General features: G+C 73.2%; 52 protein-coding genes, 1 tRNA gene and 1 riboswitch (2 of these 54 running past the window's edge). Of the genes, 21 read left to right on the top strand and 32 right to left on the bottom strand.

Annotation, left to right across the window (positions count from 1 at the left end):
- The 3 genes from ppk2 to purN all read right to left on the bottom strand — a co-directional run.
- Positions 1-104 carry the 5' end (the start) of a polyphosphate kinase 2 gene (gene ppk2 / locus M4486_RS19350; RefSeq protein ID WP_249478941.1) on the bottom strand. 802 nt of this gene lie to the left of the window's left edge, so only the first 104 of its 906 coding nucleotides appear in the window; it begins with the start codon at positions 102-104; its stop codon lies beyond the left edge, outside the window.
- A gap of 149 nt (positions 105-253) precedes the next feature.
- Positions 254-1972 carry a bifunctional phosphoribosylaminoimidazolecarboxamide formyltransferase/IMP cyclohydrolase gene (purH, locus tag M4486_RS19345; protein WP_249478940.1) on the bottom strand — a complete coding sequence of 573 codons (1719 nt, stop codon included), beginning with the start codon at positions 1970-1972 and terminating at the stop codon, positions 254-256.
- 73 nt (positions 1973-2045) lie between these two features.
- Positions 2046-2124: riboswitch (ZMP/ZTP riboswitch) on the bottom strand.
- A 33-nt stretch (positions 2125-2157) separates the two neighbouring features.
- Positions 2158-2736, bottom strand: coding sequence for a phosphoribosylglycinamide formyltransferase (gene purN / locus M4486_RS19340; protein ID WP_249478939.1), 579 nt, complete (start codon positions 2734-2736; stop codon positions 2158-2160).
- Positions 2737-2829: 93 nt separating this feature from the next.
- Here purN and M4486_RS19335 point away from each other — a divergent pair, with 93 nt between their 5' ends.
- A complete protein-coding gene (locus M4486_RS19335) occupies positions 2830-3246 on the top strand; it encodes a hypothetical protein (RefSeq protein ID WP_249478938.1) in 417 nt (138 codons plus the stop codon).
- Here the strand turns inward: M4486_RS19335 and M4486_RS19330 are convergent.
- Entirely contained in the window at positions 3215-4702 is a 1488-nt protein-coding gene (locus M4486_RS19330; RefSeq protein WP_249478937.1) for a cell division protein PerM, read from the bottom strand. The genes M4486_RS19335 and M4486_RS19330 overlap by 32 nt on opposite strands.
- 121 nt (positions 4703-4823) lie before the next feature.
- On the opposite strand from M4486_RS19330, the gene M4486_RS19325 reads away from it, so the two are divergent.
- Positions 4824-6185, top strand: a complete 1362-nt coding sequence (locus M4486_RS19325; protein WP_249478936.1) for an isochorismate synthase — start codon at positions 4824-4826, stop codon at positions 6183-6185.
- Between the two features lie 43 nt (positions 6186-6228).
- On the opposite strand, the gene M4486_RS19320 is transcribed toward M4486_RS19325, so the two are convergent.
- The 5 genes from M4486_RS19320 to M4486_RS19300 form a co-directional block, all read right to left on the bottom strand.
- On the bottom strand, positions 6229-7779 hold the full coding sequence (locus M4486_RS19320) for a S1C family serine protease (RefSeq protein ID WP_249478935.1): 1551 nt from the start codon (positions 7777-7779) through the stop codon (positions 6229-6231).
- Positions 7780-7924: 145 nt separating this feature from the next.
- Positions 7925-9670: a 2-succinyl-5-enolpyruvyl-6-hydroxy-3-cyclohexene-1-carboxylic-acid synthase gene (gene menD / locus M4486_RS19315; RefSeq protein WP_249478934.1), complete on the bottom strand. Its 1746-nt coding sequence runs from the start codon at positions 9668-9670 to the stop codon at positions 7925-7927.
- A gap of 83 nt (positions 9671-9753) precedes the next feature.
- Positions 9754-10731: an o-succinylbenzoate synthase gene (locus M4486_RS19310; RefSeq protein ID WP_249478933.1), complete on the bottom strand. Its 978-nt coding sequence runs from the start codon at positions 10729-10731 to the stop codon at positions 9754-9756.
- Positions 10732-10736: 5 nt separating this feature from the next.
- Entirely contained in the window at positions 10737-11222 is a 486-nt protein-coding gene (locus M4486_RS19305; protein WP_249478932.1) for a glutathione peroxidase, read from the bottom strand.
- 50 nt (positions 11223-11272) lie between these two features.
- On the bottom strand, positions 11273-12814 hold the full coding sequence (locus M4486_RS19300) for an amino acid permease (protein WP_429798312.1): 1542 nt from the start codon (positions 12812-12814) through the stop codon (positions 11273-11275).
- Between the two features lie 159 nt (positions 12815-12973).
- On the opposite strand from M4486_RS19300, the gene M4486_RS19295 reads away from it, so the two are divergent.
- From M4486_RS19295 to M4486_RS19280, 4 genes are all read left to right on the top strand, one after another.
- Entirely contained in the window at positions 12974-13537 is a 564-nt protein-coding gene (locus M4486_RS19295; RefSeq protein WP_249478930.1) for a GNAT family N-acetyltransferase, read from the top strand.
- A gap of 79 nt (positions 13538-13616) precedes the next feature.
- The gene (locus tag M4486_RS19290; protein WP_249478929.1) at positions 13617-14585 is read left to right on the top strand and encodes a 1,4-dihydroxy-2-naphthoyl-CoA synthase; all 969 of its coding nucleotides are present in this window, start codon (positions 13617-13619) and stop codon (positions 14583-14585) included.
- A 5-nt stretch (positions 14586-14590) separates the two neighbouring features.
- Entirely contained in the window at positions 14591-15919 is a 1329-nt protein-coding gene (locus M4486_RS19285; protein WP_249478928.1) for an AMP-binding protein, read from the top strand.
- Positions 15920-16050: 131 nt separating this feature from the next.
- Positions 16051-16932, top strand: a complete 882-nt coding sequence (locus M4486_RS19280; RefSeq protein WP_249478927.1) for a 1,4-dihydroxy-2-naphthoate polyprenyltransferase — start codon at positions 16051-16053, stop codon at positions 16930-16932.
- A 23-nt stretch (positions 16933-16955) separates the two neighbouring features.
- Here the strand turns inward: M4486_RS19280 and M4486_RS19275 are convergent, their stop codons facing one another.
- On the bottom strand, positions 16956-17234 hold the full coding sequence (locus tag M4486_RS19275) for a DUF4229 domain-containing protein (RefSeq protein ID WP_249478926.1): 279 nt from the start codon (positions 17232-17234) through the stop codon (positions 16956-16958).
- A gap of 126 nt (positions 17235-17360) precedes the next feature.
- Here M4486_RS19275 and M4486_RS19270 point away from each other — a divergent pair, with 126 nt between their 5' ends.
- Together M4486_RS19270 and M4486_RS19265 are read left to right on the top strand one after the other, a co-directional pair.
- Positions 17361-18092, top strand: coding sequence for a GTP pyrophosphokinase (locus M4486_RS19270; RefSeq protein ID WP_249478925.1), 732 nt, complete (start codon positions 17361-17363; stop codon positions 18090-18092).
- Between the two features lie 57 nt (positions 18093-18149).
- Positions 18150-18596 (top strand): PLD nuclease N-terminal domain-containing protein, encoded by a 447-nt coding sequence (locus M4486_RS19265; RefSeq protein ID WP_249478924.1) that lies wholly within the window; start codon positions 18150-18152, stop codon positions 18594-18596.
- Positions 18597-18626: 30 nt separating this feature from the next.
- Here M4486_RS19265 and ccsB read toward each other — a convergent pair whose 3' ends face one another.
- From ccsB to M4486_RS19235, 6 genes are all read right to left on the bottom strand, one after another.
- Positions 18627-19748, bottom strand: coding sequence for a c-type cytochrome biogenesis protein CcsB (ccsB, locus tag M4486_RS19260; RefSeq protein ID WP_249478923.1), 1122 nt, complete (start codon positions 19746-19748; stop codon positions 18627-18629).
- Positions 19745-21649, bottom strand: a complete 1905-nt coding sequence (gene resB / locus M4486_RS19255) for a cytochrome c biogenesis protein ResB (protein ID WP_249478922.1) — start codon at positions 21647-21649, stop codon at positions 19745-19747. Before resB ends, ccsB begins: the two co-directional genes overlap by 4 nt.
- Entirely contained in the window at positions 21649-22458 is an 810-nt protein-coding gene (locus tag M4486_RS19250) for a cytochrome c biogenesis CcdA family protein (protein WP_249478921.1), read from the bottom strand. Before M4486_RS19250 ends, resB begins: the two co-directional genes overlap by 1 nt.
- Positions 22455-23072 (bottom strand): TlpA family protein disulfide reductase, encoded by a 618-nt coding sequence (locus M4486_RS19245; protein WP_249478920.1) that lies wholly within the window; start codon positions 23070-23072, stop codon positions 22455-22457. Before M4486_RS19245 ends, M4486_RS19250 begins: the two co-directional genes overlap by 4 nt.
- Positions 23069-23716: a histidine phosphatase family protein gene (locus M4486_RS19240; protein WP_249478919.1), complete on the bottom strand. Its 648-nt coding sequence runs from the start codon at positions 23714-23716 to the stop codon at positions 23069-23071. The genes M4486_RS19245 and M4486_RS19240 overlap by 4 nt, the downstream gene beginning before the upstream one ends.
- Positions 23717-23834: 118 nt before the next feature.
- Positions 23835-24491, bottom strand: a complete 657-nt coding sequence (locus tag M4486_RS19235; RefSeq protein ID WP_249478918.1) for a MarR family winged helix-turn-helix transcriptional regulator — start codon at positions 24489-24491, stop codon at positions 23835-23837.
- Between the two features lie 106 nt (positions 24492-24597).
- Between M4486_RS19235 and M4486_RS19230 the strand changes: the two genes are divergently transcribed.
- Together M4486_RS19230 and M4486_RS19225 are read left to right on the top strand one after the other, a co-directional pair.
- On the top strand, positions 24598-25140 hold the full coding sequence (locus M4486_RS19230) for a YceI family protein (RefSeq protein ID WP_249478917.1): 543 nt from the start codon (positions 24598-24600) through the stop codon (positions 25138-25140).
- Positions 25141-25293: 153 nt separating this feature from the next.
- Positions 25294-25608, top strand: a complete 315-nt coding sequence (locus M4486_RS19225) for a glutaredoxin family protein (RefSeq protein ID WP_249478916.1) — start codon at positions 25294-25296, stop codon at positions 25606-25608.
- A gap of 163 nt (positions 25609-25771) precedes the next feature.
- Here M4486_RS19225 and M4486_RS19220 read toward each other — a convergent pair whose 3' ends face one another.
- The 4 genes from M4486_RS19220 to M4486_RS19205 form a co-directional block, all read right to left on the bottom strand.
- Positions 25772-25870, bottom strand: a complete 99-nt coding sequence (locus M4486_RS19220; protein WP_109274628.1) for a 30S ribosomal protein bS22 — start codon at positions 25868-25870, stop codon at positions 25772-25774.
- A 161-nt stretch (positions 25871-26031) separates the two neighbouring features.
- Positions 26032-27798 carry a GTPase gene (locus M4486_RS19215; protein ID WP_249478915.1) on the bottom strand — a complete coding sequence of 589 codons (1767 nt, stop codon included), beginning with the start codon at positions 27796-27798 and terminating at the stop codon, positions 26032-26034.
- Positions 27795-29627, bottom strand: a complete 1833-nt coding sequence (locus tag M4486_RS19210; protein ID WP_249478914.1) for a dynamin family protein — start codon at positions 29625-29627, stop codon at positions 27795-27797. Before M4486_RS19210 ends, M4486_RS19215 begins: the two co-directional genes overlap by 4 nt.
- Before the next feature lie 36 nt (positions 29628-29663).
- Positions 29664-30908 (bottom strand): acetoin utilization protein AcuC, encoded by a 1245-nt coding sequence (locus M4486_RS19205; protein WP_249478913.1) that lies wholly within the window; start codon positions 30906-30908, stop codon positions 29664-29666.
- Between the two features lie 181 nt (positions 30909-31089).
- Between M4486_RS19205 and M4486_RS19200 the strand changes: the two genes are divergently transcribed.
- Together M4486_RS19200 and M4486_RS19195 are read left to right on the top strand one after the other, a co-directional pair.
- The gene (locus M4486_RS19200) at positions 31090-32508 is read left to right on the top strand and encodes a TrkH family potassium uptake protein (protein ID WP_249478912.1); all 1419 of its coding nucleotides are present in this window, start codon (positions 31090-31092) and stop codon (positions 32506-32508) included.
- Positions 32509-32713: 205 nt separating this feature from the next.
- On the top strand, positions 32714-33379 hold the full coding sequence (locus M4486_RS19195; protein ID WP_152351722.1) for a potassium channel family protein: 666 nt from the start codon (positions 32714-32716) through the stop codon (positions 33377-33379).
- Positions 33380-33425: 46 nt separating this feature from the next.
- Here the strand turns inward: M4486_RS19195 and proC are convergent, their stop codons facing one another.
- Positions 33426-34298 (bottom strand): pyrroline-5-carboxylate reductase, encoded by an 873-nt coding sequence (gene proC, locus M4486_RS19190; protein ID WP_249478911.1) that lies wholly within the window; start codon positions 34296-34298, stop codon positions 33426-33428.
- A 92-nt stretch (positions 34299-34390) separates the two neighbouring features.
- Here proC and M4486_RS19185 point away from each other — a divergent pair, with 92 nt between their 5' ends.
- Positions 34391-34966, top strand: a complete 576-nt coding sequence (locus M4486_RS19185) for an NUDIX hydrolase (protein WP_249478910.1) — start codon at positions 34391-34393, stop codon at positions 34964-34966.
- A 50-nt stretch (positions 34967-35016) separates the two neighbouring features.
- Here the strand turns inward: M4486_RS19185 and M4486_RS19180 are convergent, their stop codons facing one another.
- The 3 genes from M4486_RS19180 to M4486_RS19170 all read right to left on the bottom strand — a co-directional run bounded on the left by M4486_RS19180 (position 35017) and on the right by M4486_RS19170 (position 41159).
- The gene (locus M4486_RS19180; RefSeq protein WP_249478909.1) at positions 35017-35277 is read right to left on the bottom strand and encodes a hypothetical protein; all 261 of its coding nucleotides are present in this window, start codon (positions 35275-35277) and stop codon (positions 35017-35019) included.
- A complete protein-coding gene (locus tag M4486_RS19175; RefSeq protein WP_249478908.1) occupies positions 35274-40127 on the bottom strand; it encodes a hypothetical protein in 4854 nt (1617 codons plus the stop codon). The genes M4486_RS19180 and M4486_RS19175 overlap by 4 nt, the downstream gene beginning before the upstream one ends.
- A 195-nt stretch (positions 40128-40322) precedes the next feature.
- The gene (locus M4486_RS19170; RefSeq protein WP_249478907.1) at positions 40323-41159 is read right to left on the bottom strand and encodes a DeoR/GlpR family DNA-binding transcription regulator; all 837 of its coding nucleotides are present in this window, start codon (positions 41157-41159) and stop codon (positions 40323-40325) included.
- Between the two features lie 161 nt (positions 41160-41320).
- On the opposite strand from M4486_RS19170, the gene M4486_RS19165 reads away from it, so the two are divergent.
- Positions 41321-41497: an Rv0909 family putative TA system antitoxin gene (locus M4486_RS19165; protein ID WP_152351716.1), complete on the top strand. Its 177-nt coding sequence runs from the start codon at positions 41321-41323 to the stop codon at positions 41495-41497.
- Between the two features lie 123 nt (positions 41498-41620).
- On the opposite strand, the gene M4486_RS19160 is transcribed toward M4486_RS19165, so the two are convergent.
- Positions 41621-42427: a nitrilase-related carbon-nitrogen hydrolase gene (locus M4486_RS19160; protein ID WP_249478906.1), complete on the bottom strand. Its 807-nt coding sequence runs from the start codon at positions 42425-42427 to the stop codon at positions 41621-41623.
- 69 nt (positions 42428-42496) lie between these two features.
- Between M4486_RS19160 and M4486_RS19155 the strand changes: the two genes are divergently transcribed.
- Both M4486_RS19155 and M4486_RS19150 read left to right on the top strand, forming a co-directional pair.
- Positions 42497-42572 (top strand) — tRNA-Arg (locus M4486_RS19155).
- Positions 42573-42758: 186 nt separating this feature from the next.
- Positions 42759-43022 carry a hypothetical protein gene (locus M4486_RS19150; protein WP_249478905.1) on the top strand — a complete coding sequence of 88 codons (264 nt, stop codon included), beginning with the start codon at positions 42759-42761 and terminating at the stop codon, positions 43020-43022.
- 62 nt (positions 43023-43084) lie between these two features.
- Here M4486_RS19150 and M4486_RS19145 read toward each other — a convergent pair whose 3' ends face one another.
- From M4486_RS19145 to sucC, 5 genes are all read right to left on the bottom strand, one after another.
- A complete protein-coding gene (locus M4486_RS19145; RefSeq protein ID WP_249478904.1) occupies positions 43085-43924 on the bottom strand; it encodes a hypothetical protein in 840 nt (279 codons plus the stop codon).
- A gap of 166 nt (positions 43925-44090) precedes the next feature.
- Positions 44091-45050: a C40 family peptidase gene (locus tag M4486_RS19140; protein ID WP_249478903.1), complete on the bottom strand. Its 960-nt coding sequence runs from the start codon at positions 45048-45050 to the stop codon at positions 44091-44093.
- 193 nt (positions 45051-45243) lie between these two features.
- Positions 45244-45972, bottom strand: coding sequence for a metal-dependent transcriptional regulator (locus M4486_RS19135; protein WP_152351713.1), 729 nt, complete (start codon positions 45970-45972; stop codon positions 45244-45246).
- A 251-nt stretch (positions 45973-46223) separates the two neighbouring features.
- Positions 46224-47114, bottom strand: coding sequence for a succinate--CoA ligase subunit alpha (sucD, locus tag M4486_RS19130; RefSeq protein WP_249478902.1), 891 nt, complete (start codon positions 47112-47114; stop codon positions 46224-46226).
- Between the two features lie 9 nt (positions 47115-47123).
- Entirely contained in the window at positions 47124-48290 is a 1167-nt protein-coding gene (gene sucC / locus M4486_RS19125; protein ID WP_249478901.1) for an ADP-forming succinate--CoA ligase subunit beta, read from the bottom strand.
- Positions 48291-48416: 126 nt separating this feature from the next.
- Here sucC and M4486_RS19120 point away from each other — a divergent pair, with 126 nt between their 5' ends.
- The 3 genes from M4486_RS19120 to M4486_RS19110 are packed head-to-tail and all read left to right on the top strand — an operon-like array spanning position 48417 to position 50609.
- Entirely contained in the window at positions 48417-48764 is a 348-nt protein-coding gene (locus M4486_RS19120) for a hypothetical protein (protein WP_249478900.1), read from the top strand.
- Positions 48765-48774: 10 nt separating this feature from the next.
- A complete protein-coding gene (locus tag M4486_RS19115; protein WP_249478899.1) occupies positions 48775-49347 on the top strand; it encodes a hypothetical protein in 573 nt (190 codons plus the stop codon).
- A complete protein-coding gene (locus M4486_RS19110) occupies positions 49344-50609 on the top strand; it encodes a YncE family protein (RefSeq protein WP_249478898.1) in 1266 nt (421 codons plus the stop codon). The genes M4486_RS19115 and M4486_RS19110 overlap by 4 nt, the downstream gene beginning before the upstream one ends.
- A gap of 13 nt (positions 50610-50622) precedes the next feature.
- Here M4486_RS19110 and M4486_RS19105 read toward each other — a convergent pair whose 3' ends face one another.
- On the bottom strand, positions 50623-53346 hold the full coding sequence (locus M4486_RS19105; RefSeq protein ID WP_249478897.1) for a UvrD-helicase domain-containing protein: 2724 nt from the start codon (positions 53344-53346) through the stop codon (positions 50623-50625).
- A gap of 97 nt (positions 53347-53443) precedes the next feature.
- Between M4486_RS19105 and M4486_RS19100 the strand changes: the two genes are divergently transcribed.
- Positions 53444-54619, top strand: a complete 1176-nt coding sequence (locus M4486_RS19100) for a lysylphosphatidylglycerol synthase transmembrane domain-containing protein (protein WP_249478896.1) — start codon at positions 53444-53446, stop codon at positions 54617-54619.
- Positions 54620-54702: 83 nt separating this feature from the next.
- Here M4486_RS19100 and M4486_RS19095 read toward each other — a convergent pair whose 3' ends face one another.
- The gene (locus M4486_RS19095; protein ID WP_152352009.1) at positions 54703-54903 is read right to left on the bottom strand and encodes a BldC family transcriptional regulator; all 201 of its coding nucleotides are present in this window, start codon (positions 54901-54903) and stop codon (positions 54703-54705) included.
- 530 nt (positions 54904-55433) lie between these two features.
- Here M4486_RS19095 and M4486_RS19090 point away from each other — a divergent pair.
- Positions 55434-55571, top strand: the 5' portion of a protein-coding gene (locus tag M4486_RS19090; RefSeq protein ID WP_152351705.1) for a DUF3073 domain-containing protein. Its footprint extends 69 nt past the window's final position; only the first 138 of its 207 coding nucleotides appear in the window; it begins with the start codon at positions 55434-55436; its stop codon lies beyond the right edge, outside the window.

Raw genomic sequence — 55571 nt, 5'->3', positions numbered from 1 at the left:
TCGATGAGGTCGGGATCGGGCGTGTGCCCGTCGGCCACGGTGTACCCCTCGTCCCTCAGATGCTCGATGTACTCCCTGAGGTTCTGGTTGTCGGGGACCTTCACGCGACTCTCCTTCGGACATCCGGGCGCTCTCGCAGGGCGGCCGGGATCGGCTTGCTCCCCAGGGTATGCGGCGCATCTGTCCGGCGGGTGAACTCGACCGGAGTCGGACGCGACGGGGCCACCGCGCGAAGGCGGTGGCCCCGTGCGGATCAGTGCGCGAAGTGGCGGGTCCCCGTGAGGTAGAGGGTCACTCCCGCCGCGCGGCAGGCCTCGATGACCTCCTCGTCGCGGATGGAGCCGCCGGGCTGCACGATCGCGCTCACGCCCGCGTCGATGAGGATCTGGGCGCCGTCGGCGAAGGGGAAGAAAGCGTCGGACGCGGCGACCGCTCCGTGGGCCCGCTCGGGCGCCTGCTCGCCCTCGAGGTGCTCGCCCAGGGTGTTGGCGCGCTGCACGGCCAGACGGCACGAGTCGAGGCGGTTGACCTGCCCCATGCCGATGCCGACGGCCGCGAGGTCCTTGGCCAGCAGGATCGCGTTGGACTTCACCGCGCGCACCGAGCGCCACGCGAAGACGAGGTCGGCGAGGGTCTTCTCGTCGGCCGCCTCCCCAGCGGCGAGGGTCCAGGCGGCGGCCTCGTCGCCCTCCGCCTGGTACGCGTCGGACTCCTGGATCAGGGAGCCGCCCCAGATCTGCCGGATCTCGACGCCGCCGCGGGGACGGTCGGCGATCCGCAGGATGCGAAGGTTCTTCTTCGTGCGCAGCAGCTCGAGGGCATCGTCCTCGTATGCGGGAGCCAGGATGACCTCGGTGAACACGGGCTTGACCTGCTTGGCCATCGCGAGCGTCACGGGGCGGTTGGTCGCGATCACGCCGCCGTAGGCGGACAGCGGGTCGGTGCCGTGGGCGCGCGCGTGCGCGGCGGCCAGGTCCTCGTCCTCGGTCGCGACGGCGATGCCGCAGGGGTTGTTGTGCTTCATGACGACCACGCAGGGCTGGTCGTGGTCGTAGGCGGCGCGGGTGGCGGCGTCGGCGTCCACGTAGTTGTTGAAGCTCATGGCCTTGCCGCCGAGCTGCTCGGCACCGGCCAGGCCGGGGTTCTCGTCGTCGATGACGGCGACGCGGGCGCGCTGGTGCGGGTTCTCGCCGTAGCGCAGGGTGCGCAGGCCCGCCTCGGCGGCCTCCTCGTCGTCCATCTCCAGGAGATAGGCCGGGGAGTCGGCGTCGTCGTCGGCGGGATCGGCGTCCACGGCGTCCGAGACTCCACCGTCGGCCCCGCGGAGGGTCCCGGCGCCGAGGGCGGAGGCGGCGTCGTCGGCGTCGGGCCCGTCGAGCTGCCCGAGCATCCAGTCGCTGATCGCGGTGTCGTACTCGCTGGTGCGGCCGAAGGCGATGGTCGCGAGCTCCTGGCGCTCGTCGAGGGTGAAGCCGCCGCGCGTGGCGGCGCGGCCGGCGCGCGCGTAGTCCTCGGGGTCGACGACCACGGCGACGGAGGCGAAGTTCTTCGCCGCGCCGCGCACCATCGACGGACCGCCGATGTCGATCTTCTCGATGATCTCGTCGAAGGCGCCGCCCGCGGCGACGGTCTCCTCGAAGGGGTACAGGTTCACGACGACGAGGTCGAAGGGCTGGATCTGCTGGTCCTCGAGCTGGGAACGGTGGTCCTCGAGCCGCAGGTCGGCGAGGATCCCGCCGTGGATGCGCGGGTGGAGGGTCTTCACGCGCCCGTCGAGCATCTCGGGGCTGCCGGTCACCTCGGCGACGTCGGTGACGGCGAAGCCGGCCTCGCGGATGGTGCTGGCGGTGGAGCCGGTCGAGACGATCTCGACGTCGGCCTCGGAGAGGGCGCGGGCCAGGTCCGTCAGACCCGTCTTGTCGAAGACGGAGACCAGGGCGCGGCGGATGGGACGGCGGTCGGTGGAGCTCACGGAGCGTTCTCCTCGCGGATCGGTGCGGTGCGGTCGGTGCGACGCTCGCGCGGACGCGGTCGCCGCCATCACATGCGGGCACCCAGGCGGTCGATGCCCACGATCGTCACTCCCCGGTGGTCCGCCCACCTGCGCCAGTCGTGTGGGGACAGTGTATCGGGGGCCGACGCGAGGAGCGGCCGGGGTCAGGAGGCGAGCGTGCGCGAGAGCTCGCGCACCACGTCGACGAGCATCTCGCGCTCGACGACCTTGATGCGCTCGTGGAGGGTCTCCTCGGTGTCCTCGGGCAGGACGTCCACGGCGCGCTGGGCGAGGATCCGCCCCGTGTCGACGCCCGGGTCGACCTCGATGACGCTGGCCCCGCTCACCTTCACCCCGTGGGCGAGGGCGTCGCGCACCCCGTGGGCACCGGGGAAGGACGGCAGCAGGGCGGGATGCGTGTTGATGATGCGCCCGGGCCGGGACTCGAGCAGCGGCGGGCCGATGAGCTTCATGAAGCCGGCGAGCACCACGAGATCCGGCGAGAGGGCGGCGACCTCGCGGGCCAGGGCCTCGTCCCAGGCCGCGCGATCAGGGTGGTCGCCCTTCCGGACGACGGCCGTCGGCACGCCCGCGCTCTGCGCATGCGCGAGGCCGGAGGCGGCGCGGTCGGCGATCACGCCGACGATCTCGAAGGGGCACTCCCGCTCCTGCTGCGCGGCGAGGAGCGCGGCGAGATTGCTGCCGGTGCCGGAGATGAGGACGACGATGCGTGCTGGAGCCACGGGGCAACCCTACGGGCAGCGGGCCGGGGCGGGCGCGGGCGTCCGGGAGGGCATGTGCAGGGGGCGACGGCGCGCAGCGGGCACAATGGTCGGGTGAGCAGTCCCGCGCCCGAGCCCCCCGCCCCGTCCGAGTCGACCCTGCGCTACCGCCGGATCCTGACCCGGTTGCTCGTGTCCCTGCTGGCCTCGTGGGTGCTGATGATGCTGCCGCTGCCGTGGTCGCTGCTCGCCGGTGTCGCGGGGATCGTCACGGGCGTGCTGCTGGTGCGGCTCGTGATCGCCGCCTGGAAGGACCGTCGGCCGGCGATGGCCGTGGTGTCCGCGGTGGTGGGCGTCCCCGCGGTGTTCATGATCGTGCTCGGCTCGGTGACCGGGGCGATCTTCTACGGCCCGATGTCGCAGCTCGAGCAGTGCCGGGACGAGGCGCTCACCCAGCAGGCGCAGGACGCGTGCCGGGACGAGGTGCAGAGCTCGGTGCTCAGCTGGATGGAGGGTCTGACGGGGTCCTGACCGAGGCGTCGGCGTCCCGGACGCCGGCGGGCTCGTCGTCGGTGCGATCCGCGCGGGAGCTCCCGCGGGATCCCTCGGCCCGGTGCTCATGGGAGCTCTCGCTCCCGTTCTCGCGGGACTCGGCCGCCTCGACGCGACCGCGCAGCCCCGCCCACCGGGCGCGCGCCCAGGGCAGGGCCGGCGTGAGGCACACCGCTGCGACGGCGGCGGTGGGCACCACGACGACCCCCAGCAGAGGCAGCAGCAGGGAGCCGATCCGCGGCCCCAGCGCCTCCAGCGAGCCGTCGCCGATGCCGCCGGTGGCGAGGCCCGCGATGAGCAGCACGAGCAGCAGCAGGGCGACCGCGTAGGCGACGAGGGCGATCACGCGCTCGCGCAGCACCGGCTCCGCGGAGGCGCTGTCGGTCTCCTCCCCCACCAGGTCGCGGCACAGGCGGATCGCGCCGAGCGCGACCGCGACCACGGGCAGCACGAGCAGCAGGCGCGTCCACCACGGCGCGGTGCCCGGATCCGGCACGATGCCCAGCAGCGGGAGGGCCGGCATGACCGTGGTCTCGGCGCCCGCCAGGCTGATCACGCTGCCCGCCCCGAGCGTGACCGAGCCGCCGAGGATGACCACGAGCACCCACACGACGATCAGCGGGAACAGGGCGAGCTGCAGCAGCAGGAGCACCACGGACCCCCAGAAGCCCGCGTGCAGGGACTCATGGAGCGAAGCCACGGCGCCGAAGCGCACGGCGATCATCGCCGTGCACACGAGCGCCGCGGAGGCGGCGAGGCCGGCGAGCGCGAGGAGCACCGCCCGGGCGACGGAGCCGTAGGGGGCGGGGAGGAGCGAGAGGATGCGCACCTCGGGAATGCCTCCGCCGCCGCGTCGACGCAGGGCGAGCAGCGCACCGGCGAGGCCTCCGACCACGGAGACCAGCGCCCCGGAGACCACCGCGGAGGGCACCACCGCGTGCACGAGCGTGCTGCGGGCGATCGCGGCGAGCACGCCGAGCCCGACGGTGTAGACGACCACGAGGGCGCCCAGGCACATGCCGCCGTCGCGCAGGGCTCGGGCCCGCAGGGCGCCGTCGGCCGAGATCGGGCGGAGGCGACGCACCGCGCGCCGGGCCGCGAGGGCGACGACCACGAGCAGCACGATCGTGAGTCCGAAGGGCATCACGGCGATCGAGCCGGTGACCGAGCCCGCCTGCAGCAGCAGGCTGCCGCCGTGCCCCAGGACGAGCGCGTCCAGGGCCAGCAGGATCGCGCCGAGCACGCCGAGGGATCCCTGGGCGGAGGAGAGCTGGGCGACGAGCGCCGGGACCACGGTGATCGCGAGGCCCGTGGCGAGCGCGCCGAGGGCGGCGAGCGCCCCCGCGAGCACCGGCGAGTCCAGCCGCACATCGCCCCGGTCCGTGCGGGTCCGGTCCTCGCGACCCCTGCCGCCGCCTCCGCCGTTGCCTGCCACGTCCACCTCTGTCCTGGTCCGGTCCCGGTCGGGTCGCCCCGTCCACCGCGGGCGCGCTCCACTGTGACCCGCAGAGCGCGGCAAGTCCAGCGCGCAGGGTCCGTGTCGCATAATCGTGCTGATGTCCACCTCAGAGCCCGTCCCCGATCCGTCCGCCGTCGCCGCGCACTCCGCGCCGGATGCGCCCCGCGCACACGCCGGGTCCGCCGCGACGCCCGCGCTGCGCGTGCGCACCCTGCGCCTCGAGGACGAGATCGACCTGCCCGCCCACCTGCCGCGCGACCTCACCGCCGCCTGGCTGCGCCACGGCCAGGGCATGGTGGGCATCGGCACCGCCTGGACCTGCACCACGAGCGGCCCTGACCGCTTCGAGGACGCCTCCGCGCGCTTCCGCGAGCTCGCCGCCGCGGCCCGCATCGACGACGAGGTCGGCACGCGCGGCAGCGGACTCATCGCCTTCGGCAGCTTCTCCTACTCAGCGAGCTCCCCGCGCCCCTCCACGCTGCTGGTGCCGCGCGCGATCCTCGGAGTGCTCGACAACGATCCGTTCCTCACCCTCGTCGACGTGCTCGACGAGCAGGAGGACGCGCCGGACGCGGCCGGCGCCGCCCCGACGGACTGGCGGGACCTGTTCCCCTCGACCCCGCGGGCCGAGCGCACGCGCGTGCAGATCGACCCGGACCACACGCCCGACGAGTACCAGGAGCTGGTGCGCCGCGCGCTCGGGATGATCGAGGAGGGCCGCGCGCAGAAGATCGTGCTCTCGGAGTCCTCGACCGTGCACCTCGAGCAGGCGCAGCCGGTGGCGACCCTGCTCAGCCGCCTCGCCGAGTCCTACCCGACCACCTGGGTCTACCACCTGTCCGACGTCATCGGCGCGACCCCGGAGATGCTGGCAGACACCGAGCACGGACGGCTCTTCAGCCGCGTCCTCGCCGGCAGCCGTCCTGTCGCCGAGGGCTCGGAGCTCGCCGAGCAGGACCGTCGGGCCTTCCGCAGCGACGCCAAGGAGCTGGCCGAGCACGCCTTCGCGATCGACTCCGTGACCTCGCGCCTGGCGGACCTCACCACGGAGATCACCGCCTCCGCCGAGCCGTTCGTGCTGCGCCTTCCCGGCCTCGAGCATCTCGCCTCGGACGTCGCGGGAGAGCTGCGCGAGGGAGTCACGAGCCTGGACGTGGCGGGTCGTCTGCACCCGTCGGCCGCCGTGAGCGGCACCCCGCGGGAGGCGGCCGACGCCGCGATCGCCGAGCTCGAGGTCCGGGACCGCGGCGGCTACGCCTCCCCCGTGGGCTGGATGGACGCCGAGGGCGACGGGCAGTGGGCGATCGCCCTGCGCATGGCCCACCTGGAGACGCCGACGCGGGTGCGCGTCCAGTCCGGCGGCGGTCTCGTCGCGGGATCGGATCCGGTGCTCGAGCACGCCGAGGCGCTCGCGAAGTCACGGCCCGTGCTGCGAGCCATCGGCCGCCCCGAGGACTGAGCGCCCGCCGGGCCTCGGTCCCGGGCGGTCATCCCGGTGTCGGTCAGCCGGCCTCGGTGAGGGTCACGTCCTTGGTGATCTCCTTCTGGTCGCGCACGATCGTGAGCTTGTGGGAGGAGCCGACCTCGAGGCCGCGCACCATGCCGGTCAACGCGGCCGCGCCGTTCACGGGCACGCCGTCGACCTGGGTGATGAGGTCGCCCTCCTTCAGGCCGGCGTCCGAGGCCCCCGAGCTGCGCTCGACCGAGCGCACGAGCGCCCCGCGGTAGCTGGCGCCGGAGACGTCCTGGCTGCTGTCCTGCGCGGTCACGCCGAGAAGGGCGTGCTTCGCGCTCCCGCTCTCGATCAGCTGGTCGACGATGAGAGTGACGGTGTCCGAGGGGATCGCGAATCCCAGGCCGATGCTCCCGGACTGCGAGGACGAGGACTCCCCCTCCTGGGAGAAGGTCGCGATCGAGGAGTTGATGCCGACGACCGCCCCGCTCGCGTCCACCAGCGGGCCGCCGGAGTTGCCGGGGTTGATCGCGGCATCGGTCTGCAGGGCCGACGAGTAGGTCGAGTCGGAGCCGTCGACGGCCTCGCCCTGCGTGGTCACGGGACGATGCACGGCGGAGATGATGCCCGTGGTCACGGTGTTCTCGAGTCCGAGCGGGGTGCCGACGGCCATCACGTCCTCGCCGACCGCGACGTCGTCGGACTCCCCGAAGGAGGCCGGGGTGAGGTCGTCCGGGGGGTCCTCCAGCTTGATCGCGGCGAGGTCGGTGGTCGCGTCGGTGCCGATCACCCGGGCGGTGTACGTGCGGCCGTCGGTGAGGGACACCTCGACCTTCTGCGCACCGGAGACCACGTGGTTGTTCGTGATGATCGTGCCGTCCTCGCGGTAGATCACGCCGGTCCCCTCGGCCTGCCCCGAGGCCGTGCTCACGGAGATCGCGACCGTGCTCGGCGAGACCTTCTCCGAGACGTTCTCCCAGTTCGGGTTGTCGCCGTCCTGGGCGACGGGGCTCGCGTCCGCCGTCTTCGTGCTGCTCGACGACGTCGACGACGAGGCGGAGCGCGCACCCTGCCCGTCGACCTGGTCGTAGGCGATGACGCCGCCCAGGGTGAGCCCGCTGCTGAGCAGCATGCCGGCCATCACCAGGCCCGCGACGCCCACCCAGCCCGGACCGCGGCGCCGGGTCGCAGGTGCCGAGCCCTGGATCGCGGGCTCCGGGCCCTGCGCGGCGGGGACGCCGGCGGGCGCCGCAGCGCCGGCCGCGCCGCTCGCGGGCGCTCCCCAGCTCGGGGAGGCCGACGGGCCCTGCGCGCTGTGCGCGCTCTGGGCGCTCTGGGCGCTGTGAGGGCTCTGCGGATCGCTCCATCCGTAGGCGGCGGGTGCCGGGGACGCGCCGCCGTAGGGATCGCCGCCCGACGATACGGGGCCGTACCCGTCGGCCCCGAGGCCGTCGAGGCGCTGGGTCTCCTCGACCCGACCGAGCTGCTCGGTGGGATCGGTGGCGGTCGGCTGCTCTGCGGTGTCGTCGGACGGGCGGCGGGTGCCGGACCCGTCCTGGGCTCCGGTGCCCTGCGGGGCGTTCGATTCCTCGGATGACATGCCAGTCATTCCATCCCTCCGTGCCTTGAAGTCCTTGCGACCGAGCTGTGCGCTTGCTGTGTCGTGCGTCGCCGGCCGGGGGGTCGGGGCGCGGCGCGGGATGCGGCGCGGGGTCCGGGTTCAGAGGCCGATCCCGGGGCCGGGCTCAGGGGCCGACGACGATCATGCGGAGCCCGTCGCCCGGCTGCCCGAGGCCGCTGACCAGGGATTCGAGGGCCTGCGGACCCTCGCACCGCACCGCGTCGACGCCGAGCGCGCGCGCCGCGGCGGCGATGTCGGCGCCGTGCGGGGTCGTGAAGAAGCGCTCGAGGAGCTCGGGATGCGCGCGCCGGTGCTCGAGCCCGGAGAAGATGCGGCCGCCGGAGTCGTCGACCACGATCACGTCCAGCGCGGGGCGGCGCTCGAGGGGGCCGACGATCAGGCCCGTGAGGTCGTGCAGCGCCGTCACGTCGCCCACGAGCAGGCGGACGCGCCCGGCGTCGGCGCGCCCTGCATCGGCGTGCTCGGCGGCGAGCGCGTATCCGCCCGCGGTCGAGGCCATCCCGTCGATCCCGGCCAGGCCACGGCCGGCGAGCACCCTGCCGCGTGCGGCCGGGGCGAGCTGCTCGAGATCCCTCACCAGGGACGAGGAGCCCAGCACGAGGGTGTCGTCCTCCCCCGTCGCCTCCCAGACGGCGAGCGCCGCGCGCTGCTGCCACGTCGGCTCGGACGCCTCCACGAGGAGCGCGCCCTCACGGCGCCAGTCCTCGAGCCGCGGGGCGCTGTCCTCGCGGCCATCAGCGTCGGGCAGGGCGAGGGCGGGCACCACGAGGGAGGCTGTGCGGGAGGCGTCGGTCCAGGAGGAGGTCGGGTCGACGATGATCGTCTCGACGTCGGCGGCGCCCAGCAGTGCGCCGACCACGGGCCGCGAGAGCGTCGGGTGACCGAAGACGATCGCCTGCGAGGGCCGCAGCGGGTGGTCGGGGTCGGCCATGACCTGCGCGAGCAGCTGCGGGTAGCCCGTGACCATGCTGGGTCCGCCGCGGGATCCGGAGCTCGGCTCGGCAAGCAGGGGCAGCCGGTGGGCCTCGGCGAACGCGCGGGCCGCGGATCCCGCGCCGTCCCCGGCGACGACGACGGCGCACGGATCGGGCGCGAGCGCGACCGGTGCGGGCTCGCGAGGAGGGATCCGTCGGGTGACGACCAGGCGATCGCCGCGCCCGGGCTCCGGCTCCGTCCCCGACTGTGCCGAGGCGCGCCCGTCGACCGTCCCGACGCGGGGCACGAGCGGATCGCGCAGGCACAGGTTCACGTGGACAGGGCCCGGATGCGGTCCGGTCGCGGCGGCGACGGCCCGCGCGAGGGTGCTCACGGCGGTGCGCAGCTCGACCTCCGTCGCCGCGTCCCGCGAGGGGGCCGGGAGATCGGTCGCGAAGCGCACCGCGTCCCCGTAGATGCCGACCTGGTGGGTGGCCTGGTTCGCACCGACGTCGCGCAGCTCGATGGGCCGGTCGGCGGTGAGCACGATCAGCGGGGTGCGGGAGTGGTGGGCCTCGAGGACTGCGGCGTGCAGATGCGCCGTCGCGGTGCCCGAGGTGGTCACCACGACGCCCGGCGATGCCGGATCGCGCCGGGAGATGCCGAGGGCCGTGAACGCGGCGGCGCGCTCGTCGATCCGCACGTGCGCCTCGAAACGGCCCGCGATCTCCGGATCCTCGAGCGCGTACACGAGCGGCGCCGAGCGCGAGCCCGGGCTGATCGCCGCGTGCCGCACGCCGAGCGCGACCAGGGTGCGCCAGATCGCCACGGCCTCCTCGACCGCACCGGAGCCCAGGGGCGCGGGCACGGGAATGGTCATCGGCTCCGGATCCGCCCGGAGAGGGCGGCGGGCGGGCGCGGGGTGCTCGGTCATGGTCCCAGGCTAGTGATCCGACGCCCGCGCCGATCCCTGCCCGTGCTCGTTCGCGCCGGGGGTCACAGCATCCGCCCCAGGGGTCACAGCAGCTGCGCGCACGCCTCGAGGCGCTGCTCCCAACGGGCAGTCAGCTCGCGCGGCGCGCCGTGGGACTCGAGCAGCTCGGGCTCGGGCCGCGGGCGCTCGACCGGGATCGTGCCGCCGTCGGCGCGCAGCGGTGCGGCGACGAGATCGCCCGTGAGCAGGACTCCGGTCGCGAGCCCGCAGGCGTGGGTCAGCTCGGGCAGGGCGGCGGCGAAGGCGAGGCCCGCGCTCAGTCCGACGCTCGACTCCAGGGCGCTCGAGACGACCACGGGGAGGTCCGCCTCGGCGGCGAGCTCGAGGCAGCGTGCCACGCCCCCGAGGGGCTGCACCTTCATCACGAGCACGTCCGCCGCGCCCGCGCGGGCCACGCGCAGAGGGTCCTCGGCGCGGCGCACGAGCTCGTCGGCCGCGATCGGCACGTCGACGGCGCGGCGCACGGCCACGAGGTCCTCGAGCGAGGCGACGGGCTGCTCGACGTATTCGAGGCCGCCCGCGGCGCGGTCCAGCTGCGGGATCGCACTGATCGACTCGTCGCGGTCCCAGCGGGCGTTCGCGTCCACGCGGATGCGGGCGTCCGGCCCCAGGGCGTCGCGCACGGCCTCCAGGCGCTCGAGGTCCTCGGGCAGGCTCGAGGCGACGTCCGCGACCTTCACCTTCGCGGTCCGGGCGCCGCCCACCCTCGCCAGACGGTGCGCGAGAGCGGGCGGGACGACGGGGATCGTCGCGTTCACCTCGATGCTCCCGCGCAGGGGCGCGGGGCGCGGGGCGGTCGCGTCGGCGAGTGCGCAGCGCAGCCAGGCGGCCGATTCCGCCGGGTCGTAGTCCCAGAACGGGGAGAACTCGGCCCAGCCCTCGGGACCCCGCAGCACCACGCCGTCGCGCACGGTGATCCCGCGGAAGCGGGTGGTCATCGGGATCGACCAGCAGCGGGCGTCCTCGATGCCCTGCTCGCGCAGGGCGGCGGGGATGCGCATGCGGCTCACGCCGCGGCCAGCACGGCGTCGATGGGACCGCGCAGGTCGGCGGGCTCGACGGTCGGGTCGAAGCGGTCGACGACCGCGCCGTCGGGCCCGATGAGGAACTTCGCGAAGTTCCACTCGATGTCCGCTCCGTCCTTGCCGGAGCGCTGCGAGCGCAGCCATCGGTAGAGCGGGTCGGCGTCCTCGCCGTTGACGTCGATCTTCGCGAGGATCGGGAAGTCGACGCCGTAGGCGGTGCGGCAGAAGGTGACGGCGTCCTCGTCGCTCCCGGGCATCTGGCCGGCGAACTGGTCGCAGGGGAAGCCGAGGACCACCAGGCCCTGCTCGCGGTACTGCTCCTGCAGGTGCTGGAGGCCGTCGAGCTGCGGGGTGAGCCCGCACTTCGAGGCGACGTTCACCACGAGGACGGCCTGCCCCGCGTACTGCGAGAGGTCGGTGGAGGCGCCCTCGGCGGTGCGCACGGTGAAGTCGTGAAGCGTGGTCATGGGGGCTCCTTGCGGGACGGTTGGGTGCGGCGGCGCCGCGCCCGTCCAGGCTAGACCCGCTCGACGGGCTCGGTCCGCCAGCGGGCCGCCTCGTCCTTCTCGCGGGCGGCCCGCGCCCGGAACTCCTCGCGCTGGGCGGCGTGCGCGCCGTCCCGTCGGATCAGCACGTAGCCGATCGCGACCAGCAGGAACCAGACGGGGGTCGCGAGGAGGCCCGCGAGGGTGTCCGACGCGCCCGTGAACGCCCACAGCAGGAAGGCGAAGAACGCCATCACGACGAAGGGCATCACGCCGCTCAGCGGCATCCGGAAGCGGCTCGCGGCGTGGTCCTGCGGGCGCCGCCGGCGGTAGGCCAGGTAGCTCAGCAGGATCATCGTCCACACGAACATGAAGCACAGCGAAGAGACGGTGGTGACCACGGAGAACGCGGTCGACTCCCCCAGGCCGAACACGAGCAGCACCACCGAGGCCAGCAGCATCACTCCCGTGAGGAACAGGGCGTTCTGCGGGACGTGACGGCGCGAGACGCGTGCGAACAGGCGCGGCGCGTCGTTCTGGGTGGCGAGGCCGAACACCATCCGGGAGGTCGAGTAGATCCCGGAGTTCGCCGAGGACATGGCGGAGGTCAGCACCACGAGGTTCACGATCGCGGCGGCCGCGGGCAGCCCCGCGGTCGCGAAGACCTGGATGAACGGGGAGTCGTCGGCGCTGTACTCCGTCCACGGCATCACCGACATGAGGATCACGAGGGCTCCCACGTAGAACAGCAGGATGCGCACGGGGATCGAGCGCACCGCGCGCGGCAGGTTCTTCTCGGGGTCGCGGGTCTCGGCGGCCGCGGTGCCCACCAGCTCGATGCCCACGAAGGCGAAGGTGGCGATCTGGAAGGCGGCGACGAAGCCTGTGAAGCCGCGCGGGAAGAAGCCGCCGTCGGCCCACAGATGGGTGAAGCTCGAGGGACCTGCCGAGGTCTCGAAGCCCGTGAGCACGAGCACGAGCCCCAGGACGATGAGCGCGAGGATCGCGACGATCTTGACCATGGCGAACCAGAACTCGGTCTCGCCGAAGGCGCGCACCGTCGGAAGATTCAGGCCGATGAGCAGGGCGATCACCACGATCGCGAGGACGGGTGTGGCCCAGCCCGGCAACATCGGCACCAGGTCTCGGAGGTAGACCGAGGCGATCACGATGACGTCGGCCACCGCGGTGACCACCCAGCAGAACCAGTAGGTCCAGCCGGTGAAGAACGCCGCCCAGGGACCGAGCAGGTCGCCGGTGAAATCGGCGAAGTTCCGGTACTCGCGGCGCGAGAGCAGGATCTCGCCCATCGCGCGCATCACGAAGTAGAGCATGAAGCCGATGACCACGTAGACGAGCAGCACGGACGGGCCCGCCACCGAGATCGTCTTGCCCGACCCCATGAACAGGCCCGTGCCGATGGCGCCGCCGATCGCGATCAGCTGGATGTGGCGGTTACCGAGCGAGCGCTCGAGGTGCGGGGCGTCGGGGGCGCGCGAGCCCGGGACATCCGAGCCGGTCGACGTCGATGTCGTGGAGGATGGGGAGTGAGTCACCCGCGGGACCTTACCCATCGGCGGGTGGATCCGGGCGGCGACGCGCGGACGGGATTGCCCGGCCGACGGGTCGATCAGCAGCGGGAGACGCCGTAGCCTGCTCGCATGCCTCATCACCCGACGCCGTCTGCGGTCGAGCGCCCGCTCCCTGCGCCGCCAGGGCCCCGACTCCGTCCGGTGCGGGCGGACGACGCCGGAGCGATCCTCGAGGCCTTCACGTCCTCCCCGGACATGTCGCGCCAGGGCGATGTGCACGATGCGGCGTCGGCCGAGGAGTACTGCACCTGGTTGCGCGGCGCGGACCGGCACGCCTTCGCGATCGTCGACGACGCGGCCGAGACCGCCCGCGGCGGGCAGGGCGCGCGGGGCGCGCAGGGCCGCATGATCGGCCTGGTCGCCGTGAGCGTCGACGAGGGCAACCGCAACGGCTGGTTCTTCTACTGGCTGCACCCCGCGCACCGCGGACGCGGTCTCGCCTCGCGCGCGGCGGCCGCTCTCGCCGAGCGCGCGCTGCGGCCCGTCGACCGGGGCGGGTGGGGGCTTGAGCGCCTCGAGCTCGGACACCGCATCGACAACCCCGCCTCCGGCGCCGTCGCCCGGGCAGCCGGTTTCCTGCACGAGGGCACCGAGCGCGAGAAGTTCCTCATCGGCGGCGAGCGCGTGGACGTCCTCGCCTTTGGTCGCCTCGCGACCGATCCCGCCCCGTCCACCCCGCTTCTGCCCTGGGCCGACGGGGCCTGAGGGCGTCGGTCACTCCGCGTCGGCCGGATCACCCGTGAGCGGGCCGAGCCCCGCGCGACCCGGGGATACCCTGGCGACCATGCCCCGCATCGAGCTTCCGCGCGCCGTCTCCGACACCTTCGATCCCGAGCGCTGGAGGGACGTCGGCCCCGACGAGCTGGCCGGTCCCGCGCTCACGGACGTGACCTACCACCGCGCCGTGGACCGCTCGGATCCCGAGGCGCCGAAGGACCTGCCGTGCGTGCGGATCGCCTTCGACCGTCCCGAGGTGCGCAACGCCTTCCGCCCGCACACGGTCGACGAGCTCTACCGGGCGCTCGACCACGCGCGGCTGGACACCGGGGTCGGCGTCATCCTGCTCACCGGGAACGGCCCCTCCCCGAAGGACGGCGGCTTCGCGTTCTGCTCGGGCGGGGACCAGCGCATCCGCGGGCGCTCCGGCTACCAGTACGCGGGCGGCGAGACCGCAGAGACCGTCAGCCCCGGGCAGGGAGGCCGACTGCACATCCTCGAGGTCCAGCGGCTGATCCGCACCATGGGCAAGGTCGTGATCGCCGTGGTCAACGGCTGGGCGGCCGGCGGCGGGCACTCCCTGCACGTGGTCGCCGACCTCTCGATCGCCTCGCGCCAGCACGCGCGCTTCATGCAGACCGATGCGAACGTGGGCTCCTTCGACGGCGGCTACGGCTCCGCGTACCTCGCCAAGCAGGTGGGCCAGAAGCGGGCACGCGAGATCTTCTTCCTCGCCGAGGAGTACTCGGCCCAGGACGCCTACGACTGGGGCGCGGTGAACCGGGTCGTCGACCACGCCGACCTCGAGGACGAGGCCCTCGCGATGGCCGCGACGATCGCCACGAAGTCCCCGCAGGCGGTGCGCATGCTCAAGTTCGCCTTCAACCTGGCCGACGACGGACTCATGGGCCAGCAGGTCTTCGCGGGCGAGGCGACGCGACTGGCGTACATGACCGACGAGGCCGTCGAGGGCCGCGACGCCTTCCTCGAGCACCGCGCCCCCGACTGGTCGTCCTTCCCCCACCCGCAGGGCTGATCGCCGTGGCCCCGAGCGCATCGCGGACCACGGCGCCGTGGATCCGTCCCTCCTCCTTCGACGGCTCCGCTGCCTCGCTCGCCGAGCACGCCCGCGCGATCGGCGAGGTCATGGCCGGCCGCGGGCGGCTGTGGCTGGGCCCGTTCGATCCGCCGACGACGATGCCCGCAGGCTTCGAGGACACCGTGATGGTGGTCCCGACCTCCGGCTCGACGGGCCGAGCCAAGGCCGTCGCCCATCCCCTGCGCTCGCTGCTCGCCTCGCAGGACGCGACCGCGCGGCTCTTCGCGGACGACGACGGCGCCCGGGGCACGGACGCCGACCGGGCCGCGCACGCGGGCCACGGGTACTGGCTGCCGCTGCTGCCGCCCACCCACATCGCCGGCATCCAGGTCATCGCCCGGGCCCACCGCACGGCCCAGGTGCTGGGACTCGAGCGCGTCCCGCTCCCGGATCCCCTGCCGGATCTCTCCGTCCACTTCGACGCCGCTCGCTTCGTCGCCCTCGCCGAGCCGGCCCTCGAGGAGGCCGCGGCGGCCGACCTCCCTGCCTTCACCTCGCTCGTGCCCACCCAGCTCACCCGGCTGCTCGGCGAGGCGTCGGCCGACGGGGCGCGAGCGCGCGCCCTGCTCGCACGCTTCTCTGCGGTGCTCGTGGGCGGGGCGGCCACGCCGCCCGACCTGCTCGCGCGCGCCAAGGGGGCTCGCATCGCCGCGCGCACCACCTACGGGTCCTCCGAGACCGCGGGCGGCTGCGTCTACGACGGCGTGCCGCTCCCCGGCGTGGCGCTCGAGCTGGTGGGGGCGGAGGACGGCGACGAGGAGGGCCGCCTGCGGCTGCGCTCCCCCACCCTCGCCCACGGCTACGTGCTCGAGGACGGCAGCGCGGCGACGGAGGACTTCCCCGTCGTCGGCCCCGACGGCGAGCGCGCCTTCGTCACCAGCGATCTCGCCCGGATCGACGAGGGACGGCTGAAGATCCTGGGCCGTGCGGACGACGTCATCACCACCGGCGGCCTCAAGGTCGTCCCGCAGGACGTCGAGCGCGCGATCGACCGCTCCCTGATGCTGCGAGGGCTCCTCGCCGAATGGGTCGTCGTGGGCGTGCCGGATCCCGAATGGGGCCGACGCGTCGAAGCGCTCGTCGTCCCCGCCGAGGGTGCACCGACCGATCCCGACGACCTGCCCGCCCTCGTGCGCTCCGCGCTGCGGACCACGGGCGTCCCCTCCCATGCCGTGCCGCGGCGGGTGCACGTCGTCGAGGCGCTGCCGAGGCTCGGCATCGGCAAGATCGACCGCGCCGCGGCGGCCCGCACGGCCTCCGCGCACGCCTGAGGACGTCCCGGGGCCCTGCGGCGCGACCCACGCCACCACGGGGCGCACCCCGGGCGCGGCCCCGGCGGACGTATCCTTGATGGGGCCGTGAACTGCGGTCCCGCCACCGCAGACCTGCCTCGAGGAGCATCATGGCCACGTTCGCCCAGTGGGTCGAGGCCGCGCGCCCCCGCACCCTGCCCGCCGCGATCTCCCCGGTCGCCGCGGGCACCGGGGCGGCGCTCTGGGACGTCGGCTTCGACGCCGCCGTGGTGATCCCGCGTGCGCTGCTCGCCCTCGGCGTGGCCCTGTGCCTGCAGGTCGGCGTGAACTATGCCAACGACTACTCGGACGGCGTGCGCGGCACGGACGACGACCGCGTGGGGCCGTTCCGGCTCACCGGCTCCCGATCAGCGGCCCCCGGCACCGTGAAGCGCGCGGCGTTCCTCGCGCTCGGGCTCGGCGGCGTGCTCGGACTGGTGCTGATCGCGATCGCCGGCATCTGGTGGACCGTGATCGTGGGGGCCGCCGCCATCGCCGCGGCCTGGTTCTACACCGGCGGGAAGCGGCCCTACGGCTACCTGGGCCTGGGCGAGCTGTTCGTGTTCATCTTCTTCGGGCTGGTCGCCGTGGGCGGCACCGCCTATGCGATCACGCTCCGCGTGAGCTGGGTGGCGATCCTCGCCGCCTGCGCGATCGGTCTGCTGGCCGTGGTCATCATGCTCACCAACAACCTGCGGGACCTGCCCACCGACGCCGTCGCCGGCAAGCACACCCTCGCGGTGCGGCTCGGGGACCGGGGCACGCGCACGCTGCTGACGGCGTGCCTCGCCGTCCCCTTCGTGCTGATGGTGCCGGTCATGATGGTCCATCCGCCGGTGCTCGTGGTGCTGCTCGCCCTCGTGCTCGCCGTCGGCCCCCTGCGCACGGTCCTCGCCGGCACGCAGGGGCGCGCGCTCATCCCCGTGCTGGCCCAGGCGGGTCGGCTCGAGCTCGTCTTCTCCCTGCTGCTGCTCGTGGGCCTCGCGGTCTGAGCGGTCCCCCGGGGCGTCGCCGCTCAGCGCTCGTCGTCGTCCTCGTCGAGGAGGGCGTCCTCCTCGTCGGCGTCCTCGTCGCGGACGGGGCCACGGCGCTCGCGGCGGCGTGCGTCGGCCGACTGCAGCCGCCCCGCGAGCCGCTCGCGGGGCGCGCGCAGGAAGAGCACCGAGACCAGGAACGCGATCAGCACGGCGATGATCCCGGCGAGGTAGAAGCCCACGCCGATCTGCACCATCAGCCACCAGGAAGCGGCCAGCACCACCAGCCGGATCACCGTATAGAGCAGGACGTCTCGCATGGGTGCCAGGGTAGTGCGCCCGCCTGGACGGACCGTGCGGGCCGAGTCGCGGACCACAGCGCGCGCGAGGATTCCGTGCCGGGACCTCGCACCGAACCTCCAGAGACCGGTGGGAGGATCCGGCGCATGAGTGCTGAGCGAGCGTCCGACGCCGTCCCCTCGTTCTCCGGGCACGGGATCGACCCCCGGGCGCTGGACTTCCTGCGCCGCCTGGCCGGTCCCGACGCCGAGCATGCGGACGCCGAGACCATGCTGCGCCGCATGCAGCAGCGCATGCGCGGCTTCCTCATGGAGTACAAGTTCGGGCTCGACGAGGTCTCCACGAAGGTCGGCATCCTGCGCGAGCAGTTCGACGCCCAGCACGACCACTCCCCCATCGAGCACGTGAAGACCCGCCTGAAGTCCGCCGAGTCCCTCACCCAGAAGATCGTCGCCCGCGGCGTCCCGGCGGATCTCGACGCGATCCGCGCCCAGATCTTCGACATCGCCGGCCTGCGGATCACCTGCCCGTACGTGGCCGACGTCTACCTCGTGAGCGACGCGATCCGCCGCCAGGAGGACCTCGAGGTCCTGCAGGTCAAGGACTACATCGCCGATCCCAAGCCCAACGGCTACCGCTCCCTGCACCTGATCGTCCAGGTGCCCGTGTTCCTCGCCGACCGCACCGTCGAGATCCCCGTCGAGATCCAGCTGCGCACCATCGCCATGGACTTCTGGGCGAGCACCGAGCACTCGCTGCGCTACAAGTTCGACGGCGACGTGCCCGAGGTGCACTCCCGGCGCATGTCGCAGATCGCCGAGACCACGCGGGAGCTCGACGAGCAGATGGCGGAGCTGCGCCGGGTCCTCACGTCCTGAGACGGACGGGGCGGGGCGCCCGGCCCACCGGCCCTCGTGGTTCCGTAGACTCGGGGGATGTTGAAGGGTGTCCTCGCCATCGCCTCGATCGGGCTGACGATCTTCGCTCTCGCCGACTGCATCCAGTGCGAGAACGCGCAGCTGCGCGGCCTGCCGAAGTGGGCCTGGATCGTGCTCATCGTGCTGCTGCCCTGGGTGGGGCCGCTCACCTGGCTGCTGGTCGGCAAGGACCGCGAGAGCGGCGCCCCGAGCGCCTTCGACCCGCTGCGCGGAGGCCCCTCCCGTGACGACGAGGTCGGACCGGCAGGGCAGACGGGGCCGTGGGGCTCCCGAAGCGGCCGGGGTGCGCGCGGGTCGCGGCCCCTGGCGCCCGACGAGGACCCGGAGTTCCTGCGCAAGCTCGACGAGGATATCCGGCGGGAGCGCCGCGAGCGCGAGCGCCGTGACGGGAACGGCGGCGGTGACGGCACCGGGAGCGGCGGCGAGGACGACGGACGAGGCTGATGCCGAGCGGGCCCGACGCGGGTCGGTGTGTCAGCCGAGGCCGGAGTAGGAGTGCAGGCCGTTGATCACCAGGTTCACGACCGTGTAGTTGATGATGACGCAGGCGAAGCCGGCGAGGGCGAACCAGGCCGCCTTGTTGCCGCGGAAGCCGCGGGTGGCGCGAGCGTGCAGGTAGCAGGCGTAGACCACCCAGATCACGAAGGTCCACACCTCCTTGGGGTCCCAGTTCCAGTAGCGGCCCCAGGCCTCGTTGGCCCAGACCGCCCCGAAGATCAGGGTGAAGGTCCAGCACACGAAGGCGAGGGAGTGCAGGCGGAAGCAGAGCGCCTCGAGGGCCTCCGGGCCGGGGATGCGCTCGGTGAGCGCCGAGACCGGGCCCCAGAAGCGGCCCAGCGGGCGGTCGGCCGCCTCGCGGGCGGCGCGCACCTTCCGGGTGCGGGTCGAGAGCAGCTGGAGGGCGGCGACGATCGCGCCGAGGCCCGAGAGCGCGGTCGCGATGATCGCGACGCCGATGTGCACGATCAGCCAGTGGGAGTTCTGCAGGCTCGGGGTGAGGTCGGAGGCGGGCAGGATCCACGCCGTCTGGGCGATCAGCATGAGCACGAGCACCGGGAGCATCACGAGGGTGCCGAGCAGCCGCAGATCCTTGCGGCGGATCGAGATGATCACGAACAGCGCGACGATGAGCGCGCTCGAGGTCATCGAGAACTCGTACATGTTGCCCCACGGCACGCGCCAGGTCGCCACGCCCCGCAGCACCATCGCGGTGATGTGCAGGACGGCGCCGATCGAGGCCATGACGTACCCGAAGCCGCGGGCGCCCAGTGCGTTGCCCGAGGTCGCGGCGCCGGTCGAGCCCGGCGCGGCCGATCCCTTCCCGGTGGGGGCCGTCCGGGCATGGGTCTTCCCGGCGGCGGTCGACCCGCCGAGTCCGCCGCCGGCTCCCGCGGCCGTCCCGGCGCTCGCGCCGACGGTCGCGAGCTCCGGGCGGGCGTCCTCGCCCTCGCGCTTCTGCTTCTCGAGCTTCTCGTCGCTGCGCCGCTGGGTGACGCCCGAGAGGTCCGCGCCGAAGCCGATGAGGGCCAGGACGTACAGGACGATCGTGACGATGATCAGGAGATTCGAGAGCTCCGCGAGCTGCTGGTCGATCACTGGAGGGGTCCTTCGTGCGAGGGCTTGGACTGCGAGGAATCGGTCTCCGGGGGCTCGGGCGCGGGCCTCGGGGAATCGGGTGACGACGAATCGGACGACGAGGAATCGCTCGACGGGGAATCCGCCGACGACGGATCCGACGTCGGGGAGGCGGAGTCCGCGAGGCGCTCGGCGAGCGCTTGCACGTCCTCCACGAGTCGATCATCGTCGCTGCGGGCCAGTCCCGCCACCTCCAGGACCACGCCGTGGGCCGACGGCACCGCGCGCACCCACACGCGCCGGCGCGGCACGAACAGCGAGAGCACCAGGCCCAGCACCGCGCTCAGCGCCATGACCAGGGTGAACACCTGGAACGGGTCGCGCTTGATGTCGAAGGCGGCGTAGCGCTTGACGCCGTCGAAGGAGATCGAGGAGCCGTCGGCGAGCTTCGTCGAGTCCCCCGGGGTGAGGCTCACCAGGGACTGGTTGCCGTCGGAGTCGGCCACCGGGGTGAGGCTGCTGACGTCCACCTGGTAGGCGTTCTTCGGGACGCCGTCGTCCAGGCCCAGGTCGCCGTTGTAGACGGTGAGGGCGAGCTGCGGGTTCACGAGGCCCGGGAACTCGGAGTGCGGTCCCTTCTCGTCGATGACGCCGGTGGGCAGGAAGAAGCCGACGACGGCCATCTGCTTCGGCTGGGCGTCGGGCGCCTTGATGACCAGCTGCGAGGTGTACCCGGTGTCGCCCGAGGGGATGGTGATGATCGGTCCCTCGGCGACGACGTTCCCCTCGGGGTCCTTCACGGTGACCTCGGGGGCGTATCCGTTGCCCAGGAGGTACATCGTGGTGCCCTGGACGTGCAGCGGCTGGTTCACGCGCAGCGTCTTGGAGTACTCATCGGCCTTGTCCGGGTCGTCGACGGTGACGTCCGCCTCGAACTTCTTGGGCTGCCCGAAGCGGTGCTCGTTGGAGCTGGTGTCGTACTCGGCGCGGAAGTCATCGAGGGTGAAGCGGAACGACGGCAGCTTCGAGGAGTCGTACCAGGCGCCCTGCTCGAAGGAGTCGTACTCGGCCAGGGAGTTCGAGAACCCCTCCCCCTCGACCACGGTGATCTGGCCGCGGTACTGGAACAGCCCGCCGGCGGCCACACCGACCAGCACGCCCAGCAGGGCCACGTGGAAGAGGAGGTTGCCGGTCTCGCGCAGGTATCCGCGCTCGGAGGTCACCGAGCGCGCCCCGCCCTTCTCCTCGAGCACGTCGGTGCGGTAGCGGGAGCGCCTGAGGGCCTTCGCCGCGCGGGCGGTGACGGCCTCGACGTCGGCCCCGGGGAGCTCGACGCGCGTGAACCCGGCGAAGCGGCGCAGGCGCGAGGGCGTGCGCGGAGGGCGCGAGCGGATCTGGCGCAGGTGCACGCCCAGACGCGGGATCACGCAGCCCACCAGCGAGACGAACAGCAGCAGGTAGATCGCGGAGAACCACACCGAGGAGAACACGTCGAAGAAGCCCAGGGTGTCCAGGAACTTCGCCCACGAGCCGTGCTCGGAGATGTACTGCTCCGTCTTGGAGGCGTCGACGTTGCGCTGCGGGTACAGCGAGCCCGGCACGGCGGCGATCGCGAGCAGCAGGAGCAGGAACAGGGCGGTCTGCATGCTCGTGAGCTGTCGCCACAGGAACAGCAGCGTCCCGCGCACGCCCAGCTTGGGCAGCGAGGCCCCCGCCTTGCCCGACTTCCCGGACTGGCGCAGATCGCGGGCCTCGGGCGCGACCCGACGGTCACGGGTGCTCGCCGTGCCCATCTGGTCCTTCTGCTCGTCCCGGGCCCGGCGGGCCCGCTCCGAGCGCGGGGTCTTCGGGTCCTCGCCCTTCGGGTCCCGGTTCTGCGCCCGGCGCCGCGCCTTGCGCGCCCTGCGGTCCTCCTGGGTCATCACACCACCGTCTCGTATCCGCCGATGAGGGTCTGCAGCTGCGCCATCCACTGCGTCCAGGTCCCCGTCAGCAGCAGCACGCCGATCGCGATCAGCAGGGCGCCGCTGACCACGGAGATGGTCCGACGGTGGCGGGCGAGGGCGCGGCTCGCGCCGAGCGCGCGCTGGAAGAGCAGCGCGAACAGCACGAAGGGAATGCCGAGACCCAGGGAATAGGCGAGAGCGAGCAGGGCCCCGCGCAGCGGGGACGCTCCGTCCAGGGAGAGGGCGACCACGGCCGCGTAGGTCGGGCCGATGCAGGGGGTCCACGAGAACCCGAAGACGATGCCCATGAGCGGGGCCCCGAGCAGGCCCGCGTCGGGCCGGCTGTGCAGGCGCCTCTCCCCCGACAGCGAGGGGAACAGCCCCAGGAACAGCAGGCCCATGGCGATCACGAGGACGCCGGAGACCCGGTTGACCCACACGACATGGGACTGCAGGACGTGTCCGAGCGCGCCGACGAAGCCGCCGAGCACGACGAACACGGCGGCGAATCCGAGGACGAACAGCACCGCGCCGAGCGCCATCCGGGAGGAGCCGCCGCGGGATCCGCCCCGCCCGCGCTTCCCGCCGGACGCGCCGCGGGCGGCGCCGTCGGCCCCCTGGCCCGCGAGACCCGAGACGTACCCGAGGTAACCGGGGACCACGGGCAGCACGCACGGGGAGACGAAGGCGACGATCCCCGCGGCCGCGGCCACCGCGAGCGCCACCCAGAGGGAGCCCGAGAGGATCGTCGTGGAGAAGACCTGTCCGATGTCCATCGCGCTCATTCGGCCACGACGGTGTCGATCATCGAGCGCAGGATCGAGGGATCGGCGGCGCCCGAGATGCGCGCCGCGACCCTGCCCTTCGTATCGAGCACGAGCGTCGAGGGGACGGCGTTGGGAGAGACCTGCCCGCGCAGCGCGTAGAGGATCTTGGAATCCAGGTCCGGCAGCGACGAGTAGGGGATCTTGTACTTCTTCTGGAAGGCGACGGCCGGGCCCTTCTCGTCGCGCACGTTGATGCCGACGAACTCCACGCCCTTGGCCGCGTAGTCGTCGGCGATCTCGACGAGGTCCGGGGCTTCCTTGCGGCACGGGGCGCACGAGGCGTACCAGATGTTCAGGACGAGGATCGAGCCCAGCTCGTCGGCGCTCGCGAAGGACTTGCCCTCGTAGGTGGTGCCGCTGAAGTCGACGGGGTCGGTGCGGTCCTCGGGGTCGATCTCGGTGGTCACGCCGTCGCCGGAGACGAAGCCGTTCTCGCCGTCGCCGCCGCTGTCGCCGTAGCGCGAGGAGGTGTCCGAGCCGCAGGCCGCGAGCAGCAGGGCACCGGCGCCGAGTCCGGCGGCGCCGAACAGGGCGCGTCGGCCGACGGGGCGGGCGCTGGGGAGGGCGTTCATGCGAGCTTGCCCCCGGTGGCGTCGACCGCACCCATGTAGAGCTCGGCAGCCGGCTCGGCGTAGTCGATGCCCGCGAGATGGGGGCCGACGAAGCGCAGGCTCGTCACCGAGCACAGCCGGCACTGCCGGCGCCGCGGGTCGTGGAAGAGCGGCTTGCCCTCGGCCGAGAGCCGGGTGACCCAGATCGGCAGCTGGTGCAGCACGAGGACGGCCTCGTGGCCCTCGACCTCGGAGCGGGCCGACTGGACGGCGCTGATCACGCGCGCCGCCTGGTCCCGGTAGGGCTCGCCCCAGGACGGACGGAAGGGGTTGGCGAACCAGCGCCAGTTGCGCGGGTCCGAGAAGCGGGCCTCGCCGTGGCCCATGCGCTGGCCCTCGAAGTGGTTGCCGGACTCGATGAGCCGCACGTCCTGTGCGACGGGGAGGCCGTGGACCGCGGCGATCGGCGCAGCGGTCTGCTGGGCCCGCAGCAGCGGGGAGGCCCAGACGGCGCGCACGTCGCGCGGGGCGAGGTGATCGGCGGCGAGCTGCGCCATCTTCTGGCCGCGCTCGGACAGGCGGTACCCCGGCAGCCTCCCGTAGAGGATCTTCTCGGGGTTGTGCACCTCTCCGTGACGGACCAGGTGGATGACGGTCGTGCTCATGGGCGCGGGGACCTCCGCGGGAACCGAGGGTGTGGGCCGGATCGACACTCGGGGCGGCCGACGATGCGCAGATCGGGGCCGAGCCCGCGACGAGTGGCGAACCGCCTCAAGGTACCAATCAATCCTTGACGTCGGATGGGACGGTGCCCAGGGTCACGGGGGCGCCCTCGGGGATGGTGCGGGCCATGATCCGGCCCAGTTCCAGCAGGTCCTCGGTGCCCACGGCGTCCAGCAGACGCTCCCGCACGGAGGCCACGTGCACGGGCGCCGCCTGGCGCAGCAGCTCGGCGCCGGCCTCGGTGAGCACCGCCTCACGGCCCCGGCCGTCGCCCGAGCAGCGGACCCGCTCGAGGATGCCGCGCTTCTCGAGACGGGCGACGGTGTGGGTCAGGCGCGAGCGCGAATGCACGACCTGGTCGGCCAGGCCCGACATCCGGATCCGGCCCCCGGGGGCCTCCGAGAGCCGCACGAGGATCTCGTACTCGTCGAGGGAGAGGTCGAAGCGCGGATCCTGCTCGAGCGCCGTCGAGATGTTCTCCATCAGCAGGTTCACGCCGTAGAGGAACGTGCGCCAGGCCTGCTGCTCGTCGTGGCTGAGCCAGTGCACCGCGCCGTCCGCACCCCCCGCGCTCGCGCCCTCGGCGCCCGCGCCCTCGGCGCCCGCGCCGTCGGCGACGGGTGCACCGCTCGCGCGCGGCGCACCGCTCGTACCGCGCCCGTTCACCGACTCGCCGTCCGCACCGCGCGGTTCGCGCGTATCCTCGGTGTTCGACATCACATGCTCCTTCCGGACCCCTGGGGCCTTGCGCCCGACCTCCATCATAGTTTACCTTTCAAGCACAGAGTTCGTGCAACATTCAAGGAAAGAAGGACGGCACACGATGACTGCTCTCCCCGATAGCATCTCCCAGGGCACCTGGACGCTGGACGCCTCCCACACCAACGCCGGCTTCACCATCCGCCACGCGGGCATCTCGAAGGTGCGCGGCCACTTCGCGGACGTCACGGGCTCCTTCGTCGCGGGTGCAGATCTCGAGTCCAGCCGCTTCGAGGCCTCCCTGAAGACCGCGTCGATCTCGACCGGCAACGAGGACCGCGACAACCACCTGCGCTCCGGCGACTTCTTCGACGCCGAGACGAACCCGGAGATCACCTTCTCCTCGACCTCCGTGGGCGACGACGAGATCGTCGGCGATCTGACCATCAGCGGCGTCACCAAGTCCATCACCCTCGACTACGACTACGAGGGCGCTGCGACCGACCCCTTCGGCCAGTACCGCGCGGGCTTCACCGCCTCCACCAAGATCTCCCGCAAGGACTTCGGGCTCACCTGGAACGCCGCCCTCGAGGCCGGCGGGGTGCTCGTGGCCGACGAGGTCAAGATCACCATCGAGGCCGAGTTCACCGCTCCCGCCGCCGCGTGATCCCGTGAACGCGGAGCCTCCGGGCCGATGAACGCCTGATCGACCCGGCGAACCTCCGCGCACAGCTCCCGAAGGGCCGTCCACCATCCGGTGGGCGGCCCTTCGCCGTGCGCGGATCCGACGCGGCACGGGAAGCCCTACGCTGAACGGGTGATGAGCCTCCCCGCCGACCTCCCCCGCCCGCCGCGCACCACCGATCCGGATGCGCGCGTGCTGTACCTCACCCGCCCCGGCTGCCATCTATGCGACGTGGCCCTGCCCGTCGTCCGCGCCGAGGCCGACCGCGCGGGGACGGTCGTCGAGATCCTCGACATCGACGAGGATCCCGCCCTGCAGCGCGACTGGAACGAGCACGTGCCCGTGATCGTGGTCGACGGCGCCGTGCAGGCCCGCTACCGCGTCGATGCGCCGTCCCTGCGCTCGGCGCTCACCCGTCGGCGCTGGTGGCAGAGGATCCTGGGCCGCTGACCCCGAGGGGACGCGAGGGAACGGCGCCGGCCGGAGCGCTCGGCCGCGCGGTCCCGCACCACAGCGCACGAGGACCCCGCCGGAGATCCGGCGGGGTCCTCGTGCAGTGATCACCGCACGGGCCGCGGGGCCCGCATGCGGTCGCGCCCTGGGGGCGCGCAGATCACTTCTTGTTGCGGCGCTGGTGGCGCGTGCGACGAAGCAGCTTGCGGTGCTTCTTCTTCGACATGCGCTTGCGACGCTTCTTGATCACGGAACCCATGGGGACCCCTGTTCTGCAGGCGGATGCCTGCGGTCTCGGACGGAGAGCGGACTGCACGCGGCCCGGCCCACAGGCGGTGCTCCCCGCCCCCTGGGGCGGGATGCGGCGCCCACGCGTGAGCACCACGAGTCCAGGGCCCGTGCCACAGTCGACGCCCCACTCTACACGCGCTGAGGGGGTGCGTCCCCGCTCGCTGCTGCGAGATCCGTCGCAGATCTGCGGGCCGCCGCCAGCGTGCTCTGCACGGGGTCGACGACGAGTTCGGCGGCGACCACGCGCACGCGGGCGCGCAGCAGGCGCCGGGCACGGGCGGCATGGAGGCACGAGACGAGGGCGGCGAGCGCTCCGCCGAGCACGGTCAGCAGGATCCCTGCCCCCACGCCCAGCACGATGAGCGCCGTCGGCAGCGGGATCGGCACCCACAGCTCGCGGATCATCGGCATCGGCGGCGCCGGGACCTGGAAGAACCCGAGGATCGCATTCAGCACGAGCCAGCCCAGGCCCACCACCCAGGCCGCCATCGCGAGCCACTGCAGCACGTCCAGGACGGGCCACCACCAGCCGCGGGTGCGGCGCGAGAGGTCCGCGCCGACCACGGCCTGGTCGAGGGCGTCCGGGAGCTCGTCCTCGCGCGAGCGGGCGGAGCGGCGCACGGCCGCGCGCCACGGGTCGGAGCCGTCGCGGCTGACGGTGTCGGCGAAGCCGCGCAGGCCCTCGGAGGCACGGGCCGACGTCGCCGCGTCGGGCGCGGGCAGGGAGGACCGCGCCTCCGCCCCCTGAGCGCCACGGGATCCATCGGCCCCGAGGTGGAGCCGTGCCAGGGGATCCGGGCGCACGCGCCGGAGCCAGCGCACGACGGGCCAGCCGCTGCGCGCGTCGGCGCGATGCCGGTAGGCCTTCCCCACGGCCTCGGCCACGGGATCGATGCGGGCCGCGGCCCCGAGGGCGTCCTCGAGCGAGCGCTCGGCGGCCGACGGGACCCGACCCGGCAGGCCCGAGGGATCCGCGGCGGTCCGCAGCCCGACCGCTGCCTCCCGCAGGTCGGCGCGCCGGCGCACGGCGATCGCCTCACGGGCCTGGGCGACGGCCGCGAAGCGGGAGCGGACGTCCGCGAGCCCCGCGCCGGTCTCCGCGGAGACCGCGAGGACGGGTGCGTGCTCGAGGCCGTCCCGGCGCACGATCTGCTCGAGGGAGGTGCGCACGCTCTCGCGCTCGTCCTCGCGCACGGTGTCGATCTGGTTGAGCAGCACGAGGGTGACGGCGTCGTGGCCGGCGAAGGGCTCGACGAAGTCGCGGTGCAGCACCCTGTCGGCGTACTTCTGCGGGTCCGTGACCCACACGAGCACGTCGACCATGCCGGTCATGCGCTCGGCGATGTCGCGGTGGGCGTCCTGGACGGAGTCGAGGTCGGGCAGGTCCAGCAGCACCATGCCGGCGGAGGGCCCGGGTTTGCCGGCGCGCCCGGCTTTGCCTGCGTGCCCGGCCCCCTCCGCAGCCGCCCGCGCGAGCGCGTCGTGCAGCGGACCATCGTGCACCTCGTGGCGGTCGGCGACCTCGAGCCAGTCCAGGAGAGCGTCGGCTCCGGCGGGGTCGAGCACCGCGGCGTGCGGGTCGCGCGTCGTCGGGCGACGCACCGCCGCCGGGGAGATCTCGCGGCCCACCAGGGTGTTCATGAGCGACGACTTGCCCGATCCGGTCGCACCGAAGAAGCCGATGACGGTGTGCTCGGCCGAGAGCGCGGTGCGCGCGTCGAGCCTCTCGAGCATCTCCCCGGTCGCAGCGAGGGCATCCGACGGGGCGATGCCCTCGAGGTCATCGCGAGCCCTCACGAGGGCGTCCCGGCGCTCGGCCAGGGACGCGAGGGAGTCCGCGGAGCCGGTGCGGGCGCCGCGCGAGGCGCGGGAGGCGCGCGAGGTGCGCGGACTCATGCGGGGTCCTCCCCCGTCGTGGGCTCGTGCGCCGTCCGCTCCCCCGTCGCCTGCTCGGCCTGGGCCCTGATGTCGGCGGCGAGCGCCGCCGCCCCGCGCGCGTCGGCCCGCAGGGACTCGGGCTCCGTGCCCTCGGGCACGGCCTCCAGGCGCGCGCGGAAGGGCTCGGCGCGCTCGACGACGAGTCCCTCGAGCCGTGCGACGAGGCTCTCGCGGGCCACGCGGGCCAGTCTCCGCACGGCGTCCTCGCCGAAGATCGTCTCGAGCAGCTTCTGGCCGACGATCGCGGTCGCGGCGCCCGTGCCGACCTCCAGCCCGGTGGGGATGAAGGCCGTGGAGGCGAAGACGACGACCATGAGCGCCACGCCCACGGCGTTCACGCCGAGGGACAGGATGCGGGCCTTCGTGCGGCGGTCGCCGCCCTCGCTGCGCACGAGCTCGAGCACGTCCCCCTGCCAGTCGCGGACGGCGCGGGCGACCTGCTGCTCGTAGCCGGGCTCCATGCGGGAGAGGTCCGCGCCCTCCACGAGGGGACGCCCCGCGGGATGCGATCGCCATGCCTGCTCGACGTGCTCGGCGCCGCGCGCGGTCTCGTCGACCACGACGTGGACGAGGCCCGTCTCGAGGGCGTCCTGGGCCGCGACCGCGGGCCTCCCCTCGCCGCGCAGGGCACGCCCGAGGCGGTCGCGCACCCGCCCGACGAGGCTCTCGAGCGAGCGGACGACCTCGCCGGTGCCCACGACCTCCTGCCAGCGCGCGAGGACCTCGCCGCGCAGCAGGGACCCGTCGCCCACGGCCTCCTCGATGCGTCCGACGACGTCCGCGAAGGCGTCGTCGACCGCCGTCGCGAGCTCCTCGCGGATCGCGTGCTGCTCCTCGACGCCGGCGGCGACGTCCTGCAGGGTCCCGTCCAGGGAGTCGAGGGCGCCCGCGAGGGTGCGCCGGGCGATCGCGCCGCGTGCGCCCTGGTCCGCGGCGAGCGCATGCAGCCAGGTGTCGATCTCGCCGACGCGGGCCTGGTCGAGCATCCCTTCGGCCGAGAGCGACGACTCCGGGACGAGGAACAGCCGGGCGGGCTCGAGCCCGCGATCCTCCAGCATCGCCCGCAGATCGGTCTCGAGCTCCTCGGCGATGCCGGGCCGCTCGGGGATGCGGTTCATGACCACGGCGACCGTGGCGTCGGCCTCGACGGCCGTGCGCAGCACCTCCCACGGGACCGCGTCGGCGTAGCGGTTGGCGGTGGTGACGAACAGCCAGAGATCGGCGGCGCGCAGCAGCTGCCGGGCCAGCTCGCGGTTGCCCGCGGCGATCGAGTCGATGTCGGGCGCGTCGAGCAGGGCGAGGCCGCGCGGGACCTCGGCGAGGGGGCGCAGCTCGAGCTCGCGCGAGGGCTCGTCCTCGGATCCGGCCGACTGGGCGCCGGCACCCGCTCCCCCGCGTACGCGGGCGAGGCCGGGCAGGATCCGCGTGCCCTCGAACCAGGGCGCATCCTCCGGATGGTGCAGCAGCACGGGCCGCCTGGTCGTGGGGCGGATGGCGCCGGCCCGGGTGACGGGCCGGCCGACGAGGGCGTTCAGGAGCGTCGACTTGCCGGCGCCCGTCGAGCCGCCGACGACCACGAGCAGCGGCGCGTCGACGGACTGCAGGCGCGGCAGGAGGTGGTCGGCGAGCTGGCGGGAGGCGGCCGTCACGGCGCTGCGGGTCTGCACGGCGCCGGGCGCCTCGAAGCCGAGGCGGACCCCGTCGAGGTCCGCGGCGAGGTCATCGAGCACCCGCGTGGCGTCCGACCCGGGCCCCACCTGGTCGTCCGTCGGAGGTCGAGTGGTCATGCGGCCATTCTGGCAGTCGCCGCGCCGGGACGGTCCTCAGTCGAGGAACGGGTCCAGGCCCCACTCGGGGAAGGCGGCGCGGCGCGCGGCCTGGACGGCGCGGTCGAGGTCGTCGGCCGGATCGAAGCCCAGCGACCAGTCGCGCACGTCCAGGGGGCGCTGCTCCCCGTATCCCATCTCGGGCGGGGCGTCGGGGTCGAGCAGGCCGTGGGCCCGCAGCACCTCGGGCACGGCACGGCGGTACGCCTCGGGGACCTCGCCCTCCTCCGGGAGCGGCTCCCCGGTGACCACGGCGACCAGGTGCGCCCAGGAGCGCGGGACCACGTCGGTGACGGCGTACCCGCCGCCGCCGAGGGCGAGCCAGCGCCCGCCCGCGGACTCGTCCGCCACCTCGCGCATGAGCATCATCGCGGCGCGCTGGGCCTCGAGGGTCGCGCGGACATCGGCGAGCGGATCCTTGCGGTGGCTGTCGGCGCCGTGCTGGGTGACCAGGAGCGTCGGCCGGACCGCGCGGGCGAGGCCGGGCACGGTCGCGCCGATCGCGCGCACCCATCCGTCCGCGTCGGTGCGCGGCGGCAGCGGGACGTTGATCGCACTGCCCAGGGCGCCCGCACCGCCCGTGTCCTGGACGAACCCGGTGCCCGGGTAGAGGTGCTCGCCGCTCTCGTGGATCGAGAGGGTGACGGCGCGCGGCTCGTCCCACAGGGCGCGCTCGACGCCGTCGCCGTGGTGGACGTCGAGGTCGACATAGAGGATGCGCTCCTCCCCCGCGTCGAGGGCGTGGGCGATCGCGATCGCCGCGTCGTTGTACACGCAGAACCCGGCGGCCTGGGAGGCGCGCGCATGGTGCATGCCGCCCGCGAAGTTCACGGCACGGTCGACCTGGCCGGCGCGGATCGCGTCGACCGCCGCGATCGACCCGCCGACGATGCGGGCGCTCGCGGTGTGCATGCCCTCGAAGGCGGGGACGTCGTCGCCCCCGATGCCGAAGCCGATGAGCGCATCGTCCCCGCCGTCCCTTCCCGCCCCGGGCGCCGACGCGCGGCGCACGGCGGCCAGGAACTCCGGGGTGTGCACGCGCAGCAGCTCCGCGTCGGACGCGACGGGCGCGGGCAGTGTCCGCACCCCGGGGCGCGCGAGCAGTCCGCTGGTCTCCGCGAGCAGCCTCGTCAGCTCGAGGCGCACGGGCGACATCGGGTGGTAGGGGCCGAAGTCGTAGGCGAGGAGGGCGTCGTCCCAGACGACACCGGCGCCGGAGGAGCCATGGGGGGCGGAGACCATGCGTTCGAGCGTACCCAGTGCAGGGCCGGACGAACGCATCGCCGACGTAGACTGCGCGACGGATCAGCGCCTGCGCGGCGGGCGGTCCCGCGGGTCCGCGGACCCCGGCGCCGCTGGTCGCACGGCGCGCACGCGACGGGCACGAGACGCAGGACCGAGACGCAGGACGAGGAGCAGCCGGATGAGCGAGGGCCGGGACGAGGACGGGCGCACGGACCTGTCCGCGATCTCGCTCTGGCAGCGCATCCGCGAGTTCTCGAGCACCGCGCTCGCGACGGCCGCGAGGACCTCCCCCGCCCGCCTCGCGCTGACCGTGTTCACGGCGATGATCGGCCTGGTCACGCTGCTGCTGATGTCACCGCTCGCCGCGTCCGACGGCCAGGCCACCGGCTTCCGCGACGCCGTGTTCACGGCGGTCTCCGCCATCTGCGTGACCGGACTGACGACGGTCGACACCGCCACGCACTGGTCGACCTTCGGGCTCGTGGTCCTCATGGTCGCGATGAAGATCGGCGGTCTGGGCGTGCTCACCCTCGCCTCGCTGCTGGGGCTCTCGGTGATGCGCTCGATGGGGCTGGCCCAGAGGATCATCACGGCGCGCGAGACCCGCGCCGAGCAGCTGGCGGAGGTGGGCAGCGTGCTGCGCACGATCGTCATCACCTCGACGGCCTTCGAGGTCCTCACCTTCCTCGCGCTCGTGCCGTACATGATCGCGACCGAGCACGGCACCGGCACCTCGGTCTTCTACGGCGCCTTCTACGCGATCAGCGCCTTCAACAACGCGGGCTTCGTGCCCGATCCCGGCGGGATCTCCCAGTACCTGGGCGACCCGTTCTTCTCGATCCCGATCTCGACGGCCGTGTTCATGGGCTCGCTCGGCTTCCCCGTGGTGCTCGTGCTGGTCAAGAGGTGGCGCACCCCGCACCACTGGACCCTGCACGCGAAGCTCACCCTCGCGACCTCGGGGATCCTGCTGGTCGCCGGCATGCTCGGCTACCTCGCGATGGAGTGGTCGAACCCGCACACGCTGGGCCGCGAGGGCTTCGGCTCGAAGGTGCTGGCCTCCCTGTTCGCCTCGGTGATGCCGCGCTCGGGCGGCTTCTCCACGCTCGACATCGCCTCCCTCGAACCCGAGACGCGCCTGTTCACGGACCTGCTCATGTTCATCGGCGGCGGCTCCGGGTCGACGGGCGGCGGCATCAAGGTGACGACGTTCGCGCTGCTCGCGCTCTCGATCGTCGCCGAGGCGCGGGGCGACCGCGACGTCGAGGTGTTCGGCCGTCGGATCCCGCAGGAGACCATCCGCCAGGCGATCGGCGTGCTCGTCATGAGCGCCTCGGTGGTGTTCATCGCGACGTTCCTGACCCTGCAGCTCACTCCGTTCAGCCTGGACCAGGTGCTCTTCGAGGTGCTCTCCGCCTTCGGCACCGTGGGGCTGTCCACGGGCATCACCCCGCATCTCGGCGATGCCGCGACCTACATCCTCATCGTATGCATGTACCTGGGCAGGATCGGGCCGATGACGCTCGGCGCCGCCCTCGCGCTGCGCTCGCGCTCACGCGTGGTGCGCCTGCCCAGCGAGCGCCCCATCGTCGGCTGATGCCGCTGCGTGCCGGGCCGCCGTGCTGTCGAGCCGCCCCGTCAGGCACCCTCCGGCCCGCCGCCCCGTCTCGCCGCGCCCGTCCCGCAACGCGTTGAGTGCTGCGAAGCGGTCGTTCTGAACGTCCATAACGACCACTGCGCAGCGCTCTAGACTGTTCGCGGCGCTCCGGCGCCGTCCCGCCGTCCGCATGTGAGGAGACATCGTGGCCCGTCCCCGTGGCAGCAGCGGAGCCCTGGTCGTGGGCCTGGGCCGCTTCGGAGCCTCCCTGGCCCTGACGCTCGAGGAGCTCGGCACGAACGTGCTCGCGATGGACACGCGTGAGGATCTCGTGCAGGAGTACTCGGGTCGCCTCACCCATGTGGTCGAGGCCGACGGCACGCAGATGGAGGCCCTCGCCCAGGTGGGCGCGGCCGACTTCTCCGTCGCGGTGGTGGGCGTGGGCACCTCGCTCGAGGCGAGCGTGCTGATCACCGCGAACCTCGTGGACCTGGGCAAGCCCGTGATCTGGGCCAAGGCGATCAGCGTGCCGCACGGCAAGATCCTCGAGCGCATCGGCGCCCATCACGTGGTCTTCCCCGAGAAGGACGCCGGGCAGAGGGTCGCGCACCTGGTCAACGGACGCCTCATCGACTTCATCGAGTTCGACGACGGCTTCGCGATCGTGAAGATGCGTCCCCCGCAGGAGATCATGGGCTTCACCCTGCAGGAGTCCGACATCCGCGCGAAGTACGGCGTGACCGTGGTCGGCGTGAAGTCGCCCGGCCGCGACTTCACCTACGCCGGCCCGGACACCAAGGTCTCCCAGCACGATCTGCTGATCGTCTCCGGGCACACCGAGCTCATCGAGCGCTTCTCCAACCGGCCCTGAGGCGGGCGGGCCGCCCGATTCGAGACGGGCGAGCCGCCCGGCCGGGTCACTCCCCCGACATGGCGCGGGACTTGCGCGCCGCCGCATCCATGGCCCCGGCGAGCGCGGGGCGGATGCCGCCGCGCTCGAGCGCCGCGATGCCCTCCGCGGTGGTGCCGCCGGGGCTCATCACCGCGCCGCGCGCGACGGCCGGGTGCTGCCCGGTCTCCTGCAGCAGGGTCGCGGCGCCGCGCACGGTCTGGAGCACCACGCGCGTGGCCTCCGGGCGCGGGATTCCCTGGCGCACGGCCTCGTCGATCATCGCGTCGACGATGGTGAACACGAAGGCGCTCGCGCTGCCTGCAGCGCCGATCATCGCGTGCCCCTTCTCCTCGGGCAGGTCCACGACGATCCCCGCGGCCGCGAGGAGCGCGCGGGCCAGTTCGACCGAGGACTCGGTCGCGTCGTCGGACGCCATGAGGTGGGTGACGCCCTCGCCCACGGACATCGGGGTGTTGGGCATCGCGCGCACGAGCTGCGTGTGCCCGCCCAGCGCCTCGGTGAGCGCGGCGAGGCTGGTGCCGGCCGCGATGCAGATGACCAGGGTGTCCTCGGCGAGCGCGGAGCGCACCTCGGGCATCACCGCGTCGAGCTGGTAGGGCTTCACGCCGAGCACGACGACGTCGGACCCGGTCAGGTCCGACACGGATCCGGCGGTGGCGCCGAGCTCGTCGGCCGCTCGCCGGGAGGAGGCGTCCGAGGAGTTCACGACGCGCAGGTTCTGCGGTGAGACGCCCGCGGCGAGCATCGCCCGCACGAACGCGCCGCCCATGTTGCCGGCGCCCAGCACGCTCACCGTCACGGCGGAGAGATCGGGCGTCCCGTCGGAGGCGGTGCTCGAGGTGGCAGAGGTGGTCTCAGGGCTCGTCTGATCCGTCATGCCTCCCACTCTAGGGGCCGGATCCGACATGCCCGATCGGCGACCATCCCGCGCCCCGCCCCTCCTCGACCGGCGCCCGTACACTGCGCAGCATGCCCCTGCCCCTGCCCCTGCGACAGCTCTCCGCGGTGCTCGACGCCCTCCCGGGCCCCGTGCGCCGCAAGATCGTCTGGTTCGCCGTGCGTCTCAGCCAGCCGCGATTCCTGGTCAGCGTGTGCGCGGTGCTGCGCGCGCCCGACGGCCGGGTGCTGCTGTTCGAGCACCGCTTCTGGGAGGACGGGCGCTGGGGCGTGCCCTCGGGGCACATGCAGCCCGGGGAGACCCCGCAGGCCGCCGCGGCACGGGAGCTGCGCGAGGAGTCGGGGCTGCGGGCCACGGATCTGCGCGTGGTCGACGTGGTCGGCGGGCAGCGCCATCGCGTGGAGATCTGGCTGCGGGGGTCGATCGACGTCGCCGAGGCCCCGGGCCAGGACGTCCTGCAGGCGCGGGAGATCTGCCGCGCCGCCCTGCTCCCTCCCGATCAGGCCGTGCGCACTGCCCGGCCCGGGCAGGCGCGCGTGCTGCGCGCGATCCTCGCGCGCGAGGACGACGGCGGGCAGACGAGCCGGAACGAGGGGAACGACGGGAACGGGGCCGGCGGCAGCGCTCGCCCCGGGACCCTGAGCTGAGCCGCGGCTCAGGAACCGCTGCTCAGGAACCTCGGTTCAGGGAAGGCGGCTCAGGCCCCGGTGCCCCAGTGCGGCGGCACGTCGCGGAGGATCTCGGCGTCGTGGCCGGAGCGCTCCCCCGCCTCGGGCGCGTCCTCGGAGGCGCGATCGGGGATCACCCGGGGCTCATCGCCGCGGCGCGGGGCGCGTGCGCCGTCGCCGTGGGCGCCGCTTGTCCGGTCGCCGTCGTCCCAGGGGATGGGCTTCCCGGTGAGGGAGGAGATCACGACGCGGCCCGACCTGCGGTCCTCGCCGTGCGCCCCCTCGGTCACTGCCTCTCCTGGAAGCGGCGGATCGCGCTGCTGACGGAGACGTCGAGGAGCACGGAGCGCTGGGTGAAGCCGAGGAAGCTGCGGACCTCGGCGGCCAGGTGGTCCTCGAGGCGGGCGCGGCCGTCGGAGGCGATGTACTCGACGACCGAGTCGAAGTCCTCGCTCGCGTAGAACTCGAGCGGATGGCCTGCGGGGATCTGCGGCCGAGGCAGACGGTGGCGGGCGCCGCCGGCTCCCTCGAGCGCGGCCTGCTCGGCCTCCTCGCGGTAGAGCATGAGAGCCCTCTCGACGCCGCGGCGGATGCGCTCCGCCTCGCCGTCGGGGTCGATGAACAGCGCCCACGACCACACGCGCTCGGTCGCCCAGCCGGAGGCCTCGAGGCGCTCGGCCCGCAGCCGGTCGCGCTCGCGCTGGCTCGCGGTCGCGACGTACCTCTCGCCGTCCGTGTCGACGGCGAGCAGGTAGCGGCCGGGAAGGTCCGGGTGCCCGAGCGCGAGGTCGATCCGGTCCGAGGTCACCCCGAAGTCGGTGTCGACCACGAGGCCGAGGCGCCAGAGGCGGTCCGCCAGGTCGTTGACCAGGGCATTGGTCTCGAGGACGTGGGCGACGGGCTCGTCCTGGACGGGCTCGTCCCGCGCGGTGCCGTCCTGCTCGGACTCGCCCTTCTCGGACTCACCCTTCTCGGACTCGCCCGTCTCGGCGTCATGCTGCGCACCGTCGTCCGATGCCGCAGGGCTGTGGTCGGCAGCGTCCCGGGCCCCGGCCTCCTGGGCATCCGCGCCGCTCGCGTCGACCTTCTCACCGGCGACGTCGGAGCGGTCGACGGAGTCGTCGTGCGAGGCGGCCGCGTCGGCGCTGTCCGCGTCCGCGGGGGCCTCGGCCTCCGCCTCCACCGAGCCCTGCGCGAGCTCCTCGTCGGACGTGCCGTCGGTCTCCGAAGCCGAGACCGCGGCCGCGGACTCGGAGCCGTCGGGGTCGACGTCGGTCCCGCCGTCGTCCGGGCTGGCCGACTCGTCCTGGGCGTCGGCGGCGGCGAGCGCAGCCTCGATCTGGGCGTCGACGGAGCTCGTGGCCTCCTCCGCGGCTGACGCGGGCGGGTTCGCCGAAGCGGCCGAGGACGCGGAGGCCGGTGCAGCCGACGAGGTGCGGGTCGGGGCTGCCGGAGTCCCGCTGCCCTCCGGGGACTCGAGCCCGCCGTCGGCCCCGCCGTGGAGCACGGTGAGCATGGCGCGCAGGTCACGGGCGCCCTCGGACTTCAGACGCGAGGGGTCGAGGTCCTCGACGTCGAAGGCGGAGACGACCGTGGTGCGTCCGCGAGAGCGGGTGAGCACGGTGGCGAGCGCCTTGCGTCCGTCGGGTGCGGAGAGCGGACCGAAGCGGTGCAGCAACCGCCCGTGCGGGGTCTTGCCGAAGCCGAGCGAGACGATCACCTCGTCGCGCACCACGCCGGAGGCGCGCGAGGCGGGCAGCACCGTGAAGTACTCGCGGCTGGCCGCGTCGAAGAACTCGCGCAGGCCGGGCACCACGGAGACGGTGTGCATGATCCGCTCCATGACCTTGCGGGCGTGCTCCGCGGTCAGGGTGAACACCGCGAGCGAGAGCTCGGGCCGGTGCCGGGCGTGCTCGATGACGAGGTCGGTCACGCGGCGCAGCTCGGCCTCCGTGCTCTCGACGAGCTCGGTGCCGGTGGGCACGGCGCCCCGGCCGTTCTCGACGACGACGAGACGGTCCGGGTCGGGGGCCGACGGGCTGGGCGTGGAGACGACCTCGCCCACGAGCGACCGGCGCTGGGCGAAGGCGCGCAGCACGGACCCGGCGGGCCGCGGATCGCGGTGGAGGGCGATGTGCGGGGCCACCTGCAGCATGTCGTCGAGGAGGACGGGCCCCTCGACCTCGGCGTGGTCGAGGACGTCGCCGAGGACGACGACCTGGTCGGCCCGGGCGATCGCGGGCATCGCGGCCGCCGTCGGGAGGCGTCCGCCGTCGGCGACGATGACCATGTCGAAGTGGCGTCCCCGCGGGACCACCTGCGGCACCAGGTACGGGGAGGCGAGCCAGGTGGGGCGCGCGGCGAACAGGATGTCCTCGTACTTCGCGGCGAGGTCGCGCACCGAGACCGTCGACGAGCGGGCGAGCTCGGCGATCGCCGCGCGCGAGGTGTCGGGGAAGGACATCATCGTGGAGACGAGGCGGTCGTCGGAGGCGCCGCGCACCCGGTAGGAGGCGCGCTCCATGTGCTGGGCGTCCAGGCGCCGGAAGCGCTCGGCGACCTGCGAGAGCCCCGTCCCGTCGTACTGGGAGATGGTGGGCTCGGCGCGGGCGATGAGCTCGAGGACGCTCTGCCACCAGGCGAGGTCGAGCTCCGCGGCGACGTGCTTCTCGCGGACGCCGCGCGCGCGCAGGTCCTCGACGAGGTCGCCCAGGCCGTCGGCCGCGAGCGAGCGCAGCAGGGTGGTGCGGCGCGGCAGCTCGGCGAGGTCGTCGCGGTCCGCGAACAGGGCGTCGGCCCGCTCGGCGAGATCGTCGACATCGGTGCGGGCGAGAGCCCCGCCGGCGGGCGTGCCCTCCAGCAGCACGGCGAGCTCGTCGCACAGGGCCTGCATGGACTCCGCGGTCTGCGCGCAGTTCTCGAGCTTCTCGGGGACGGACGGGGCGGAGCCGCTGCCGCCGTCGGCCGCCCTCCACTCCTCGCGCACGGCGCGCACGGTCCGCAGCGCCTCGTGCAGGTCGGGGGCGAGCGAGGCGGGGCGCTGGAGCGCGGCGGCCTCCTTGCGCAGTCGCCGACGGGTCGTGAAGGACATGACCACGCCGTGCTCGCGCCGCCAGTCCTTGGTGGCGGTCGCGGCGATGAGGTCGTCCAGCGGGGCCGCGAACACGGCCCCCTGGAACACGGAGAGCGCCCCGCGGACCTTCGAGAGCAGCTGCAGGCGGGCGATCAGCGCCTCGAGGGTGCGCGCGGGGGCGAGGCCGACCTCGCCGCCGGTGCGCTCGATCGCGCGCCGCAGCTGAGGGAGCTGCTTCTCGCGCAGGCGCTCGACGAGGGCGAGGGCGCGCTCCGCCTGCGTGTCGGTGGTGATGGGTGCGCCGTACCAGGCGGTGTCCTCGGGTCCGATGGACAGCACGCCCAGACGGGCGGCCTCGCGCAGCGACTCCGCTCCGCGCTCCCGGTCCTCGCCGACCATGGTCGCGGCGACATCGGCGCCCAGCCGCACCTCCGTGCGGGGCGCGGGGCGCATGCGGGTGAGCGCGGCGAGCGCCGAGAGGGCGTCGTGCGCAGAGGCGTTCCAGGGCTGCTGGACGCGGTGCATGGCCTCGACGTGCCCGGTGAGGATGCTGCGGGCCTCGGCGAGCTCCTCGGGCTCGGCGGTGGAGACCGGCGAGGAGAAGGAGCCGGCGCGCCGGAGGCTCTGCAGCAGCGCGGCCGAGGCGTTGCGCTGGAGGGACGGGTCCGGCGAGAGGTCGAACACGAGGTCCTCGAGGCCGCGCTCGCGGGCGAGGGCGGCGATGTGCGCGAGGTTCGCCCGGCGCTGGGAGACCACGAGCACGCTGCGGCCTCGAGCATTCGCCTCGGCGGCCAGGTCGACGACGAGGTCGATGGGATCGGTGCCGGGCGGCGTGCTCACCGCGAGGTGGCCGCCGGCCAGGACGTGCGCGAGCACCCGCATCCGATCCGGGGGCAGGGAGGTGACCATCTCGGACTCGTCGGGGGCGGAGGGCTCGTGGGCGCCCTCCCCTGCGGTGCCGCGCGATCCGCCGGGGGCCGCGGGAGCGCCCGTCGGCGCGGCGGCCGACGAGGCGTCGGCCGACGGGGCGAGGGACGTGCGGGCCTCGGGGTCGCCGGCGAGGGCGGCGACGAGGTCGCTGTCCGCCCAGTCGGCGGGGTCGGTGCGCAGGTCGTCGACGAGCTGACCGGCGGCGTCCATGAGGTTGCCGACCACGAGCGCCTGGGCGACGCGGAAGCCGGGCAGCGGCTGGCCGAGCGACTTGAAGGCGTCGATCACGGGTGTCGGGTCGAAGCCGTAGGGGCCCTCGGTGGTCGCGAGCAGAGCGCGGGCGTCCACGGCGATGCCGGCCTCGCGCAGGGCGCGCAGCAGGATCGGGTTCACGTCCACGGTCGCGTCGAGGTCCAGATCGACGTCCTCGCGGGCGCTGCCGCGCAGGCGAAGGGTGATGGGCCGCACCAGCACGGGCGCGTGGAAGGGCTCGCCGCCGTCCTCGGGGATCCAGGTCGCCTCGCCGATGCCGAGATGGCAGGTGGACAGACCGACCTCTTCGGCCTGGCGCTCGGCGATCTCGCGGATCGCCCGCGCCTCGGCGCGGGCGTCGGCGAGCGCACCGACCTCGCGGACCAGCGAGGACAGGCGTGTGGGGCCGCGGCCGGCGAGGAGCTGGGCGAGGCCGGAGGGGTGGGAGTGGGTCAGGTCCAGCACGTGCTCGCCCGCGCGCATGCGGGTGAGGAAGGAGGGCTCGGCGCGGGTGCCGGCGATCTGCAGGGTCCAGCGGTCCAGGGCGCTGCCGACGCGGTCGGCGCGGCTCAGCGGGCGGTCGTCGACCCGGCGACGCGGCAGGGCGTCCTCGTCCTGGAGGGGCGCGATGTCGGCGCCGGCCGGGTCCAGGCGGTGGTCGACGGAGAAGGCGAAGCCCTCGGCGCCGTCGGAGGCGTTCGCACTCGCCGCACTGGCGGCGCTCGCAGCACTCGCGGCAGAGCGGCCGCGCCTGCTCGCGGCTCCGGTGCGGGCGGTCGAGGCGGCGGGACCGGCGTCCTCACGGGACGAGGTCGTCTCGTCCGGCGCGCCCGGGGCGCTCTCCTGCTCCTCGGTGCGCTTCTTCCCACGCAGCAGTCTCCACATGGAACCCCACGCTACCGGCCGGACACCATGGTGACGCGGAGGCGTGCCGTGCACGGCGACGCAGGTCGCGCCGGGCGCATCACACACCGCTCGCGCAGGCCTCCGTCGGCCCCTGACGGCCCGGCCGCACACCGACGTCCTGCCGCGCCCTCCGACGGACGTCGGGCGGACCTCGGGCGGGCCCCGGACGAACCTTCAGGCCTCGTGCAGGCGCACCTCGTGCTCGGCGAGGTGCTCGCGCAGCTCCCCCGGGACCTCGCCGGCGATCACGAGGTCGGTGAGCGCGGCGACCGGGCAGATGCCCGCGAGCGCGCGCAGACCGAACTTGTCGGCCGTGGCGAGGCCGACGACGCGCCGCGAATGCCCGATCATCGTGCGGGTCACGCCCGCTTCGGCGTCGGAGTTGCAGGTGAGCCCGGCGTCGATGTCGAGACCGATCATGCCCACGAACATGGTGTCCAGCCACAGGTCGCGCATCGTCGCGGTCGCGAGCGGCCCGGTGAGCTCGAAGGAGTACGGCTCGGCGACGCCGCCGAGCACGACGGTGCGCACTGCGGGGCGCAGCACGGCCTCGGTCGCGATGTTCAGGGCCGCGCAGACGACGGTGAGCCCGGGCGTGCCGTCCTTCGCGTCGAGATCGGGACGGGAGACCGCCCGACGGGCCGTGCTCGTGGTCGAGCGCCCGCCGTTGAAGCCGACGATCTGACCGGGACGGATCATCTCCGCGGCGAGGGCCGCCACCCGCTCGCGGTCGGCGGAGGCGCCGTCCTTCTCGCGCGGCGTGGTCGCGAGCGAGTAGGCGACGTCGATCGCGACGATGCCCCCGTGGGTGCGGCGCGCGAGCTGGGCGCGCTCCATCTCGACGAAGTCGCGGCGCACCGTGGACTCGCTGATCCCCAGCTCGCGGGCCACTTCGGTGACGCTCAGGCTGCGATGGGTCGCCAGCATCGCCAGCACGCGGTCCCAGCGCCCGCTCTTGTCCTTGGGCGGTGACGAAGCGGCTGCTGCCGCGCGAGCGTCGGTCGTTTCCATGCACTCATCATGCCCGGCGATGGCGGGAATGTGCATCAAATGCTCACAGGTCGTCACTTGGGCGCCATGTTCCGCGGATAGTTGGCACGTCTGGCGCGGAGGCTCTTAGCGTAGGGCTGTCGCTCCGACCGGAGCGCGACGCCGAACGAGAGGAGTTCCCCATGGGTCTCAACGACGCTTTCGACAAGGCCAAGGATGTCGCATCCGACAACAAGGACAAGATCGGTGAGGGCATCGACGGTGCCTCGGAGAAGGCGCAGGATGCCGCTCCCGATCAGTTCGACGGCGCCATCGGCGATGCCGGCGACAAGGCGAAGGACGGCCTCGGCAATCTCTGACCCGAGTGCCTCCCACGGCCGATGAGCCGTCGAAGCGGCGCCGGACCTTCGGGTCCGGCGCCGTTCGCATGCGCGGGGCGGGGCACCGGCGCGAGGGAGCCCCGACGCGAGCAGACTCCGCCTTCAGGGGGTCTGGAGCTCCGGTCGGTCGGTGAGCACGGGCAGCGTGGACCGCGCCCCGGCCACGGCCTCGGCATCGACCTCGACGAGGAGCAGCTCCTCGTCCTCGCCCGCGGCCGCGAGCACCGCGCCGAGCGGCGAGACGGCGACGCTGCCGCCGACGCCGCGCGCCGCCTTCCCGCTCCAGCCGGGCGCGGGCACCTGGTCCGCGGCCAGCAGCAGGCTCGTGGAGTCCAACGCCCGTGCCCGCTGCAGCACCCGCAGCTGATCGGCCTTCCCCTCCCCCGCTCCCCACGCCATGGGGACCACGATCACCTGCGCGCCCGCCCGCGCGAGCGCAACGAACTGTTCAGGGAAGCGGATGTCATAGCAGGTCGCGAGACCCACACGGACCCCGTCGACGTCGATGGAGACGAGCTCGGCGCCGGGAGCGATGGTCTCGGACTCCCGGGCGCCGAAGGCGTCGTAGAGGTGGATCTTGCGGTAGTCCGCGCGCAGGTCGCGACCCCGAACAATCACCGTGTTGTGCACGCGGCCGTCGGCGGCGAGGGTGAAGGATCCGGCGATGGCCACCAGATCGTGCCGCTCCGCGCTCGCGGTGATCGCCTCGTCGAAGGCGCGGGCGTGGTCGCGCGCGGCGGTGGCCAGGTCCGTGCCGAAGGGGGCGAGCGCCGCTTCGGGCAGCACGACGAGTCGCGCCCCCGCCGCAGCCGCCTCGTCGACGGCGCGCACGGCGCGCTCGGTCGCGCGCGCGGGATCCTCATCGACGGCGTACTGGGCGAGGGCGACGGTCAGCGTGGAGGTGCTCACGCTTCGATCCTGCCATGCGCCCGGGCGGAGGTCCCGGGCCCTCCGTACCGTAGGATGGTCGGCGGTTCCGCCCCCGTAGCTCAGGGGATAGAGCACCGCTCTCCTAAAGCGGGTGTCGCGCGTTCGAATCGCGCCGGGGGCACCAGAGAAACGGCAGGTCACTCAGTCGTCACGGCACGGCGCATTCGCGCGGCCGCTCGTGTGTCCGCGTGGGCATCGTGATCGAGTTCGTACTGAGTCTGCTCGGAGACGTCGTCCTCACGCGCGGCCGCCCGAAGAAGCGGCACCGCAGCGCAGAGGACTGACCAGGCAGCTTGCTACGGTGGCGGACATGAGCAAGGACGGTCTGCGCCTGCTGTGGCTGAAGGTGATCGCACGACCAGTGGTGCTGGTTGCGTTCCTGTGGCTCTGGTGGCCCGGCGAACGGCTTCTGCACTCGTGGATGAGTCAGCTCGCCCTCGCGTTCGTCATCGTGGCCACGATCTTCTGGTTGCGACGCTTCGTCGCGGACCTCCGTGCGCTGATCAGCGCGTACACGCAGCGGGACGTGACGACCGGCCCGCGCGGCACTGAAACGCCTCCGGCGGAGCACTGAGATCTCCACCCTCCGGCAGTGCGGTGCTGGCTGCACACCGCATCACGGCGACTCCGGGAGTCTCACCGGCGCCGCGCCGGCCTGCGCACCACGGCGAGGAGCACCGCGCCCACCACGATGATCCCCGCGCCGACGCCGGTCATCACGGTCGCGCGCGGCGCGATGTCGGCGCTGAAGCGGGCCTCGAAGCCCTGCACGATCGGCCCCAGGAGACCCGCGCCGTCGACCGACGCAGGCACGAGAACTCCGATGCCCGCGGCGAGCAGCAGACCGATCGCGCCCGCCACGAGGGTCGCGATCCCGGCGCCCAGCAGGGCGGCCCGCCTGCGGTCGGCGACGAGCAGCGCGAGCACCATCAGTACGATCATCACCGGCAGCGCCCACGACGCGTACGGGAGCACCTGCGCGGCCGCGCGCAGGGCGGGCAGGTCGGGGATCGTGGTGAGGGTGACCGTGGGATGGTCGGGCCGGGGCAGGGTGATGCCGAAGGGCAGCTTCTCCTCGATCGGATCCATGAGGGAGTCGACGGCGGGCGAGAGGTCGACCTCGATCGGACTGTCGCCGGAGGCGAAGAGCCCCTCGTGCACCGAGTCCATCGAGTCGTCCCACATCGCCTGGTAGGCCGACGTGGTCGTGAAGGACGCCGCCTGCTCCTTGGCGTAGGGCGCGACCGTGCCGCGCACCGAGGAGGGGATCACGTCGCTCGAGAGCAGCTCGTCGACCGCGGCATCCGTGAGCGCGTGCTGGGTCGAGGCGTCCTCCCCCATGGGCTCGGCGATCTCGAGGAACCCCGCGCGCTCGACCACGTGCTGCTGCAGCCAGGTGCCCGGCAGCCAGCTCGCGCCGACCACGGCGGCGAGGACGAGCAGCAGGACGCTCGCCGTCTGTCGCAGTGCGCTCATCTCATGGCCTCCTCCGGGGATGTTCGGGCGTGCGGTCAGGCACCGCGCAAGGATGCCACGTCCACCTGGGTCCGCGCCTGATCCGCACGGCCCTTCCCCGGACGCACGTCGGCCCCGCACCCAGGGGTGCGGGGCCGACGTGCGACGCGGGGGATGTCAGGGATGATCAGTGGGTGTACGTGACGTACGTCCAGGAGCCCGAGTAGATGTGGCGCTCGGTCGTGCCCACGCGCTTGTTGCCGGCGTCGATCAGCATGTCGCCGCCCGCGTAGATGGCCACGTGGCCGGGCTTGCGCATGAGGTCGCCGGGGCGCGCCTCGGACTTGGAGATCACGCGACCGCCGGCGGCCTGGGCCGAGTCGGTGCGGGGGATGCTGATGCCGTTCTGCGCGTAGACCCACTGGGTGAAGCCCGAGCAGTCCCAGCCGCTCGTGCTGGTCCCGCCGAACACGTACGGGGTGCCGATGCCGCTGCGGGCCGTGGAGAGGATGCCGTTGCCCGAGGCGCTGGAAGCGGCGGGGGCGCTGGACTTCTTCTCCGAGGAGCTCGAGGACTTCTTGGAGGAGGAGCTGCTGGAGGAGGACGAGCTCGAGCTGGAGGAGCTCGAGTGCGAGGAGCGGCTCGAGGTCGACTGCGAGGAGGCGCTCTCCTGCGACTGGTCGTCCTGCTGGTCCTGGGACTGATCGTCCTGCGCCTGATCGTCCTGAGCGGCCCGGTCGGCGGCGGCCTTCTCCTCGGCCTCCTGCTCGGCGCGCTCGGCGGCGGCCTTCTTCTCCTCGGCCTTGCGGGCCTTCGCCTCGGCCTGGGCGGCGGACTCGGTGTCGATCTCACCGTCGACCGTGTAAGACTCGGGAACAGCACCGGACGACGAAGGCTCGTCGCCGTCCTTGAGGGTCTGGATCTGCGAGGGCTTCGCGTCAACCGCGGGCACCACGGCCGGGGCGGCGATCCCCTGGGCCTGCGCGGCACCATCGGCCTGGTTCGACCCGTCGGCCGTCGCGGCGGCGGACCCGCCGAACAGCATGGTGGCGGCGATCGCAGCGCCGGCGGCGGTGCGGCCGGCGCGGACGGCCGGCGTCACCGGGCGCATGGCTCGGCGGTGCGTGTTCATCGCAGTCTTCGACACGTGAGGGCTCCCCTGGGCCTCCGCCGGAGCGGAGATTCGGCTTCGTCTTCAGTTGCCCGGACCGAAGCGCTGCGCGCCGAACTCGGTGGGCGTCGGCCGATCGTTCCGCGATCGGCACGCCCTCGACCCTAAGGACTCCTGAACGCCCGCACCCAGCGTCCTGAGAAGGTCTGGGGAAGACCTTGCCGACTCTTTACTCGGCCGCCGCGGGAGTCACCACGAGCTGACCGGCGGTGTCCTCGTCGATGATGATCGGCTCCGCGCCGTCGCCCTGCAGCCGGAAACCGGACTGCGTCCGCTCGGCCCGGAACGTCTCACCGGGGAGAATGCCGTGACCAGCGAGATCGCGCAGCAGCTCGACATCGGTCTGCGCCGTCTCGCCGATCCTGCGCAGGCGCAGCTCGAGCGACCCGGAGCCGCCCAGCGCGCGGTCGAGGGTGCCGTGCCAGCTTGCCGAATCTTGACCTTCGGGGGTGACGCCGGTCTCGTCGGACGTGTCGATCCCGAGCTCGGCGAGACCCGGGATGGGGTTGCCGTAGGGATCGATGAAGGGCGCGACGATCTGCTGGGCGATGCGCGTCTCGACCTCGCGGCTCATGACGTGCTCCCAGCGGCAGGCCTCCTCGTGGACCAGCTCGAAGGGCAGCCCGACCTGCTCGATGAGGTGGCGCTCCGCCAGACGGTGCTTGCGCATCACGTCAGTCGCGATGGCCTGCCCCTTGTCGGTGAGCATGATGCGGCGCTCGTCGTCCAGGTGCAGGAGGCCGTCGCGCTCCATGCGGGCGACGGTCTGCGAGACCGTCGGCCCCGAGTGCCCGAGCCGATCCGCGATCCGGGCGCGCATCGGGGGGATGCCCGCCTCATGAAGCTCGAACACCGTCTTGAGATACATCTCCGTGGTGTCGACAAGATCGCTGCTCATGGATGCTGCTCCGTTCCTGGTTCCTCCGACGGGCTCTACCGTACCTGTTCAGACCGACACTCCCCCAGCGATTGCGCTGACGGCCGACGCGCACGCCGGCGCGCGTCCGCCCACCGGACCTCCGCGGCCCCTCCCGCCCCCGGACGCGCGGACGGGCGGACACCCGCTGGGGTGCCCGCCCGTCCGTCGGCCGTCGGGCCCGATCCGGCCCGCGATGCGGGTCCGCGTCGGGCCCGAGCGCCCGGGCGCTCTCAGGCCTGCGCCGAGATGATCTCGCGCATGAGGTCGGCCGTCTCGGTCGGGGTCTTGCCGACCTTCACGCCCGCGGCCTCGAGGGCCTCCTTCTTCGCCTGCGCGGTGCCGGCGGAGCCGGACACGATTGCGCCCGCGTGGCCCATGGTCTTGCCCTCGGGGGCCGTGAAGCCCGCGACGTAGCCGACCACCGGCTTGGACATGTTGTCCTTGATGTACGCGGCCGCACGCTCCTCGGCGTCGCCGCCGATCTCGCCGATCATCACCACGCCCACGGTGTCGGGGTCGTTCTCGAACGCCTCGAGCGCGTCGATGTGGGTGGTGCCGATGACCGGGTCGCCGCCGATGCCGATGCACGTGGTGAAGCCGAGGTCGGCCAGCTCGTACATCATCTGGTAGGTCAGCGTGCCCGACTTCGAGACCAGGCCCAGCTTGCCGGGACCGGTGATGTTCGCCGGGGTGATGCCCGCGTTGGACTTCCCGGGGCTGATCAGGCCCGGGCAGTTCGGGCCGATGACCCGGGTGGTGCCCTTGTCCTTCGCGTAGTTGAAGAACTCCGCGGAGTCCTTCACCGGGATGCCCTCGGTGATGACCACGAGCAGCGGCATCGCGGCGTCGATGGCCTCGATCGCGGCCGACTTGGCGAACTTCGGCGGCACGAAGACCACCGAGACGTTCGCGCCGGTGGCCTCCATGGCCTCCGCGACGGATCCGAAGACGGGGACCTCGTGGCCGCCCTCGAAGGACACGGTCTGACCGGCCTTGCGAGGGTTCACGCCGCCGACGACGTTCGTGCCGGAGTCGAGCATGCGCTGGGAGTGCTTCATGCCCTCCGAGCCCGTCATGCCCTGAACGATGACCTTGCTGTTCTCATCGAGGAAGATCGACATGACGGTCCCTCACTTTCCTGCGGCGAGCTCGGCGACCTTGGCCGCTCCGCCGTCCATGGTGTCGGCCTGGGTGACGAGCGGGTGCGCGAAGTCCGCGAGGATCTTCCGCCCCTCCTCGACGTTGTTGCCGTCGAGGCGGACCACGAGCGGCTTCGTCGCGGCGTCGCCCAGCTTCTGCAGGGCGCCGACGATGCCGTTGGCCACCGCGTCGCACGCGGTGATGCCGCCGAACACGTTGACGAAGACCGCGGAGACCTGCTGGTCGCCGAGGATGACGTCCAGACCGTTGGCCATGACCTCGGCGCTCGCGCCGCCGCCGATGTCCAGGAAGTTCGCGGGCTTCACGCCGTGCGACTCGCCCGCGTAGGCGACGACGTCCAGCGTCGACATGACCAGGCCCGCGCCGTTGCCGATGATGCCGACCTCGCCGTCGAGCTTGACGTAGTTGAGGTCGAGGGCCTTGGCCTTCGCCTCGAGCGGGTCCTCGGAGGCCGTGTCCACGAGGCCCGCGTGCTCCTCGTGGCGGAACTGCGCGTTGTCGTCGAGGGTGACCTTGCCGTCCAGGGCGACGATCTCGCCGGACCCCGTCTGGACGAGCGGGTTCACCTCGACGAGGGTCGCGTCCTCGGCGCTGTAGACGTCCCAGAGCTTCTGCAGCACCGGGACGACCTTGGCGCCGGTCTCCGCGTCGAAGCCCGCGGCCTCGACGATCTCCTTCGCCTTCGCCTCGTCGATCCCGGTGTTGGGGTCGACGGCCACCCGCGCGAGCGCGTCCGGGCGCTCGACGGCCAGCTGCTCGATCTCCATGCCGCCCTCGACCGAGCACATGGCCAGGTAGTTGCGGTTGGCGCGATCCAGCAGCAGGGAGAAGTAGTACTCGGAGGCGATGTCCGCGCCGCCCGCGATCATCACGCGGTGCACGGTGTGGCCCTTGATGTCCATGCCGAGGATCTCGGAGGCCTTCTGCTCCGCCTCCTCGGGGGACTTCGCGATCTTCACGCCGCCGGCCTTGCCGCGGCCTCCGACCTTCACCTGGGCCTTGACGACCACGACCGGGGTGCCGATGGTCTCAGCGGCGGCCTTGGCGGCCTGTGGGTCCTCCGCGACGATTCCGGGCAGCACGGGGACGCCGTGCTTCTCGAAGAGATCGCGGGCCTGGTACTCGAACAGGTCCACGGATGTTCGTCCTTCCGTTGTCGTAGGCGGGCGGCGGGCCCTCGTCGGCCCTCGAACCGCCCCTCGAACGTCTCCACCATATCGCCGCCGACGCCCGTCCCAGCACCGCACGACTAGGCTGTGACCGTGGCCCCACGATCCCGCAGTCTCACCCGCCGGATCCGCGACCAGATCGGCTTCAGCCTCGTCGCGGTCCTGGTGCTGTTCATGCTGCTGCGCGTGTTCGGCGTCCGCTCGAGCGTCGCGGGCCTCGTGCTCTCGATCGTGCTGACCCTCGCGCTGAACGTGGGCCTCTCCTACATCGGCGAGCAGCGTGCGCGCAGCGCCCGGCGGCGTGCGGGGGACGGTTCCCGTGACCCCCGCCGGTACGACCCCCGCGACGATCTCGACACCGGCGGGCGCGGCGAGGCCCGCGAGGGCCGGCGTCGGCCGAGCGGCGGGGGCGACATCCGCTGGCGCGACGACGGCCGCTGAGGGAGGACCCATGAGCAGCTGGAAGACCTACGCGAAGGCGGCGCGCAACACCGCCCGTCGGCAGGCTCCCGACCTCGCCCGCCAGGCGCGCGACTCCACCCGCCGCAGCACGGAGCGGGCGGGCGCCTACGCGCGTGCGGCGTCGAAGGCGGCCGACGAGGGCACGCGGGAGTCCCGCGAGCACATGCGCGAGCGCGGCCGCCGCTACCGCCGTGACGCCGCCGTCTACACCGAGGCCACGCGGCGCCACCTCAAGCGCGCGCGGATCGGTCAGCGCCTGCTCTCGGCCCTGCGCGACGCGGTGATCATGGGCGCCTCGCTGGGCGTGATCTGGTTCGTGGTCACCCGCACCGGCGTGCAGATCCCCTTCACCGCGGTGCTCGCGATCGTGCTGGTGCTCATGGCGGTCCGCTTCGGCTGGGCGCTGTGGGTCGGATTCGGGCTCGCGGACGACGAGGACGAGCTGGACGAGGACGAGGCCCATCCGGACGAGAACGGGCGGTCCGACGAGCGCAGCTTCGACGCGCGCCGCCCGGAGCACCGGGAACCCGAGCCAGTGCGCGAGCGCACCCGACGGCGATGAGCCCGCGGAACCGGCGATCGACGAGGCTCGCCGGCCTGCACGCGGAGGCGGATCCCCGTCGGCCCGCCGTCCTCCCCCTCCTCACGGCACTGCTGTGCCTCGCGCTCGTGATCGCGATCGTCGGCCTCGTGGAGCATCGGCGCGGCGCGACCACCGGCGACGGCGATCTGCTGGGCGGGTCGTCCGGCGGCCCCTCCGATCCCGCGGAGGGCGTGCCGACCGCGAGCGCGCGCGTCCTGGACGGACCGTCGTCCGGGACCCGGATGAGCGACCGGCAGCGGATCACCGGGGACATCACCCCGAAGTCCGTGGTGGCCAGCGGCCACGGGCACGTGCTCGCCAACAACATGCTCTACAGCCATTCCGTCACGCTCTACGACGCGGCCGATCGCAGCCTCGCCGCGACCGTCCCAGACACCGTGGACATGTCTGCACTCGGATTCCCCCAGTACCCGGGGACCAGCACGGGCGCACCGGTCGAGGCCGCCTGGACGGCCGACGGCCGTTATGCCTACGTCTCGCAGTACCAGATGACGGGCGAGGGGCACGGCGCCTCGGGCAACGACGACTGCCGCCACGGGGACGCGACCGGCGCGAGCGCACTGCTGCGCCTGGACGTGGCGACCATGAGCTGGGACCAGGCGATCGAGGTGGGGCGGGTGCCGAAGTTCGTGGCTCTCTCCCCCGACGGGTCCCTCGCCCTGGTCTCCAACTGGTGCGACCGCACCGTCTCCGTCGTCGACCTCGAGACCGCCGAGGTCACCGCGGAGATACCCGTGGACTCCGCACCGCGCGGCATCGTCGTGCTCCCGGACAACGAGACCGCCTACGTCACCGCGATGTACGCCGACGAGCTGTTCCGTCTGGACATCCCCGCCGGCACGAGCGAGCTCGTGCGCGAGACGGGACGCAAGCCCCGCCACCTGGTCCTCTCCCCCGACGCCACCCGCATGTACCTCACGGAGGCGGGCTCGGACCGGCTCCTCGAGCTCGACACCGCGAGCGGCGAGATGCTGCGCGAGGCGCCGACGGGCCGCGAGCCCCGCTCGATGGACATCTCCCCGGACGGCACCGCGCTGTACGTCGTGAACTACTACGAGGACTCCGTCTCGAAGTTCGACGTCGACAGCTTCACAGAGGTCCAGCGCGAGAGCGTGGGCCGCAACCCTGTGGGCGTCGCCTACGAGCCGACGACCGCGAGCGTCTGGGTCGCGAATTACGCGGGCAGCATCGACGTCTTCGACGACTCGGGGCAGGGGTGACGGCGCCCCGCGCTCACAGCTTCGTCAGCGGGGCGTAGCGCAGCAGCAGGCGCTTGGTACCGTGGGGCGCCTTGAACTGGACCTCGACCTGGGTCTTCTCGTCCTGTCCGGTGACCTCGCTGACGGTGCCCATGCCGAAGGTGTCGTGGGTGACGCGGTCCCCGACGACGAGCGAGGGCATGTCCGCCGCGGACCTCGCGCCGCGGCCGGAGCCGAACGACGGGCGCGCGACGTCCCGTCGGCCGCCGCCCGCACCGCCGCTGAAGGACGGTCCGCGCGAGGAGCCGCCGCGACCGCCTCCGTAGCCGCCTCCCCCGAAGCCGCCGCTCCCGTAGCCGCCGGATCCCGCGTACCCCATGCCCGAGAGGGAGGAGCCCGCGCGCGCGACGTCGAGCACCGCCTCGGGGATCTCGTCGAGGAAGCGGCTGCCGGGGAAGAACTGCGGAGCGCCCCAGGTCGCGCGCATCTGGGCGCGCGTGAGGTAGAGCTTCTCGCGGGCGCGGGTGATGCCCACGTAGGCCAGGCGCCGCTCCTCCTCGAGCTGATCGGGGTCGGCGAGGGTGCGCTGGTGCGGGAAGGTGCCGTCCTCGAGCCCGGTGAGGAAGACGACCGGGAACTCGAGGCCCTTGGCGGTGTGCAGCGTCATCAGGGTGACGAACTGGTCCTCCTGCCCGGGGATCTGATCGGCGTCGGCCACCAGGGAGACCTTCTCGAGGAACTGATCCAGCAGCGGCGCCTCGGGGTCGTCGGTCGCCGGCAGGGCCGAGCCGTCGGAGCCGTCGCCGGGCGCGTCGGAGGCGGTGCCGCCGCCCTCCGAGCCGTCGCCCGCCGCGCCGTCGCCTGCCGTGCCGTCGACGGAGTCGTCCGCGTCGTCCTCGAACTCGCTCGCGGCGGCCGCGGCGGCCTCCATCTGGGCCTCGAACTCACTGGCCACGCCCACGAGCTCGGCAAGGTTCTCCAGCCGCGACTCGTCCTGCGGATCGTCGCTGTTCTGCAGCTCGGCGTAGTAGCCCGAGCGCTGGAGGACCTGTTCGACGAGCTCCGCCGGACCGGTCCCGCTCGCATACAGCTCCCGCAGGTCATCGAGCATCGAGACGAAGGTGCGCACCGAGTTCAGGGAGCGGGTGGCGATGCCGGGGGCCTCCTCGGCCCTGCGCAGGGCGTCGCCGAAGCTGATGCGATCCTGCTCGGCGAGCAGGGCGATCGCGGCCTCGGCCCGGTCGCCGATGCCGCGCTTGGGGACGTTGAGGATGCGGCGCAGGTTGATCTCGTCGTCGGGGTTGGCGAGCACCTGCAGGTAGGCGATCGCGTCCTTGATCTCGCGCCGCTCGTAGAAGCGGGTGCCGCCGACCACCTTGTAGGGCAGGCCCACCCGGATCAGCTGGTCCTCGAGGGCGCGGGACTGCGCGTTGGCGCGGTAGAAGATCGCGATGTCGCTCGCGCGGCGGCCGCTGTCCACGAGGGAGTCGATCTGCCGGCCGATGTAGCGGGCCTCGGCCTGCTCGTCGTCGGCGACGTAGAGGGTGATCTGCTCGCCCTCGCCCTGGTCGGTCCACAGGTTCTTCTTGCGCCGGCCCTGGTTCTCCTCGATCACCGCGTTCGCGGCGCTCAGGACGTTCTGGGTGGAGCGGTAGTTCTGCTCGAGCACGATCGTGCGGGCCGAGGGGAAGTCCTGCTCGAACTCGACGATGTTGCGGATGGTCGCCCCGCGGAAGGCGTAGATCGACTGGTCGGAGTCGCCCACCACGGTGAGGTCCGCGCGCGGGTCGTCCCCCACGAGCTCGCGCACCAGGGAGTACTGCGCATGGTTGGTGTCCTGGTACTCGTCCACGAGCACGTGGCGGAAGCGCCGACGGTAGGTCTCCCGCACGGCGGGGTTCTCGCGCAGCACCTCGACGGTGAGGCCGATGAGGTCGTCGAAGTCCACCGCGTTGGCCTGACGCAGGCGCTCGGTGTAGGCGGTGAACACCTGGGCGATGGATTTCTCGAACGGGTTCTTCGCGCTCTCCGCCTGATCGGCATAGTCGATGGGGTCGACGAGCTCGTTCTTGAGCGAGCTGATCTTCGAGGCGATCCCGCGGGGCGGGTTCTTCTTCGTGTCCAGCCCGAAGTCCTTGGCGATGTTCGTGATCAGCCGCAGCGAATCCGCCGAGTCGTAGATCGTGAAGGAGCTCTTGAGACCGGCGGCCGCATGCTCGCGGCGCAGGATCCTCACGCAGGCGGAGTGGAAGGTCGAGACCCACATGCCGCGGCCCGCGGGGCCGACGAGCTCCTCGACCCTCTCCCGCATCTCGGCGGCGGCCTTGTTCGTGAAGGTGATCGCGAGGATCTCGCCGGGCAGCGCCTCCCCCGTGCGCAGCAGATGGGCGATCCGGCGCGTGAGCACGCGGGTCTTGCCCGAGCCGGCGCCCGCGACGATCAGCAGCGGGCTGCCGCGGTGCTCGACGGCCTCGCGCTGGGGAGGGTTGAGGCCCTCGACGAGATCGGAGACATCGGGGAGGGGGCCGCGCGGAGCGGCCGACGGCGCCGCGGGCTCGGCGGCGGGGGCCCAGGCCCCCTCGGGCTCGCCCTCGTCCTCGGGCGGAGGGGCGTCGTCCTCCGGGGGCGGGGGCAGCTCGTCGTCCGACGGCGAGGCATCGGGCGCCTGGGGCGCGTCGGGCGCGTCGGGGTCCACCCGCACCCCGCTCAGGCGGCGGAAGGACTCGGGCAGGGACATGTCGTCGAACAGAGAGCTCATGGCCCGACCAGGATAGGCGGGCCGGCCGACATCCCGCGCACCGCCGGCCGCTGCTGTGGACGACCTCGCGCCCTCCCCGCATGGGAGAATCCCGGGCATGGCGCCCGATGACCCCGCTGACCACCCCGGGGACCCGTCGACCCCGCCTCCTCCTCCCCCGGGCGCGTCCTCCGCGCCGGCGTCAGCCGGGGCCGACGGCCTGCTCGCGAGTCTGCTGGGCCTCACGCGCTCCGATCGTCCCTCCCCGGTCCGCCTGGTGCTCGCCGCGTGCTCGCTCGCGCTGCTGGTGGTGCTGCTCGTCTGGCTGCTGCCGCGCGCCCTGCACCTCGACCCGGCGCAGATCCTCGATGCGCTCGCCGCAGTGCCGACGCCCGTGCTCCTCGCTGCGCTCGTGCTCGGCGTGCTCGCGGTGCTCCTCGAGGCCCTCGGGGCGCGCGCGGCGCTGCCCGGTGCGCCGGTCGGCGCGGTCGTGAGCGCGCAGGCGGCCGCCGGGGCCACCGCGCTCGCGGTGCCGGGCGGATCCCTGCTGGGGATCGCGCTCACGGGCGCGGTGCTGCGCCGGCGCGGCACGCCGATGCGCACGGTCCTCACCGGGATCGCCGCGTTCTCCGCGGCGGACCTCCTGCTGGGCGGCATCGTCATCCCGCTCGCGGCGCTCGCCTCCTACGCCGCGCTGGGCGTGCGCCACGACCTCCCGGGCACGCTCGGGGCGACGATCGTCGCGGCTCTGGGCGTCGTGCTCACCATGGCCGTGCTCGTGGTCCTCGCACATCGGCCGACGACCGTGCGGATCCTCGACGCCCTCGCCCCCACGATCCGCACCGTGCTCGCGCTCACGGGGCGCGGCGGGGACGCGCAGGACGAGGCGCAGGCGACCGCCGAGAAGCACCCTGCCGCACTCGCGCTGGAGGCGCGAGATCGCGTCGCGCGGATCCTGCGGCGGCGCTGGGCGGGGATCCTCGTCCCGATGCTCGCGGCGCGCGCGGCGCAGTGCGCCGTGCTCTGGATCGCTGCCGACGCCCTCACGAGCGGGATCGGCCCCCTCCCGCTGCTCGGGGTCTTCCTCATCGGTCGGGCCCTCTCGCTCGTTCCCGTCACGCCCGGCGGGGGCGGCATCACGGAGACGGCCGTCGCCCTGCTGCTCACTGCGCTCGGCTCCGCGCCCGCGGCGTCCGGCGCGATCGCCCTCGTGCTCGGGGGCGCGACCTGGGCCGTCCCCCTCGTCCTCGGCGGTGCGCTCGGGGCCCGGGAGCTCGTGCGCCGACGCGGATGAGCGCACAGCACGACGGCCCACGATCCTTGCGGATCGCGGGCCGTCGTGACTGGCACGCCACTGGTGGGGCGTCGGCTCAGAGGTCAGCGGGCCTCTTCACCCGTGCTCTCGGTCAGGAGCCTCTCGACCTCTTCGCGCCGGTAGCGGCGGTGGCCGCCGAGCGTGCGCAGAGGTGAGAGCTTGCCCGACTGCGCCCAACGCGTCACCGTCTTCGGGTCGACCCGGAAGAGCCGGGCGACCTCAGCGGGGGTGAGAAGTGCCGTGTAGGACGACGAGCTCTCCATCGAGTGCTGTTCAATCGTTGCAGCCATTGGGGGGGTCCCCTTTCTCTGGGTGTGTGGGGCCAAGGTTGCGCTTCCATCTTAGCGACTCGGACAGAGCCGACGACACGGACGAAAGTTCCAATACCGACTGGAAACTTTCGCGCTCCAGCGCCGGGCAGGGCCACGACCGGCACCAAAGGACGAAATTCGGACATTCATCCGGGTTTCTCACGTGCCATCCGCTATGCGTCGCTCGCGCTCGCGACAGCACGCGCGCGGGCAGGCCGCAGGCCGATCGCTCCCCGCCGTGAGGATCCGGACACGTCCGCGCCCCGGAGGGCGGCGTCGACGGCGTCCGGCCGACCGCCATCCCCCGCCCCACCAGCGCCCGGATCGGGGCCCGCCGCACGCTCGCGCGCGGGGTTCGGCGTTGCTCACACCTGCCCCGCCGGCTGGCTGGTGCACATGGTTCCGATGTAGGATCAGGTTCCGAAACATTGCCATCGTCCGGGCTCGCGCGCCCGCCAGCCGACGCACAGGGGGTCAGATCCATGGGTCGTGGCCGACAGAAAGCCAAGCAGACCAAGGTGGCACGGGACCTCAAGTACTACAGCCCGCCGACGGACCTCTCCGCCCTCCAGCGCGAGCTCCAGTCCCATCGTTCGGCCGACACCGAGTACGAGGCGCCC

The sequence above is a fragment of the Brachybacterium kimchii genome (assembly GCF_023373525.1).
Classification (GTDB): domain Bacteria; phylum Actinomycetota; class Actinomycetes; order Actinomycetales; family Dermabacteraceae; genus Brachybacterium; species Brachybacterium kimchii.
The sequence above is the reverse complement of the archived record's forward strand: the minus strand, read 5'-3'. Positions and strand labels throughout refer to the sequence as shown.

Coding starts and splice junctions, on each gene's coding strand:
- M4486_RS19095 (WP_152352009.1), bottom strand. CDS start 54,903: ATGGAGAGCTCGTCGTCCTACACGGCACTTCTCACCCCCGCTGAGGTC.
- M4486_RS19110 (WP_249478898.1), top strand. CDS start 49,344: ATGAGCCCGCGGAACCGGCGATCGACGAGGCTCGCCGGCCTGCACGCG.
- M4486_RS19220 (WP_109274628.1), bottom strand. CDS start 25,870: ATGGGTTCCGTGATCAAGAAGCGTCGCAAGCGCATGTCGAAGAAGAAG.
- M4486_RS19225 (WP_249478916.1), top strand. CDS start 25,294: ATGAGCCTCCCCGCCGACCTCCCCCGCCCGCCGCGCACCACCGATCCG.
- M4486_RS19145 (WP_249478904.1), bottom strand. CDS start 43,924: ATGAGCGCACTGCGACAGACGGCGAGCGTCCTGCTGCTCGTCCTCGCC.
- M4486_RS19175 (WP_249478908.1), bottom strand. CDS start 40,127: ATGTGGAGACTGCTGCGTGGGAAGAAGCGCACCGAGGAGCAGGAGAGC.
- M4486_RS19320 (WP_249478935.1), bottom strand. CDS start 7,779: ATGTCATCCGAGGAATCGAACGCCCCGCAGGGCACCGGAGCCCAGGAC.
- M4486_RS19290 (WP_249478929.1), top strand. CDS start 13,617: ATGCCCCGCATCGAGCTTCCGCGCGCCGTCTCCGACACCTTCGATCCC.
- M4486_RS19305 (WP_249478932.1), bottom strand. CDS start 11,222: ATGACCACGCTTCACGACTTCACCGTGCGCACCGCCGAGGGCGCCTCC.
- M4486_RS19245 (WP_249478920.1), bottom strand. CDS start 23,072: ATGAACGCCCTCCCCAGCGCCCGCCCCGTCGGCCGACGCGCCCTGTTC.
- M4486_RS19105 (WP_249478897.1), bottom strand. CDS start 53,346: ATGAGCTCTCTGTTCGACGACATGTCCCTGCCCGAGTCCTTCCGCCGC.
- M4486_RS19150 (WP_249478905.1), top strand. CDS start 42,759: ATGAGCAAGGACGGTCTGCGCCTGCTGTGGCTGAAGGTGATCGCACGA.
- M4486_RS19300 (WP_429798312.1), bottom strand. CDS start 12,814: ATGGGTAAGGTCCCGCGGGTGACTCACTCCCCATCCTCCACGACATCG.
- M4486_RS19310 (WP_249478933.1), bottom strand. CDS start 10,731: ATGCGCATCCCCGCCGCCCTGCGCGAGCAGGGCATCGAGGACGCCCGC.
- M4486_RS19100 (WP_249478896.1), top strand. CDS start 53,444: ATGGCGCCCGATGACCCCGCTGACCACCCCGGGGACCCGTCGACCCCG.
- M4486_RS19325 (WP_249478936.1), top strand. CDS start 4,824: ATGTCCACCTCAGAGCCCGTCCCCGATCCGTCCGCCGTCGCCGCGCAC.
- M4486_RS19165 (WP_152351716.1), top strand. CDS start 41,321: ATGGGTCTCAACGACGCTTTCGACAAGGCCAAGGATGTCGCATCCGAC.
- M4486_RS19215 (WP_249478915.1), bottom strand. CDS start 27,798: ATGAGTCCGCGCACCTCGCGCGCCTCCCGCGCCTCGCGCGGCGCCCGC.
- M4486_RS19280 (WP_249478927.1), top strand. CDS start 16,051: ATGGCCACGTTCGCCCAGTGGGTCGAGGCCGCGCGCCCCCGCACCCTG.
- M4486_RS19235 (WP_249478918.1), bottom strand. CDS start 24,491: ATGTCGAACACCGAGGATACGCGCGAACCGCGCGGTGCGGACGGCGAG.
- M4486_RS19230 (WP_249478917.1), top strand. CDS start 24,598: ATGACTGCTCTCCCCGATAGCATCTCCCAGGGCACCTGGACGCTGGAC.
- M4486_RS19115 (WP_249478899.1), top strand. CDS start 48,775: ATGAGCAGCTGGAAGACCTACGCGAAGGCGGCGCGCAACACCGCCCGT.
- M4486_RS19275 (WP_249478926.1), bottom strand. CDS start 17,234: ATGCGAGACGTCCTGCTCTATACGGTGATCCGGCTGGTGGTGCTGGCC.
- M4486_RS19170 (WP_249478907.1), bottom strand. CDS start 41,159: ATGGAAACGACCGACGCTCGCGCGGCAGCAGCCGCTTCGTCACCGCCC.
- sucD (WP_249478902.1), bottom strand. CDS start 47,114: ATGTCGATCTTCCTCGATGAGAACAGCAAGGTCATCGTTCAGGGCATG.
- M4486_RS19210 (WP_249478914.1), bottom strand. CDS start 29,627: ATGACCACTCGACCTCCGACGGACGACCAGGTGGGGCCCGGGTCGGAC.
- resB (WP_249478922.1), bottom strand. CDS start 21,649: ATGACCCAGGAGGACCGCAGGGCGCGCAAGGCGCGGCGCCGGGCGCAG.
- M4486_RS19265 (WP_249478924.1), top strand. CDS start 18,150: ATGTTGAAGGGTGTCCTCGCCATCGCCTCGATCGGGCTGACGATCTTC.
- M4486_RS19205 (WP_249478913.1), bottom strand. CDS start 30,908: ATGGTCTCCGCCCCCCATGGCTCCTCCGGCGCCGGTGTCGTCTGGGAC.
- M4486_RS19240 (WP_249478919.1), bottom strand. CDS start 23,716: ATGAGCACGACCGTCATCCACCTGGTCCGTCACGGAGAGGTGCACAAC.
- M4486_RS19250 (WP_249478921.1), bottom strand. CDS start 22,458: ATGAGCGCGATGGACATCGGACAGGTCTTCTCCACGACGATCCTCTCG.
- M4486_RS19200 (WP_249478912.1), top strand. CDS start 31,090: ATGAGCGAGGGCCGGGACGAGGACGGGCGCACGGACCTGTCCGCGATC.
- M4486_RS19135 (WP_152351713.1), bottom strand. CDS start 45,972: ATGAGCAGCGATCTTGTCGACACCACGGAGATGTATCTCAAGACGGTG.
- menD (WP_249478934.1), bottom strand. CDS start 9,670: ATGACCGAGCACCCCGCGCCCGCCCGCCGCCCTCTCCGGGCGGATCCG.
- M4486_RS19270 (WP_249478925.1), top strand. CDS start 17,361: ATGAGTGCTGAGCGAGCGTCCGACGCCGTCCCCTCGTTCTCCGGGCAC.
- M4486_RS19185 (WP_249478910.1), top strand. CDS start 34,391: ATGCCCCTGCCCCTGCCCCTGCGACAGCTCTCCGCGGTGCTCGACGCC.
- proC (WP_249478911.1), bottom strand. CDS start 34,298: ATGACGGATCAGACGAGCCCTGAGACCACCTCTGCCACCTCGAGCACC.